Origin of the sequence: Anabaena sp. UHCC 0253 (assembly GCF_009712085.1) — a bacterium.
GTDB lineage: Bacteria > Cyanobacteriota > Cyanobacteriia > Cyanobacteriales > Nostocaceae > Dolichospermum.
Genome location: NZ_VILD01000001.1, coordinates 1 through 57,671, shown reverse-complemented (window position 1 = coordinate 57,671; position 57,671 = coordinate 1). Strand labels below are relative to the sequence as shown.

The 57,671-nt window shown below is 38.0% G+C and carries 53 protein-coding genes and 3 pseudogenes; 40 read left to right on the top strand and 16 right to left on the bottom strand.

Annotation, left to right across the window (positions count from 1 at the left end):
* The first annotated feature begins 53 nt into the window (after positions 1-53).
* The 13 genes and pseudogenes from FJR38_RS00285 (at position 54) to arsS (ending at position 14,152) form a co-directional block, all read left to right on the top strand.
* Positions 54-248, top strand: a complete 195-nt coding sequence (locus tag FJR38_RS00285; protein WP_168495914.1) for a hypothetical protein — start codon at positions 54-56, stop codon at positions 246-248.
* Between the two features lie 302 nt (positions 249-550).
* Positions 551-2,410, top strand: coding sequence for an NAD(P)H-quinone oxidoreductase subunit F (locus FJR38_RS00280; protein WP_168534793.1), 1,860 nt, complete (start codon positions 551-553; stop codon positions 2,408-2,410).
* Between the two features lie 76 nt (positions 2,411-2,486).
* Positions 2,487-3,182, top strand: a complete 696-nt coding sequence (locus FJR38_RS00275; RefSeq protein WP_168496042.1) for a carbonic anhydrase — start codon at positions 2,487-2,489, stop codon at positions 3,180-3,182.
* Positions 3,183-3,258: 76 nt separating this feature from the next.
* Entirely contained in the window at positions 3,259-4,761 is a 1,503-nt protein-coding gene (locus tag FJR38_RS00270; RefSeq protein ID WP_168534791.1) for an NADH-quinone oxidoreductase subunit M, read from the top strand.
* Between the two features lie 22 nt (positions 4,762-4,783).
* Entirely contained in the window at positions 4,784-6,106 is a 1,323-nt protein-coding gene (locus FJR38_RS00265; protein WP_168495908.1) for a CO2 hydration protein, read from the top strand.
* Between the two features lie 260 nt (positions 6,107-6,366).
* On the top strand, positions 6,367-7,314 hold the full coding sequence (locus FJR38_RS00260) for an NAD-dependent epimerase/dehydratase family protein (protein ID WP_168495906.1): 948 nt from the start codon (positions 6,367-6,369) through the stop codon (positions 7,312-7,314).
* 918 nt (positions 7,315-8,232) lie between these two features.
* Positions 8,233-8,538, top strand: a complete 306-nt coding sequence (locus tag FJR38_RS00255) for a helix-turn-helix transcriptional regulator (protein WP_168495904.1) — start codon at positions 8,233-8,235, stop codon at positions 8,536-8,538.
* Positions 8,539-8,559: 21 nt separating this feature from the next.
* Positions 8,560-9,411, top strand: a complete 852-nt coding sequence (locus FJR38_RS00250) for a phosphate ABC transporter substrate-binding protein (RefSeq protein ID WP_168495902.1) — start codon at positions 8,560-8,562, stop codon at positions 9,409-9,411.
* Positions 9,392-10,246: a phosphate ABC transporter permease subunit PstC gene (gene pstC, locus FJR38_RS00245; protein ID WP_254449287.1), complete on the top strand. Its 855-nt coding sequence runs from the start codon at positions 9,392-9,394 to the stop codon at positions 10,244-10,246. The genes FJR38_RS00250 and pstC overlap by 20 nt, the downstream gene beginning before the upstream one ends.
* On the top strand, positions 10,239-11,069 hold the full coding sequence (pstA, locus tag FJR38_RS00240) for a phosphate ABC transporter permease PstA (protein ID WP_168534787.1): 831 nt from the start codon (positions 10,239-10,241) through the stop codon (positions 11,067-11,069). Before pstC ends, pstA begins: the two co-directional genes overlap by 8 nt.
* Positions 11,066-11,872 carry a phosphate ABC transporter ATP-binding protein gene (locus FJR38_RS00235; RefSeq protein WP_254449286.1) on the top strand — a complete coding sequence of 269 codons (807 nt, stop codon included), beginning with the start codon at positions 11,066-11,068 and terminating at the stop codon, positions 11,870-11,872. The genes pstA and FJR38_RS00235 overlap by 4 nt, the downstream gene beginning before the upstream one ends.
* 99 nt (positions 11,873-11,971) lie before the next feature.
* Complete coding sequence (arsM, locus tag FJR38_RS00230; protein ID WP_168534783.1) at positions 11,972-12,940, top strand: arsenosugar biosynthesis arsenite methyltransferase ArsM; 969 nt, start codon at positions 11,972-11,974, stop codon at positions 12,938-12,940.
* A 197-nt stretch (positions 12,941-13,137) separates the two neighbouring features.
* A pseudogene (gene arsS, locus FJR38_RS00225) lies at positions 13,138-14,152 on the top strand (arsenosugar biosynthesis radical SAM (seleno)protein ArsS).
* A 65-nt stretch (positions 14,153-14,217) separates the two neighbouring features.
* On the opposite strand, the gene FJR38_RS00220 reads toward arsS, so the two are convergent.
* Together FJR38_RS00220 and FJR38_RS00215 are read right to left on the bottom strand one after the other, a co-directional pair.
* The gene (locus FJR38_RS00220) at positions 14,218-15,036 is read right to left on the bottom strand and encodes an anti-sigma factor (protein ID WP_168534781.1); all 819 of its coding nucleotides are present in this window, start codon (positions 15,034-15,036) and stop codon (positions 14,218-14,220) included.
* A complete protein-coding gene (locus FJR38_RS00215; RefSeq protein WP_168534779.1) occupies positions 15,029-15,634 on the bottom strand; it encodes a sigma-70 family RNA polymerase sigma factor in 606 nt (201 codons plus the stop codon). Before FJR38_RS00215 ends, FJR38_RS00220 begins: the two co-directional genes overlap by 8 nt.
* Positions 15,635-15,977: 343 nt before the next feature.
* On the opposite strand from FJR38_RS00215, the gene FJR38_RS00210 reads away from it, so the two are divergent.
* From FJR38_RS00210 to FJR38_RS00175, 8 genes and pseudogenes are all read left to right on the top strand, one after another.
* Positions 15,978-16,493, top strand: coding sequence for a thioredoxin family protein (locus FJR38_RS00210; RefSeq protein ID WP_168534777.1), 516 nt, complete (start codon positions 15,978-15,980; stop codon positions 16,491-16,493).
* Positions 16,494-16,521: 28 nt separating this feature from the next.
* Positions 16,522-17,034: a thioredoxin domain-containing protein gene (locus tag FJR38_RS00205; RefSeq protein WP_168534775.1), complete on the top strand. Its 513-nt coding sequence runs from the start codon at positions 16,522-16,524 to the stop codon at positions 17,032-17,034.
* A 134-nt stretch (positions 17,035-17,168) separates the two neighbouring features.
* Positions 17,169-18,020 (top strand): cytochrome c biogenesis CcdA family protein, encoded by an 852-nt coding sequence (locus FJR38_RS00200; protein WP_168534773.1) that lies wholly within the window; start codon positions 17,169-17,171, stop codon positions 18,018-18,020.
* Between the two features lie 283 nt (positions 18,021-18,303).
* Positions 18,304-19,020, top strand: coding sequence for a TVP38/TMEM64 family protein (locus FJR38_RS00195; RefSeq protein ID WP_168535560.1), 717 nt, complete (start codon positions 18,304-18,306; stop codon positions 19,018-19,020).
* The gene (locus tag FJR38_RS00190; protein WP_371418118.1) at positions 19,013-19,843 is read left to right on the top strand and encodes a TVP38/TMEM64 family protein; all 831 of its coding nucleotides are present in this window, start codon (positions 19,013-19,015) and stop codon (positions 19,841-19,843) included. Before FJR38_RS00195 ends, FJR38_RS00190 begins: the two co-directional genes overlap by 8 nt.
* A gap of 43 nt (positions 19,844-19,886) precedes the next feature.
* A complete protein-coding gene (locus FJR38_RS00185) occupies positions 19,887-20,423 on the top strand; it encodes a peroxiredoxin-like family protein (RefSeq protein WP_168534771.1) in 537 nt (178 codons plus the stop codon).
* A 160-nt stretch (positions 20,424-20,583) separates the two neighbouring features.
* Positions 20,584-22,130: pseudogene (locus FJR38_RS00180) on the top strand (mercuric reductase).
* Between the two features lie 249 nt (positions 22,131-22,379).
* Entirely contained in the window at positions 22,380-24,026 is a 1,647-nt protein-coding gene (locus FJR38_RS00175) for an ABC transporter ATP-binding protein (RefSeq protein WP_168534769.1), read from the top strand.
* 19 nt (positions 24,027-24,045) lie between these two features.
* On the opposite strand, the gene FJR38_RS00170 is transcribed toward FJR38_RS00175, so the two are convergent.
* The 3 genes and pseudogenes from FJR38_RS00170 to FJR38_RS00160 all read right to left on the bottom strand — a co-directional run bounded on the left by FJR38_RS00170 (position 24,046) and on the right by FJR38_RS00160 (position 27,337).
* Positions 24,046-25,278, bottom strand: coding sequence for a murein transglycosylase A (locus tag FJR38_RS00170; protein WP_168534767.1), 1,233 nt, complete (start codon positions 25,276-25,278; stop codon positions 24,046-24,048).
* Positions 25,271-25,420: pseudogene (locus FJR38_RS00165) on the bottom strand (proton extrusion protein PcxA); the annotation flags it as partial. The pseudogene FJR38_RS00165 and the gene FJR38_RS00170, both read right to left, overlap by 8 nt.
* A gap of 24 nt (positions 25,421-25,444) precedes the next feature.
* Positions 25,445-27,337, bottom strand: coding sequence for a GTPase family protein (locus tag FJR38_RS00160; protein WP_168534765.1), 1,893 nt, complete (start codon positions 27,335-27,337; stop codon positions 25,445-25,447).
* Positions 27,338-27,699: 362 nt separating this feature from the next.
* Between FJR38_RS00160 and FJR38_RS00155 the strand changes: the two genes are divergently transcribed.
* On the top strand, positions 27,700-29,019 hold the full coding sequence (locus tag FJR38_RS00155; protein WP_168495870.1) for an ATP/GTP-binding protein: 1,320 nt from the start codon (positions 27,700-27,702) through the stop codon (positions 29,017-29,019).
* Entirely contained in the window at positions 29,004-29,630 is a 627-nt protein-coding gene (locus tag FJR38_RS00150) for an RloB family protein (RefSeq protein WP_168495868.1), read from the top strand. The genes FJR38_RS00155 and FJR38_RS00150 overlap by 16 nt, the downstream gene beginning before the upstream one ends.
* Positions 29,631-29,737: 107 nt before the next feature.
* Here FJR38_RS00150 and FJR38_RS00145 read toward each other — a convergent pair whose 3' ends face one another.
* Positions 29,738-30,403 (bottom strand): LuxR C-terminal-related transcriptional regulator, encoded by a 666-nt coding sequence (locus tag FJR38_RS00145; RefSeq protein ID WP_168495866.1) that lies wholly within the window; start codon positions 30,401-30,403, stop codon positions 29,738-29,740.
* A 103-nt stretch (positions 30,404-30,506) separates the two neighbouring features.
* Here FJR38_RS00145 and FJR38_RS00140 point away from each other — a divergent pair, with 103 nt between their 5' ends.
* Positions 30,507-31,151 (top strand): DUF3386 domain-containing protein, encoded by a 645-nt coding sequence (locus tag FJR38_RS00140; RefSeq protein WP_168534763.1) that lies wholly within the window; start codon positions 30,507-30,509, stop codon positions 31,149-31,151.
* A gap of 192 nt (positions 31,152-31,343) precedes the next feature.
* On the opposite strand, the gene FJR38_RS00135 is transcribed toward FJR38_RS00140, so the two are convergent.
* Positions 31,344-32,657, bottom strand: coding sequence for a proton extrusion protein PcxA (locus tag FJR38_RS00135; RefSeq protein WP_168534761.1), 1,314 nt, complete (start codon positions 32,655-32,657; stop codon positions 31,344-31,346).
* A gap of 58 nt (positions 32,658-32,715) precedes the next feature.
* Between FJR38_RS00135 and FJR38_RS00130 the strand changes: the two genes are divergently transcribed.
* The 5 genes from FJR38_RS00130 to FJR38_RS00105 all read left to right on the top strand — a co-directional run bounded on the left by FJR38_RS00130 (position 32,716) and on the right by FJR38_RS00105 (position 37,115).
* Complete coding sequence (locus FJR38_RS00130; protein ID WP_168534759.1) at positions 32,716-34,884, top strand: recombinase family protein; 2,169 nt, start codon at positions 32,716-32,718, stop codon at positions 34,882-34,884.
* 398 nt (positions 34,885-35,282) lie between these two features.
* Entirely contained in the window at positions 35,283-35,534 is a 252-nt protein-coding gene (locus tag FJR38_RS00120) for a type II toxin-antitoxin system HicA family toxin (RefSeq protein ID WP_168534757.1), read from the top strand.
* A gap of 39 nt (positions 35,535-35,573) precedes the next feature.
* Positions 35,574-35,819 (top strand): type II toxin-antitoxin system HicB family antitoxin, encoded by a 246-nt coding sequence (locus FJR38_RS00115; RefSeq protein ID WP_168534755.1) that lies wholly within the window; start codon positions 35,574-35,576, stop codon positions 35,817-35,819.
* A complete protein-coding gene (locus tag FJR38_RS00110) occupies positions 35,816-36,028 on the top strand; it encodes a type II toxin-antitoxin system HicA family toxin (RefSeq protein WP_168534753.1) in 213 nt (70 codons plus the stop codon). The genes FJR38_RS00115 and FJR38_RS00110 overlap by 4 nt, the downstream gene beginning before the upstream one ends.
* A 67-nt stretch (positions 36,029-36,095) precedes the next feature.
* Positions 36,096-37,115: a hypothetical protein gene (locus tag FJR38_RS00105; protein ID WP_168534751.1), complete on the top strand. Its 1,020-nt coding sequence runs from the start codon at positions 36,096-36,098 to the stop codon at positions 37,113-37,115.
* A gap of 60 nt (positions 37,116-37,175) precedes the next feature.
* Here FJR38_RS00105 and FJR38_RS00100 read toward each other — a convergent pair whose 3' ends face one another.
* On the bottom strand, positions 37,176-37,316 hold the full coding sequence (locus FJR38_RS00100) for a hypothetical protein (protein WP_168534749.1): 141 nt from the start codon (positions 37,314-37,316) through the stop codon (positions 37,176-37,178).
* A 167-nt stretch (positions 37,317-37,483) separates the two neighbouring features.
* Entirely contained in the window at positions 37,484-38,176 is a 693-nt protein-coding gene (locus tag FJR38_RS00095) for a response regulator transcription factor (RefSeq protein WP_168534747.1), read from the bottom strand.
* A 345-nt stretch (positions 38,177-38,521) separates the two neighbouring features.
* Here FJR38_RS00095 and FJR38_RS00090 point away from each other — a divergent pair, with 345 nt between their 5' ends.
* From FJR38_RS00090 to FJR38_RS00070, 5 genes are all read left to right on the top strand, one after another.
* Entirely contained in the window at positions 38,522-39,040 is a 519-nt protein-coding gene (locus FJR38_RS00090; RefSeq protein ID WP_168534745.1) for a phycocyanin subunit beta, read from the top strand.
* A gap of 57 nt (positions 39,041-39,097) precedes the next feature.
* Positions 39,098-39,586 (top strand): phycocyanin subunit alpha, encoded by a 489-nt coding sequence (locus tag FJR38_RS00085; RefSeq protein ID WP_168534743.1) that lies wholly within the window; start codon positions 39,098-39,100, stop codon positions 39,584-39,586.
* Positions 39,587-39,665: 79 nt separating this feature from the next.
* Entirely contained in the window at positions 39,666-40,499 is an 834-nt protein-coding gene (locus tag FJR38_RS00080) for a phycobilisome linker polypeptide (protein ID WP_168534741.1), read from the top strand.
* A 204-nt stretch (positions 40,500-40,703) separates the two neighbouring features.
* Positions 40,704-41,489 carry a HEAT repeat domain-containing protein gene (locus tag FJR38_RS00075; RefSeq protein WP_168534739.1) on the top strand — a complete coding sequence of 262 codons (786 nt, stop codon included), beginning with the start codon at positions 40,704-40,706 and terminating at the stop codon, positions 41,487-41,489.
* A gap of 72 nt (positions 41,490-41,561) precedes the next feature.
* Positions 41,562-42,017: a HEAT repeat domain-containing protein gene (locus FJR38_RS00070; protein WP_168534737.1), complete on the top strand. Its 456-nt coding sequence runs from the start codon at positions 41,562-41,564 to the stop codon at positions 42,015-42,017.
* A gap of 1 nt (position 42,018) precedes the next feature.
* Here FJR38_RS00070 and FJR38_RS00065 read toward each other — a convergent pair whose 3' ends face one another.
* Both FJR38_RS00065 and FJR38_RS00060 read right to left on the bottom strand, forming a co-directional pair.
* Positions 42,019-42,264, bottom strand: coding sequence for a DUF4926 domain-containing protein (locus FJR38_RS00065; protein ID WP_168534735.1), 246 nt, complete (start codon positions 42,262-42,264; stop codon positions 42,019-42,021).
* Positions 42,265-42,285: 21 nt separating this feature from the next.
* Entirely contained in the window at positions 42,286-42,618 is a 333-nt protein-coding gene (locus FJR38_RS00060; protein ID WP_168534733.1) for a DUF6883 domain-containing protein, read from the bottom strand.
* 538 nt (positions 42,619-43,156) lie between these two features.
* On the opposite strand from FJR38_RS00060, the gene FJR38_RS00055 reads away from it, so the two are divergent.
* The 4 genes from FJR38_RS00055 to FJR38_RS00040 all read left to right on the top strand — a co-directional run bounded on the left by FJR38_RS00055 (position 43,157) and on the right by FJR38_RS00040 (position 51,398).
* Positions 43,157-45,385, top strand: coding sequence for a PAS domain S-box protein (locus tag FJR38_RS00055; RefSeq protein ID WP_168534731.1), 2,229 nt, complete (start codon positions 43,157-43,159; stop codon positions 45,383-45,385).
* A gap of 368 nt (positions 45,386-45,753) precedes the next feature.
* Complete coding sequence (locus tag FJR38_RS00050; RefSeq protein ID WP_168534729.1) at positions 45,754-46,803, top strand: agmatinase family protein; 1,050 nt, start codon at positions 45,754-45,756, stop codon at positions 46,801-46,803.
* Positions 46,804-47,783: 980 nt separating this feature from the next.
* Entirely contained in the window at positions 47,784-50,141 is a 2,358-nt protein-coding gene (locus FJR38_RS00045; protein ID WP_168534727.1) for a hypothetical protein, read from the top strand.
* A 135-nt stretch (positions 50,142-50,276) separates the two neighbouring features.
* Positions 50,277-51,398 (top strand): Gfo/Idh/MocA family protein, encoded by a 1,122-nt coding sequence (locus FJR38_RS00040; RefSeq protein WP_168498779.1) that lies wholly within the window; start codon positions 50,277-50,279, stop codon positions 51,396-51,398.
* A gap of 213 nt (positions 51,399-51,611) precedes the next feature.
* Here the strand turns inward: FJR38_RS00040 and FJR38_RS00035 are convergent, their stop codons facing one another.
* Positions 51,612-52,154 (bottom strand): hypothetical protein, encoded by a 543-nt coding sequence (locus FJR38_RS00035; RefSeq protein WP_168498781.1) that lies wholly within the window; start codon positions 52,152-52,154, stop codon positions 51,612-51,614.
* Positions 52,141-53,256, bottom strand: a complete 1,116-nt coding sequence (locus FJR38_RS00030; protein ID WP_168534725.1) for an AAA family ATPase — start codon at positions 53,254-53,256, stop codon at positions 52,141-52,143. The genes FJR38_RS00035 and FJR38_RS00030 overlap by 14 nt, the downstream gene beginning before the upstream one ends.
* 259 nt (positions 53,257-53,515) lie before the next feature.
* Between FJR38_RS00030 and FJR38_RS00025 the strand changes: the two genes are divergently transcribed.
* Positions 53,516-54,043: a single-stranded DNA-binding protein gene (locus FJR38_RS00025; RefSeq protein ID WP_168498785.1), complete on the top strand. Its 528-nt coding sequence runs from the start codon at positions 53,516-53,518 to the stop codon at positions 54,041-54,043.
* Positions 54,044-54,092: 49 nt separating this feature from the next.
* Here FJR38_RS00025 and FJR38_RS00020 read toward each other — a convergent pair whose 3' ends face one another.
* Both FJR38_RS00020 and FJR38_RS00015 read right to left on the bottom strand, forming a co-directional pair.
* Complete coding sequence (locus tag FJR38_RS00020) at positions 54,093-54,971, bottom strand: NAD(P)-dependent oxidoreductase (RefSeq protein ID WP_168498787.1); 879 nt, start codon at positions 54,969-54,971, stop codon at positions 54,093-54,095.
* 336 nt (positions 54,972-55,307) lie between these two features.
* Positions 55,308-56,525, bottom strand: coding sequence for a class I SAM-dependent methyltransferase (locus FJR38_RS00015; RefSeq protein ID WP_168534723.1), 1,218 nt, complete (start codon positions 56,523-56,525; stop codon positions 55,308-55,310).
* Between the two features lie 164 nt (positions 56,526-56,689).
* On the opposite strand from FJR38_RS00015, the gene FJR38_RS00010 reads away from it, so the two are divergent.
* A complete protein-coding gene (locus tag FJR38_RS00010; RefSeq protein WP_168498791.1) occupies positions 56,690-57,124 on the top strand; it encodes a GxxExxY protein in 435 nt (144 codons plus the stop codon).
* Between the two features lie 147 nt (positions 57,125-57,271).
* On the opposite strand, the gene FJR38_RS00005 is transcribed toward FJR38_RS00010, so the two are convergent.
* On the bottom strand, positions 57,272-57,671 hold a 400-nt coding region (locus tag FJR38_RS00005), incomplete at its 5' end, for a CBS domain-containing protein (RefSeq protein ID WP_168534721.1).

Here is a 57,671-nt window from a genome sequence, read left to right as displayed (position 1 = left end):
ATGGCAATGTGGATATAGAAAGGTAACAATAACTTAATTTGCAGGAAACACTCATGAACCGTTCTCAAATAGTTGCAATTATTACAGGTGCAATTTCTATACTTTTAGCGATCGCCTACCTCATTGTTGTCCAAATCCTCGATTATCGGGATATGAAACCAGCACCCATTAGCCAAATCAATATACCAGTAATCATTGCAGAAAGTAATTTTCCTAATTTGCAGCTTGACATAATCCCTAAAGTGTGAATAAGACGGGGTGGAAAATGCCGCCCCTTCCGACTACATATACTATTCAAAAATAAATCCATAGATTGATACTTATAGTTACTATTTGATATTTCAATTCCTGGAAAGATAAGAATTATTTAGCGGAAGCATCGCAGATTTGTCTAATTAAATAATTTCTTTTTGACCCAGATAACGGTAAGCTAAATCTAACAATATTAAGCAAAAATAAATTTTCTGATCTATCATCACTAGGTGGATGGGGATCAACGCTAATTAATGTATTTTCTTTAAGTTTGGCTGTAAACTATAGAGGTAATTGAATGGCTCAGTATTTTCTAGACACTGTTTGGCTGATTCCTATTTATGCTTTAATTGGTGGGCTTTTAGCCATACCTTGGTCGCCGGGCATTATTCGGAAAACAGGTCCTAGACCAGCGGGATATGTCAATGTGGTCATGACCTTTTTATCATTTTCTCATGCTGTCCTGGCTTTCCCAGCGACTTGGAATTATCCACCCCAAGAAGTATTTATTCGTTGGTTATCTACAGCAGGTCTAGACCTGACCATTAATTTAGAGATTTCTGCCGTCAGTGTTGGGGCGTTAATTGTTATTACCGGCTTGAATTTCCTGGCGCAGATATTTGCTATTGGTTACATGGAAATGGATTGGGGGTGGGGACGTTTCTTTTCCTTATTAGGATTATTTGAAGCTGGTCTTTGTGCCTTAGCCTTGTGTAACGATTTATTCTTCAGTTATGTAATTCTGGAAATCCTCACCTTGGGAACTTACTTATTAGTAGGTTTGTGGTTTAGTCAGCCCTTAGTAGTAACTGGGGCGCGAGATGCTTTTTTAACCAAACGGGTAGGAGACTTGTTTTTATTAATGGGTGTCTTGGGACTTTGGACACTTTCAGGAACTTGGAATTATGCAGAGTTAGCGGAATGGGCGGCTACGGCGAATGTTGACCCCACAATTATTACCTTAGTATGTTTGGGATTAATTGCCGGACCAATGGGTAAATGCGCCCAGTTTCCCTTGCATTTGTGGTTAGATGAAGCCATGGAGGGACCCGTTCCTAGTACAATTTTGCGGAGTTCGGTGGTAGTTGCTAGTGGTGCTTATGTACTAATTAAATTGCAACCTGTGTTTAGTTTATCCCCCGTAGCATCTTCTACAATAGTTGCTATTGGTGCAGTCACAGCCATTGGTGCTTCATTAATTGCGATCGCTCAAATTGACATTAAACGCTGTTTATCCTACTCTGTTAGTGCTTACATGGGATTGGTATTTATTGCCGTAGGCACACAGCAAGACGAAGCCGCACTATTATTAGTCCTCACCCATGCCCTCGCCTCTGCATTGTTAGTCATGAGTACCGGCGGAATTGTTTGGAACAGTATCACCCAAGATATTACCCAACTTGGTGGATTATGGTCACGTCGTCCCATATCCGGTTTAGCATTTATTGTCGGTACATTGGGTTTAATTGGTTTTCCCCCTTTAGGTAGTTTTTGGGCGTTGTTTAAATTAGCTGATGGTTTATGGACAACACAACCAATTTTAGTAGGAATAGTTATTGTTGTAAATGCCTTAACTGCATTCAGTTTAACAAGAGAATTTGGTTTAATCTTTGGAGGTAAACCCAAACAAATGAGTGAACGTTGTCCTGAAGCCTTATGGTTAATGGTTTTACCAATGATGATTTTATCTGGCTTTGTTTTACATCTACCTTTAGTATTGCAAAGTTTATCATTACTTCCCGATTGGGCAACATTAAATAAAGATGTCGCACTACTATTAATTTGGTCAAGTATCTTTGGTTGTAGTCTTAGCAGCGTCATCTATTTAGGCAACATTCCTAAACCAATTCGTTTACCTTGGCAAGGTTTACAAGATTTACTTGCTTACGATTTTTATACACCTAAACTTTACAAAATTACCATCATTTTCGGTGTTGCCCAACTTTCCAAATTTGCCGATATGTTGGATAGATTTGTAGTTGATGGTATCGTCAACTTTGTAGGTTTATTTTCTCTATTAGGTGGGGAAGGATTGAAATATAGTAACAATGGACAAACTCAATTTTATGCCTTGACAGTTCTCTTAGGAGTCGGATTTTTAGGTGCTTGTGTAACATGGCCTTTTTGGGGAATTCAACTCATAGATTTAATTTTTTAAATATCTATGATTTAGATTACCAATGATAATTTAAAATAATAATTGTCATCCAAATCATCGGAAGGATAATCCATTGATTAACAAACAACTTTCTCGCCGCAATTTACTACAAATAGGTACAGGCATAATTAGTGCCGGAGTCGCCGTTGCAGTTTCTTCCCATCTAATTACACCTGAACCAGCCGTAGCCCAAAATAACATTTCTGCGGATGAAGCCTTACAATTATTAATGGATGGTAATGATAGATTTGCGAACAGAAAACGTCGCTATGGAAATCAAGGTTCTACACGCTTACGAGAAGTTGCCAAAGGACAAAAACCCTTTGCTTCTATTCTTGGTTGTGCAGATTCCAGAGTCCCAGCAGAAATAGTTTTTGATCAAGGTTTAGGAGATTTATTTGTCTGTCGTGTTGCTGGTAATATTGCCACACCAGAAGAAATTGGTAGCCTAGAATTTGGCAGCTTAGTATTAGGTGCGAAAGTGATTATGGTATTAGGCCATGAAAGATGTGGTGCTGTAGATGCCACAATCAAAGGCGCACAAGTACCAGGACAAATTGGTAGTTTACTAGAGGCAATTAAGCCTGGTGTAGAAAAATCTCAAGGGCAACCTGGAGATAGATTAGAAAACGCCTGTAAAGCCAACATTTTAGTACAAATTGATAATTTAAAAGCATCACCAGTGCTATTGGAATTAATCAAATTGAACAAACTTCAAATAGTTGGTGGTTATTACGACTTAGATACGGGCAAAGTCAGTTTAGTTAGCTAATTCATTTAAATCAATTGGTAATTGCTATTATTACCAATTGTCAATTATCAATTTTCAATTGTCAATTAAAAAAAATATGTTGAGTGTTTTAATTTGGCTACCAATTATAGCCGCTATAATCATCGGCTTTTATCCAGCAAAATATATTCCTGCGAGTCGGATTCGATTAGCATCTTTAACCGTTACAGGTTTAGTTTTGCTATGGAATATTTTCATCTTGTTGAAATTTGATCTCAGCACTCCTGGAATGCAATTTCAAGAATATATCCCTTGGAATGAAACACTAGGTTTGAATTATCAATTAGGAGTTGACGGGCTATCAATATTAATGTTGGTATTAAATAGCTTATTAACTTGGATAGCTATTTATAGCAGCAGTAAAGATACAGAACGTTCCCGTTTATTCTATTCCCTGATTTTGTTTGTCAGTGGTGGCGTTGCCGGTGCATTTTTATCAGAAAATTTACTCCTGTTTTTCCTGTTTTATGAATTAGAATTAATCCCCTTTTATCTACTAATTTCCATTTGGGGAGGAGAAAAACGAGCCTATGCGGGGATGAAATTCCTGATTTATACAGCCATTTCTGGGGCTTTAATTTTAGCCACATTTTTAGGAATGGTGTGGTTAACAGGTTCTCGTAGTTTTGCTTTTGATGCTGTGGCGACACAAAACATTTCAGCGGGAATGCAGTTAGTATTACTAATCGGAATAGTCTTAGGTTTTGGCATCAAAATTCCGTTAATTCCCTTCCATACTTGGCTACCTGATGCTTATGTTGAAGCTTCCGCACCTATCGCGATTTTGTTAGGGGGAATATTAGCAAAACTGGGAACTTATGGATTATTGCGATTTGGTTTAGGAATGTTTCCCCAAACTTGGCAGATTATCGCCCCAACTTTAGCAATTTGGGGGGCAATTAGCGCGATTTATGGGGCAATAGTAGCGATCGCTCAAAAAGACATCAAACGCATGGTAGCATATAGTTCTATCGGACACATGGGCTATATTTTACTAGCAGCCGCAGCCGCCACACCGTTAGCATTAGTTGGTGCAGTTGCCCAAATGTTTAGTCATGGAATTATCCTGGCTATTCTCTTCCATTTAGTCGGAATTATTGAAATCAAAGTTGGCACAAGAGAATTAGACAAACTTAATGGTTTAATGAGTCCAATTCGCGGTTTACCTTTAATTAGTGCCTTACTGGTTTTAAGTGGCATGGCTAGTGCTGGTATTCCCGGTTTAACAGGTTTCATTGCCGAATTTATTTCCTTTCAAGGCAGTTTTTCAACATTCCCAATTCCCACACTTTTATGTGTAGTTGCATCTGGTTTAACCGCAGTTTATTTTGTAATTCTTCTCAATCGTACCTGCTTTGGTAAACTACAAAATAACTTAGCCTATTATCCTCAAGTATCCTGGGCGGAAAAAGTACCCGCACTAATTTTAGCATCTCTAATTATCTTTCTGGGAGTACAACCAGTTTGGTTAGTGCGTTGGAGTGAAACCACAACTACAGCAATGGTAGCCGCAATTCCCCCTATTGAAAAAACCGTAATTGCGGAAATTGCGTTGAAGTAATTTTAAAAAGGAAATAATCAAAATGGTACAAACTCCAGAAAAACCAACTACCAAAATCCCACCTTCAAGACACGAATTTGCAGAAATTATTCATCGTTTAGAAGCTGGCGGTTCAATGTTGCCAGATACACCCGAAAACCTCATGCAAATTATCGGTATTTATAAAGCTTATGCTGTACCGATGGATTTCTATTGGCGAGACTTACTTTACATTGCGGAAAGAGTATTTTTAGATCCTTTACCAGCTTTTAAATATTTCTTACCTCAAGAATATTTAGACTTACATAATCATTATGCAGGTGATGATGCTGATTTAAGAATTTGGCGGGGTGAAGCTACTGCACATCCTGAACTTCTGGCATTTATGGAAAAAGGTGAAACCAGCAAAATGCCAAAAATTTTCCATCATTTATTCCATGACAGAATCAACATGGAATTTGCCGAAGCTTGTATGCGGGCTATGTTTTGGCATCGCCAAATGTATACACCTGTTAACCAATTTGATGCTTACTTAGATTCAGAAGAATATAAAGCTAATGCTGATAAAGCCATTAAAGCTTATTTTCGGAAAAATCCCTTAATGTTAGGACTTTATAAACTGTTTCCAGATATGTTCTTGGAACAGTGCCGGATGATGTCTTATTATTCTAACTTAGGACTTTTCTGGGAAGTCATGGCACCAGTATTTTTTGAAATGTCCGATATTTATGATGAAGGTGGTTTCAAAGGTGTACCTGATGCTATGAATTTTCTCATAAATGGCATATTTGCGATCGCCGGTCGTCCTATTTATCATCATGTTTATATTGATGGTGAATGTTATGAAATCATTCCCAAATCAAAAGGTTTTACTTGGCTATATGAAGCCGCATTACCCTATGTCGAAGCTGTTTTTTATCGCACAGCCCCATTTAGAGGTACAAAGTCTTATAATGCCCAAGCAGGACAAGTTCCGGAAGATCAAAAAGACTTCCATTATGGGATTCTTTATGCTGATGTATTTCCTGTTGGTACATCTGGTATTCCTCCCACGTTATTAATGCAAGATATGTTGCATTTTCTGCCTCAATATCTAGTTGATTATTATCAACAATATTGTCGTGGTGAAGAAGATATTCTCATTCAATTGGGGGTTACTTTTCAACGTTCTATGTATAATGTGACATCTGCGGTAATTCAAGCTTTGAGAACTGCCCTTTTATATCCTTTAGATGATGAAAATCCCCAGCATTTACAGGCAAATAGAGAATTCTTTGAAATGCAGTTAGATCGCTTTACTCGCACTGATTATAATATGCGTGATGCAGCGAGATTACGAGATATTCAACGACAGGATTATAGATAGAATTTGTTGAAGACATAGAAATAGATACCCGACTTATTGAATAAATCGGGTATTGTGCGTATTACAATAGTATGTATGGGAAAATATATAGCAATTCCCATTCAAGTGAGATACAACAAGAAAGAATTAACCGCAGATGGAAGAGGATAAACGCAGATGAACGCAGATAAATTTGTACCTCGTTAGACTAAGAAATGCTATATAAATAGTTAGGATTAATTTGTTAAAGAAAATTACACCCCAATTACAAAATCGGAAACATGAATAAAATTATTGTGACTGGAGTTGCTGGCTTTATTGGTTCTCACCTAGCTGAGACATTATTAAAACAGGGAAATGAAGTCATTGGCATTGATGAATTTAATGATTATTATGATCCACTGTTAAAGCGGAAAAATATTGCTAATTTTCAAGATTCACCTAATTTTACTTTAGTGGCAGGGGATATTCAATTTTTAGATTGGCAAAAACTGCTGCTGGATGTAGAATGTATTTATCATCAAGCGGCACAAGCGGGAGTCAGAGCAAGTTGGGGTAAGGGTTTTCGGGCTTATACAGAACGGAATATTAACGCTACACAAGTTTTATTAGAAGCTGCTAAGGATGCTCAAAACTTGAAAAGGTTAGTTTTTGCATCTACATCTAGTATTTATGGTGATGCCGAAACTTTACCGACTAACGAAGAAATTAAACCTTTGCCCGTGTCACCTTATGGTATTACTAAATTAGCGGCTGAACGCTTGGGAATGTTATATCATAAAAACTTTGGTGTGCCGTTTGTGGCTTTAAGATATTTTACAGTTTATGGACCCAGACAACGCCCAGATATGGCATTTCATAAGTTTTTTAAAGCAGTGTTAGCAGATGAGGCAATTCCTGTTTATGGTGATGGACAACAAACCAGGGATTTTACTTTTGTCAGTGATGCGATCGCTGCTAACTTAGCTGCTGCTATTGTACCAGAAGCTGTAGGCGAAATTTTTAACATTGGCGGTGGTAGCAGGGTAGTATTAGCGGAAGTCTTAGATACAATGGCGGAAATAGTCGGTAAACCCATCAAACGCAACCATATTGAAAAAGCCATGGGAGATGCCCGTCACACCGCTGCTGACGTATCCAAAGCCCGGAAAATACTTGGTTATCAACCCCAAGTATCTTTGCGAGATGGCTTAACCCAGGAATGGGAATGGGTGAAGACTTTGTATTAACCCAAATTGCTAGTCATCTAGTTAAGGCTGGTAATTGGTAATTGGTGATTGGTGATTGGTAATTGGTAATAAAATCTTAGTCCTAATCCTGTTCATCCTTAAATCCTGTAAATTATCTCGACTCCGCGGTAGTTGAGCGGAGTCGAAACTCGATAACCACCTAATTCTGACAATTAGCAACTTACGTTATTAACTAAACCCTTGTAGAGATGTTAAATTTGGCGTTGCTGATAGCCTGCGTGGCGATAGCCATATTATGGTGTGAAATTGAAAAATCAATGATTTCAAACTCTTACTTTCTGTGACTGGAGCGCCTCTGCGTGAAACAAAATCATAAGCTTTTTTGAGTATGTCCGTGACCGGATTTCTCAACTTGGGAATATTCCCTCTTTGGCAACTATTATTCGTGAACAATCTGCTCTCAATCACTTGTTACTTTACTCTTACTACGACTGAGCGTATTTGTTGTCATGCTGATGTGGACTTTAGATAAATTTGTAAAGCCTGATCATGCAGCAGCAATCTTTAAGAATTTTTATTTAATTGGTAGACTAAGCAATATCCCAATTTACATCATTGGAACAATTCAGCTTGTAATAATTTTGGGATTTGTCGCAGGTTTCCAAAAGCGGTGGACTTACTTATTGGTGCTATTTTTCCATTCTGTTTCCACCTTCTCATCCTTTCGGAAATATTTTGATCCCTTCGAGAATCTGCTATTTTTCGCTGCCTGGCCTATGTTAGCTGCTTGCTTTACCCTGTACTATCTCAAAGATTTAGATACCCTCTACACTATTGATAAGTAGTATTTTTTGCTGGCTTTACATCCATTTTGGTTTCAGCTTCGTATCACCATTTATGATAGGCTTGAAAAAAAATTCATATCAATAGCTATTCAGATCATATTCATGATGAACGATGAACTCAAAAACCATATCGTCTCCAGATTTTTGCGCCAGTCAACTCAAAGTTTTAGCAGATACAACTCGTCTATCTGTTCTGAAAATTCTCATGGAAGGTCCTAAACACGTTGGAGAAATGAATGCTGTCTTGAAGCTAGAGCAGAGTTTGTTATCCCACCATTTAAAAATCTTGCGGGAAGCAGGTTTTGTAGAAGCGATACGAGATGGTAAGTCCGTACTTTACCATTTTGTACCGACGATTCGACAAGTCAACACTGGTAAAGCAATTGATTTAGGCTGTTGTCTCCTCTCCTTTGAGTAAAAATTTAGACGCAATTTTTCGATGAAACAACTCAAAAATCTAACATTTACTGTTGGGTTGACAATTTGCTTAGGACTACAATCTTGTACGCAACCTTCAAAAATAACCGATCAAGCAACCGATAAATTACAAGGAAAGTTAGTTTTAACAGGCTCTAGTACAGTTGCACCATTAGCAGCAGAAATGGGTAAGCTATTTGAATCTCAACATCCTGATGTGCGAGTGGATGTGCAAACAGGAGGTTCATCTCGCGGTATTGCCGATGCACGTACAGGTGTTGCTAATATTGGGATGGTGTCTCGTAGCCTCAAAGAGGAAGAAAGAGATTTACAAGCTTTTGAGATCGCCCGTGACGGAATTGGCATAATTTTACATAAGGAAAATCCAGTCAAATCCCTGTCAAATCAACAAGTTATTGATATTTACACGGGTAAAATTAACAACTGGCAACAGATTACCGGCAAAAATGCACCGATTACCGTTGTCAATAAAGCTGAGGGACGTTCCACCCTAGAACTGTTTCTGAACTACTTCCAACTCAAGAATAGCGATATCAAAGCATCAGTTGTGATTGGAGACAATCAGCAAGGTATTAAGACAGTAGCAGGTAATCCTCAGTCCATTGGTTACGTATCAATTGGTACGGCTGAATTTAGTATCAATAATGGCGTTCCGATTAAATTATTGCCCTTGAATGGAGTCACAGCTACCACAGAGAATATCCAGAATGGGACGTTTCCCCTTTCCCGTCCTCTAAATTTGGTGACTAAAACCCAGCCCCAAGGCTTAGATCAAGCATTTATCGAGTTTGCACAATCGCCACAAGTCCATGACATTGTTAAAAAACAGGATTTTGTCCCCATCTCAAAGTGATATTGTTTTCCTGTGGATATTACGGTTATTTGCTCTAATTACAGGTATTATTGTTGTCCTAATTACCGGATTTTTATTACTGGAAGCATTGCCGATCCTGCGACATTTAGGATGGTGGCGTTTTGTTAGCGATCGCTCTTGGCATCCAATTCAAGGATTCTATAATTTGCTGCCAATGCTGTGGGGAAGTCTTTTGGTAACAATCGGGGCAGTAATTTTCGCTGCACCTTTAGGCATTAGTTCGGCAATATTTTGTCAGTATTATGCGCCTCCTTTGGTTGGGGGATTATATCGGCAATTAATTAATTTACTGGCAGGAATTCCTTCTGTAGTTTACGGTTTCTGGGGTTTAGTTGTCCTCGTGCCACTGATTGGCAAACTGCAATCACCAGGAACTAGCCTGTTAGCAGGAATCGCTATTTTGACATTAATGATTCTGCCCACAATCGCACTCACAGCAGCCGCCAGTTTTGCCCAAGTCCCCCAGGAATATCTACAGGGTGCAGCCGCCTTGGGAATTTCTCAATGGGCAACAATTAGAAGCGTGGTTTTACCTGCGGCTAAATCTGGTTTATTTACTGGTTTGATTTTGGGAACAGGAAGGGCTATTGGGGAAACAATGGCAGTTTTGATGGTTTGCGGCAATGTCGTACAGACTCCCAAAAGCTTATTTGATCCTGTTCGTACCCTCACCGCTAATATCGCTTTAGAAATGGCTTATGCCACAGGTAATCACCGTTCAGCATTGTTTGTGAGTGGCTTATTGCTGATGGTGGCGATCGCCTCTTTAGTCGCCGTTTCCGAGGGGATAAGCAGGAGAAACATCTATGGTTAAAAAATTACCTTCCCTTATCTTTTGGGCGATCGCTCTCTTTGTCACCGCCATTTTCTGCTGGATTTTAGGCGATATTATCTGGCATGGTGTCGGACAACTTAACTGGGAATTTCTGACAACTGCACCGCGAAATGCTGGACGTGAGGGGGGAATTGCCCCAATTCTTATTTCTACTTGTTTGATATTGGGGGTTTGTATGGCGGTTTCTCTTCCCCTCGGCATTGGTACTGCAGTACTGTTGACTGAATTTACCACAACAGAAAGTATATTTAGTCTTTTAATCCGCCGTAGTTTGGATGTATTGGCAGGAGTCCCATCTATTGTGTTTGGCTTATTTGGTAACGCCTTTTTCTCGATTAAGTTGGGATTAGGCTTTTCGATTTTGTCTGGGGGGTTGACCTTGGCTTGTATGGTGTTACCGATATTGATTCGTTCCGCAGAAGAGGGATTTCGGGCTGTGCCGGTGGAATATCGGTTAGGGGCGGCCGCCTTGGGATTATCACGCACCACCACATTATGGAAACTGCTATTACCAGCAGCGACACCGGGGTTAATTGTGGGTTTGGTATTGGGAATTGGCAGAGCGATCGCTGAGACAGCAGCACTAATTTTTACCAGTGGTTATGTAGATCGAATGCCAGAGTCATTACTAGATTCTGGGCGATCGCTATCGGTTCATATTTTCGATTTATCCATGAATGTGGCCGGGGGAGATGCTAACGCCTACGCATCTGCTTTGGTACTGTTGATTTTATTGTTGCTGGTGAATGGTATAGCAACATGGATAGCCCAATTTTTGTTAGCAGGGAGAATTACATCTTGATCAATAAATCTCAACTTAGACAAAATTCTCACTTATCTCTGCCTTCAATGCACATTCAGGAACTTAGTTTATATTACGATAAAAAAGCTGCTTTTACAGATATTACTATGCCAATTACAGCAGGTAAAATTACCGCATTGGTGGGACCTTCTGGCTGTGGCAAAAGTAGTTTTTTGAGTTGTCTGAATCGCTTAACTGATTTGATACCTCACACCAAAATTACGGGTAGTATTCGCTTAGATGATTCAGAAATACTCAATAACGATGTAGATGTAATTACCCTCCGTCGGCGTGTGGGGACAATCTTCCAAAAGCCTAATCCTTTCCCCTTCTCCATTTGGAAGAATTTGGCATTTCCCCTACAAGAACACGGCATCAAAAACCGCGCAAAACTCGATTGGCTGATTGAAACCACACTGCAAGATGTCGGACTGTGGAACGAAGTTAAAGATAGACTGAATACTCCTGCCTTATCTTTATCTGGCGGACAAAAGCAGCGATTATGTATTGCCCGTGCTTTGGTTTTGCAACCAGAAGTTTTATTATTTGATGAACCCTGTAGCGCCCTTGATCCGATTTCTAGTGGAGTCGTTGAGGATTTAATTGCCAGTCTGCGGGGACGTTACACAGTGGTAATTGTCACCCACAACCTTGCTCAAGCTAGACGCATTGGCGATTACGCTGCCCTATTTTGGGTACAAGCAGAAGTGGGAAGATTAATTGAATATGGAACAGTCGAGCAAATTTTTACCGCCCCGCAGTACACTTTAACAGCTGCATATCTGAATGGTATTCGTGGGTAGTCTTCACATCCATTTTGGCTTCAGCTTCGTCTTAGTATATGAAGCCCTTTAAAATTACCAAACAGCACACTTTTCCTGTCATATCACCAGAAAATTCTCATGACCTATCTTGAAACAACCGCTAACTTTTATAGTGAAGTCGCCGAAACACCACAAATTGGATTATGTTGTGTCCAAAGCAGTCCTCTACAGCTACCTGGACTAAAAATTCCCATCCAGATGCAGGAAATGAATTATGGTTGCGGTACAACTGTTCATTCCACAGAACTAGCTAACGACCCAACTGTACTGTATGTAGGTGTTGGTGGTGGCTTGGAAGCACTGCAATTTGCTTACTTTTCTCGCCGTCCAGGGTCAGTGATTGCAATTGAGCCTGTAGCAGCTATGCGGTTAGCAGCAATTCGTAATTTAGAACTTGCTGCTCAAGAAAATCCTTGGTTTGAGCCGAATTTTGTGGAAATTCGAGAAGGAGATGCTTTTGCTTTACCTGTTCCTGATGCTTCTGTAGATGTAGTAGCGCAAAATTGTCTATTTAATATTTTTAAACCAGCAGATTTACACTTAGCTTTAAAAGAAGCTTTTCGGGTTTTAAAGCCCAATGGCCGCTTACTGATGAGTGATCCTATTGCTACTCGTCCCATTCCTGAACATCTGCAAAATGATGAACGAATGCGGGCTATGTGCCTATCGGGAGCAATGACTTATGAGCAGTATATCGAACATCTTGTTAATGCTGGCTTTGGTCAGGTAGAAATTCGGGCGCGTCGTCCTTACCGTATCCTCAATCGTCAAAATTATGGTTTAGAATCACATTTACTATTAGAAAGTCTGGATTCTGTAGCTTTTAATGTGCCAATTCCTGAAGATGGTGCTTGCATTTTTACAGGTAAAACAGCTATTTACACTGGAGTAGAACCCTTTTTTGATGACAAAGCTGGACACATTCTCCAAGAAGGAATCCCTGCGGCTGTATGTGATAAAACTGCGGCAAAATTAGCTGCATTACACACAGAAGAAATACTGATTACAGATTCAACTTGGCATTACAATGGTGGCGGCTGTTGTTAGTTATTCTTCTTTAATTAACCCAAGTTGCTAGTCATCTAGTTAAGGCTGGTAATGGGTAATTGGTAATGGGTAATTGGTGATAAAATCTCAGTCTTAATCCTGTTAATCCTTAAATCCTGTAAATCATGATTCTGACAATTTCCCTAACTAGCAACTTACGTAATTAGTTTTTTTTTAGCTTAGAATTAAGATTAAAAATGGTTCAGCAAAAAGTAATTCCTTTATCTTTAGATTCAGTCATCACACCTTTTAGAAAAAAGCTGAATTTACCTTTAACAAAAAAGCAAATTACTGTTTTACAAATCAATTTAGGAAAACGTTGTAATTTGGCTTGTAGTCATTGTCATGTGGAAGCTAGTCCCAAACGCACTGAAGAACTTTCTCCAGAAGTTTGTCAGCAATTAATTACATTAATTGAGAAATTTCCCCAAATTAAATTTGTAGACTTGACAGGTGGCGCTCCGGAAATGCTCTATGGTTTTAAACCAATTGTAGAGTCCGCACGAGCTAATGACAAACAGGTAATTGTGCGCTCTAATTTGACTATTTATTTTGAATCAGGGTTTAGTGATATTCCTGATTATTGCGCTCAAAATCAAGTCAGAATTGTGGCTTCTTTACCTTGCTATCTCTCTGACAATGTTGATAAAATGCGGGGGAAATGGTGTGTATGATGCCTCAATTCGCGCTCTGCAATGGCTGAATCGTCTTGGTTATGGTCAAGACCCCAATTTAATCCTTGACTTAGTTTATAATCCTCAACTTCCGGCTACAGCCAACTTTTCTCTCACTCCTAATCAAGCTAGTCTGGAACAAGATTATAAGGTGTTCTTACAAGAACATTTTGGGATTTGTTTTAACAACTTATTTGCAATTACAAATCTGCCAATTGGACGAACTAAGTTATATTTAGAACGCAAAGAACTACACAGACCTTATCTCCAATTTCTGGAATCTAATTTTAACTCTACTACTGTTGAGCATTTAATGTGTAGAGATGAACTCTCTATTGACTATCTGGGTAATGTCTATGATTGTGATTTTAATCAGATGGAAAATCTACCATCAAAAACTCATGATGGTGAAATGCTAACTGTTAATAAGTTATTGACTGCTGGGACATTAGATTTAATCGAAAATATCAGAACTGCAAATTACTGTTACGGTTGTACTGCTGGTTCTGGTTCTAGTTGTGGTGGTACTTTAATTTGATCTAAACCCAAAATTTATCAGCATTTGTTGGGTTGCGCTGTTGTTTAACCCAACAGTATTGGATGTCAAATTTGTGAACTTTTCATGATGACAGTTCCGGTGGGACGAGAGACATTTGGATCTTTTTCTAAAGTGACAATTATCCCAGAAAATTCTGGGTGAGAAAATTCTTTGTACATTTGATTTGTAAATGGTAACTCATAGGCAGCATTTCCCCAAAGATATGGCTTGACTTCACCACAGGGTAACTTCTCACTAGCAACAACTGTCCATAATAAGTAGACATAACCAGGAGGTGGAGCGGGAAGATTTTGAAAAAGCATTACCGCTTTTTGTTGTTCAGAATTGATAACTATACTCCCTGAAGCCACCTCTGTGGAGTTGACTCCTTTTAAAGTAAACATTCGCGTTTCATTATTTTGGAGCATGGATTTCACTACTTGAGCTTGAGCGAAATCCTGGACTAAACGCTGGTTTTCTGCTGTGATTATACCCAGATTTTGTCGTAACCGATAGTTATCAACTCCTAGAACTACTGCACATAGTACAGCAATGCTACCAAAAATTCTTCTCCATGGAAGTGGTTTTTGTGTTGGCGTTGACTTGTTAATTTCCTGAACTTTAATCTCTTGTACAGTAGCTTGATGAGCAGAGTTTTGAGCTTGTTCTAGAATTTTGGGTAGTAAATGGGCTGGTGCTTCTACTTGAGTAAAGCCATCTAATACTTGTCGTAGAACTTCCTGCAAATCATCAACTTCAGTAATCAGTTCTGGATGTTCATCAATTAATAGTCGAAACTCTTCAGCTTCTTCAGGGGTGAGATCATCAACGACAAACCCCGCAGCTAGGTTATTTATATATTCGGAATCAAAAGATTTATTCATATATTGATAAATCAGAATCTAGTAAAATGCGCTTGAGTTTTAGTAATCCTTGACGAGTGCAGGTTTTAACTGTACCCAGAGGAATATCAATTTGTTTAGCAATTTCTGACTGACTTAATCCTTGGTTATAAGCGAGTTCGATGACTTGACGTTGTTTTTCGGGTAGTTGTGCTAAAGCATTGTAAATTCGCTCTGCTCGCTCTGCAAAACTCGCTTGTTCAACGGGTGTAGACTCTGGTGTTGCTTCATTTGTCATTGTTTGTCCCCAGCGTTCCACAAGTTTGAGTTGTCTAGTTCGAGCGCGTAACTTATCTATTGCCCGCGATCGCGTGACCGTTACCAAATAGCGCACAAAAAAGCGACAATCTGGATTACTAGATGCTTTTCGCCACAGTGTGAGAAAAATTTCTTGTGTCAAGTCTTCAGCTTCTTGGGAATCAGCCAAAATTTTCAGAGCTAATCCATAAACTAAGCGACCATGACGATTGAACAAAACGCTTAATGCCGAAGAGTCGCCATTTTTGAGCGCCATAAACAAAGCTTCATCTGTAGAAGATGAAAAATCTTGAGAATTGGACTGGGGAAGGTTAGACTCCATGCTGTTGCAAAAACAGAATTAAATATATACCAGAGCAAGTTAGGAATAAGCTTTGTGCCATCACCTCTCTCCAAAATTAGAACAGCTAAACTCTTTCCTCTAGAAAATACCATCTATTCTGATGACGACTGATATCAGGCGATCGGATTCGATACTCTCAAAAAATAATTTATCAATAAATGGGATTTAATTAAATCCAGTTTTGATAATCACTCGTCTTATAGATAGATGCCCCACAATTCACCATTGCAATTGCGATTTTGAGGAGAAAAAGCACAAAATGTACTCCCCGGCGCATTGTGGTAGCGTCTTGCAATTCAATATTGAGAACAGGAAAAATTTAATGTCTAAATATATAGATTCCTTGCTGAAAATTTCTTTGAGCAGCCTAGTTTTTACTGCATCAATGTTAGCTACAACCTCAACTACTATTTCTGCAACTGAAACTCAATCATCAATTACGAAAATTGCTCAAGTAAATCCATCTACTGCTACCACCAATTCTGTAGGCGGACCTCTAGCTAAAGAACTTCAGGGGAAACCAGTCATAGTAGATGTGTTTGCTACTTGGTGTAGTGGCTGCAAAAATATTGCCCCCACTCTGTCACAATTAAAACAAAAATATTCCGGCAAAGTTAACTTTGTGGTTTTGGATGTAACTGATAAAGCTAAACTAAAACAGACGGAAGCAATGGCACAAAAATTAGGTTTGGGTAAATTCCTAAAAGCTAATAAGAGTAAAACCAGCACTGTAGCTATTATTGATCCATCCACTGGCAATATTTTAGCAATTTACCAAAACAATGCGAATAAAGCAGACTACACCAAAATACTCGAAACAGCTTTAGCCAAAAAGTAATTGAAATTAAACTTGAAGAGAAAAACTAATGTACAAACATACCAAATTTTTACTAAGTCTACTGTGTTTAAGCGGATTGATTTTGACAGTATCATGCAGCCCAAAAACATCAGATAGTATTTCTCAAAATCAAGCTCCATCAACTACAGATGTTGCTCAAAAAGATCCCAATGTAGGTAAAGCCAAATCTCTAGGAACTCCTTTAGCTAAACAACTCCAAGATAAACCAGTATTAGTAGATGTATTTGCTAGTTGGTGTTCTGCCTGTAAAAATATTGCTCCAACATTATCACAATTAGAAAAAGACTATAACGGAAAAGTTCATTTCGTAGTTCTGGATGTTAGCGATAAATCCTCCACAGCCCAAGCAGAAGCTAAAGCAAAAGAACTAGGACTTAGTGAATTTTTAGCTGCAAACAAATCTCAAACAGGAATGCTCACAATCATTGATCCTGTCACAGGAAAAGTATTAGCACAACACCGCAATAATCCTAACTTAGAAGATTACAAAACAGTTCTTGATGTCGCTTTAGCTAAATAAACTCATGAAATTAGAAAATTCCCAATTTCAAACTTTGCGTCTTTGCGCGAAATATAATTAATCCCACCATTGTGCAACCCCAAAAATAAATTGCATCTTGCTTTGCTTAGATGAATTGACTTCAGAAGAAATCCATGAAACAAATACCTCAATCGTCAACAGAACAAACCTCTTTCCAGCGTTCTAAAATCTCAAAAAAATGGCTAATTTACGCTGGATTAGGATTATTTACCCTAGTTCTGGTGATCACCCTTGGATCAGTGATTAGTCACCCGATTGAACGAGTCATTTCCATTGTCGAAAACCGTTATCAGCAGTGGTTTGATCAACAGGACACAGGAAATCCTTTGGTGTTGATACCTTTGGCGTTTATTGGTGGGTTACTTGCTAGTGTTTCCCCCTGTATCTTGGCACTTTTGCCGGTCAACCTCAGCTACATCGGCACATTAAATATTAAATCTCGTGGGGATGCTTTTATTAAAGCTGGCTTGTTTGTCCTGGGAGCAGTGACAATTTTAAGTCTGTTTGGCTTGGTTTCATCTTTTGCCGGGACTGTAATGGTGGAGTACCGAGGCTATATCAATATAATAGTGGGATTGATTATGGCTGTAATGGGTTTGTGGTTGATGGGAGTGGTAAATATCCCCCTACCACAGATGAATGTGAATTTACCCCAAGCTGGTCCTTATGGAGTGGGTTTGACCTTTGCTTTGGTGAGTTCCCCCTGTGCTAGTCCGGTGTTGTTTGCGGTACTGGCAGCAGCAGCGGCAACAGGTTCGCAGATATTGGGGACGCTGACGATGGTAAGTTACGCTTTGGGCTACACTCTGTTGATTTTCCTAGCTAGTTTATTTACAGGACTGGCTAAACAAAGTAAGCAGTTGTTACAACATTCTGAGGGAATTATCCGCTTTGGTAGTATGGCGCTGATCCTGACTGGGGCATATTACCTATTTACGGGGACTCAATGGTTTGTCGGCAGTTAGGATAATACAGCATGAGTCAGGAATCGTAGGCGCGTATTCATGACGGGACTGGAAGCATCAAAATTCGGTGTAAGAGCGAAGCATTCGGTGTAAGGGCGAAGCATTCGGAAAATAAACTTGGGAAAAACCGATAAATTATCGTCCGAATGCTTCGCCCCTACATGGGAAAAAACCGATAAATTATCGTCCGAATGCTTCGCCCCTACATGGAAAAAATCGAGAATTTATCGCCCGAATGCTTCGCCCCTACATGGGAAAAAATGACCAAGAAAAAACCAATGAAATGAACCAACCGAGAAAACGCCGATTCAGTTCCCAAATCAAACTATTGCTGATTAGTAGTTTAGTTGCTATGGCGATCGCTACTATTCAAAAATTTAATATTCAAGAACTGTTACGGACTTCATTAATCTGGGTGGAAAGTCTCGGTTCTTGGGGAGTAGCTGCATTTATCGTCATTTACAACATAGCAACGATACTATTTATTCCCGGTGCTTTATTGACCATGAGTGGAGGTGTACTATTCGGATTAGTTTGGGGATCAATCTATGTTGTAATTGCTGCAACTTTGGGCGCAACCGGGGCTTTTTTCATTGGCCGTTGTTTGTGTCGAAAAGCAATTTGCAGAATGATTGAGACTCATCCTCAGTTCCAAGCAATTGACAAAGCAGTAGCTAAAGAAGGCTTCAAAATTGTCCTCCTGACTCGCCTTTCCCCCATCTTACCCTTCAACCTGTTAAATTACGCCTTTGGTGTGACTCAGGTTTCTGTGAGAGACTATATCTTGGGTTCTTTTGGTATCATTCCCGGCACTGTAATGTATGTTTATCTTGGTTCTCTGGTTAGCGATTTGGCTATGCTAGGAAAACCGAATCAGTTCAACAGTCCAGAAACCCAAATTATGCAATGGTTAATTCGGGGGGTGGGATTGATAGCTACAGTTGCACTGACTATTTATTTAGCACGCCTAGCCAAAAAAGCTTTAAACACAAATGTTTAATCAGGAGAAATCACCCATGTTACAACCAGGATTGATTAATTTGATAGTTCCTCAAGATCAAAATAGAACTATCGCAGATATCTCAACTAAAAACTGGCAAAAGCTGATTAAATTTGCTGTCCTCATCCTGTTAGCATTTAGCGTTACCTTAGTATTTGCCACAGAACCAGCTTTCGGACAAGAATCGGCTCAAAACACTCCAGGATTTAATCCCCAAGTATGGTTAAAAAATGCTTTGCAATGGATTGATGGTCTTGGTGCTGTAGGAGCATTGGCATTTATCTTACTTTATATCATTGCCACCGTCGCCTTTTTACCAGGGTCAATCCTCACTCTTGGTGCAGGGGTTGTCTTTGGTGTGGTTATGGGTTCACTTTATGTCTTCATTGGTGCAACTATAGGAGCAGCAGCAGCTTTCTTAGTCGGACGTTATTTGGCTAGGGGTTGGGTGGCTAAGAAAATCGCAGGTAATAATAAATTTCGGGCGATTGATGAAGCTGTGGGTAGAGAAGGACTGAAAATTGTCCTGTTAACCCGACTTTCTCCTATCTTCCCTTTTAACCTGTTGAACTATGCCTATGGTGTAACCGGAGTTTCCCTCAAAGACTACGTTCTGGGTTCAATTGGCATGATTCCCGGCACAATTATGTATGTTTATATCGGTTCTTTAGCGGGGAGTATTGCCACCATTGGGACTGAATCTCAACCCGGAAATCCCGGTGTCCAGTGGGCAATTCGGATTATCGGCTTTATTGCTACGGTTGCTGTGACAATTTATGTCACTAAAGTTGCTCGTAAGGCGTTAGAAGATGAAGTTTTATAGTAATTCCTATCCAGATTTACTACTTTTTAGATGAGAGGAAAATATGACTACGACTGAAACAAAGACAATCAAATTACTCACTGGTACTCAAGTTCCTGAATTGGTAGTAAAAACTCTCGATGATAAAGTTTGGAAACTCTCTGAGCAGAAACCCCAAAATTTCACATTAATTATTTTTTATCGTGGTTGGTTTTGCCCAATTTGTCAAAATTATTTAGCGGAACTGGAAAGACTTTCAGAAGATTTTACTAAACTTGGGGTGCAAGCGATCGCTATTAGTGGCGATAGTCAAGCAGATGCTCAAAAATCAATCTCTGAATGGGGAATCAAAAATCTCACAATTGGCTATGAAGCCAGCATAGATTTATTTCGCAGTTGGGGACTTTATATTTCCCAAGGTGCTTTTGAGAAAGAACCTCTTTTATTTTGTGAACCTGGTTTTTTCTTAGTTAAGCCAGACGGTACACTTTTCTATGCTGCTGTCAATAGCTCACCTTTTGGTCGTCCACCTATATCAGATATGCTCTCTGCTATTGACTTTATTTTACAAAAGAATTATCCTGTGCGGGGAACAGATTAATAATAATTCAAAATCCAAAATATACAACAACAGCATAAAAAAAATATTGTTGTTAAGCCATATTTTTTATTTGGTTATGAGGACTAAAGTCCTCACTACAAACTTTTTTTATTTATGTTTGGTGACTGATTAGTTATTTAAAGATTAAAGGAGTTAATTTATGTCAAATTCTGAATTTTCCAAAGTGACGATGCCACCAATGGATGAGTATAATCAAAAACTGATTTCTCATGTTCATCCATCTGATTGGGTTAATCCTCAACCTGTTGATTGTTATGATTTAGTTGTGATTGGTGCTGGTACAGCAGGTTTAGTTGTGGCCGCAGGTGCAGCAGGTTTAGATGTGGGATTAAAGGTGGCTTTGATTGAAAAACATTTGATGGGTGGTGATTGTTTAAATGTCGGTTGTGTGCCTTCCAAATGTATGATTCGTTCTTCTCGTGTTGTCGGCGAAATCTTGGCAGCTAAGGCTTTAGGAATTAATCCTCCAGAAAAAATAGATGTTGATTTTCCGGCAGTAATGGCAAGAATGCGCCGTTTAAGAGCGGGTATTAGCCATCATGATTCTGCCCATCGTTTTCAAAAGTTAGGAGTTGATGTTTTTTGGGTAGCGGTCGGTTTGCGAGTGATCATATTATTGAAGTTGGTAATCAAAAACTTCGCTTTAAAAAAGCTGTGATTGCTACAGGTGCTAGAGCCGTCAGACCATCAATTCAGGGAATTGAAGAAGCTGGATTTTTGACTAATGAAACTGTATTTTCACTTACTGAACTTCCCCAACGTTTAGCTGTAATTGGTGGTGGACCAATTGGTTGTGAATTAGCTCAGGCTTTTCAACGTTTGGGTTCTCAAGTTGTTTTGTTTCATAAAAGTTCCCACATTTTAAATAAAGAAGATAGAGAAGCGGCAGAAATTGTTCAGAATGTTTTCATCCACGAAGGTATTCAGTTAGTTTTAAATAGTCAAATACAAAGTGTGAAAAAAACTCCTGAAGGGAAGTTGATTCACTTTCTTAGCAATGGTTCTAAAATGTCAATTGTTGTTGATGATATTTTAGTTGGTGCTGGACGCGCACCAAATGTGGAAGGTTTAAATTTAGCAGGAGTTGGGGTAGAGTATGACCAAAGAAAGGGAGTAAAAGTTAATGATTACCTCCAGACAACGAACCCCAAAATTTATGCAGCGGGTGATATTTGTATGGATTGGAAATTTACTCATGCGGCTGATGCAGCAGCGCGAATTGTGATTAAGAATACTCTGTTTTCTCCCTTTGGCTTCGGAAAATCTCAACTTAGTAGCGTGGTAATGCCTTGGGTAACATTTACAGACCCAGAAATTGCCCATGTGGGAATGTATGAACAGGAAGCTCAAGACAAGGGTATTGATATTAATACGATTAAGATTCCTTTTAGTAGTGTAGATCGAGCGATCGCTGATGGTGAAGAAGATGGGTTTGTGAAAATCATCCACAAAAAAGGCTCAGATCAAATTTTAGGTGCAACTATTGTCTCCCATCATGCTGGGGAAACAATTAGTGAAGTAACTACAGCAATTGTTAATAAGGTTGGTTTAAATGGGTTATCTGGTGTAATTCATCCTTACCCAACTCAAGCAGAAGCTATTAAAAAAGCAGCAGATGCTTATCGTCGTACTCTATTAACACCAACATCTAAACGTTTCTTAGAATTACTAACCAAGTTATCCTAAACTGGCATTAAAAATAGCCTATTTGGATCTTAAATGAAGATAAATGTAGTTTAGGAAAATATTGATGATTATGCCTTATCCAGTAATTAAAAATAAATAACAAGTGAGCGATTTATATTCCCATTACGTACTCAACTAAACTGCAATCAGCATACTTATCGCCATGTAACACCGTTTTTTGTTAACCTGATAGACTATTCTAGATTGACGATTTTATAAAAACTGATCGCACTAGGCTGATAATTAACTATGAATGAAGCCTTATTTACTGTTGAAAACCTCCGTGTATCTTATCCCCAAAGAAGTGGGGAAGGTGCAATCTGGGCTGTTGATGATGTATCTTTTACTCTCCAAGTCGGTGAAAGAATGGGTTTAGTGGGAGAGTCTGGTTGTGGTAAATCTACCATTGGTAGGGCAATCATGCGGTTACTGCCACCTACTAGCCGTGTTGATGGTAAAGTAATTTTTCGAGGAGATTCTGTATTAGATTTAACTGCGATGCAGATGCAGAAATTTCGAGGAGAAGCGATTGCTTTGATTTTTCAAGATCCGATGACGCGACTTGATCCATTAATGACTATTGGTAATCATTGCCTGGAAACTTTACAAGCTCATGCACCGGAACTATCCAAACAGCAAGCGAAGAAAAAGGCTTTAGCGACTTTAGAAAAGGTGAAAATTCCTGCTAGTCGTTGGAATCAGTATCCCCATGAGTTTAGCGGGGGAATGCGTCAACGGGTAGCGATCGCTCTGGCTTTACTTCTCAATCCTCAGTTAATTGTCGCTGATGAACCCACAACTAGTCTAGATGTCACAGTTTCGGCTCAAATTCTGCAAGAGTTAACGCGATTGTGTGCGGAAGAGAACATGGGATTGTTGCTAATTTCCCATGACTTAGCAATGGTAGCGGAATATTGCGATCGCATTGGTGTCATGTATCAGGGAAAAATGGTAGAAATGGGGCAAACAGAAACTGTATTTGCTAATCCCCAACATGAATATACTCAATCATTATTAAAAGCAGCTTTACACATTCAAAAAGAAAATGATGATCAATTGGTAACTAATCACAATCAAAGTCATCAATCACCAATTTTAAAAGTTACCGAACTTCAGCAACATTATACCATCGAACCAAATTTTCTTGAACGGTTATTTAAAAGTGCAGTTCAAACAATTAAAGCTGTAGATGGAATTAATTTAGAATTGTATCCTGGGGAAATTTTAGGATTAGTTGGAGAATCTGGTTGTGGTAAAAGTACACTTTCAAGAACCATCTTACAATTAATTCCGCCGACATCGGGACAAGTTGAATTTTTAGGACAAGAATTAACTACTTTGTCGCGGCAAGAAATCCGTTCTTCTCGTAGACAAATGCAAATGATGTTTCAAGATCCCCATGCTTGTTTAAATCCAGCTATGACAGTGGGACAAAGTATTGCTGATCCTTTATTAATTCACAATTTAGCTAATTCTACAAAAGCCAAAGAACAAGTTTTATGGATGTTGGAAAAAGTGGGATTAACACCAGCAGAAATATATTATCAGCGGTATCCTAGCGATTTATCAGGGGGACAACAACAACGGGTAGCGATCGCTCGCGCTTTAATTACTCGTCCTAAATTGGTAATTTGTGATGAACCAGTGAGTATGTTAGATGCTAGTGTGCAGACACAAGTATTAGATTTGATGTTGCAATTAAAAGCTGAATTTGATCTCACTTACTTATTCATTACTCATGATTTATGGTTAGCAAGATTTTTGTGCGATCGCATTGCAGTTATGCACGGTGGTAAAATAGTCGAATTAGGACAAACAAAACAGATTTTTGCCCATCCCCAACATCCCTATACCCAAACCCTCCTAGCGGCTGCACCTTTATTAGCAAGAGTTTAGTTAGGATAATAGCCAAATTCTACGGTTTGAGTAACAGATAAAATAATTGTCCATTGCTGACTGTTACCCCAGCCCTTTCTCCTGCGGCTTCACCTGTTCCTAAAAAGTAATCTACCCTCCCTGCGCCTTTAATTGCTCCCCCTGTATCTTGATCTAAAACATAACGACTGACAAGCCGATGTTCGATTTTATTACTCTTATTTATATAGGGAAAAGGAGCGCGAATTAAAGCTAAAGCTCCTGGAGGCATCAGAGATTTATCTGTAGCAATAGAACGCTCTGGAGTTAGTGGTACACTAATAGAACCTTGGGCTGGTTTTCCGTAGGTTTCCTCAAAAAATACAAAACTGCGATCGCGTGGAATATAAATATCTAAATCCTGGGGATATTTTTGGAAATAATCAATAATAATGGGCATAGTTAACCCTTCTAAAGGCAATTTACCATCATCTACTAAAGACCTTCCTAAACTTCTATAATTATAGGCTGTATTGCCTGCATAACCTATAGTTGTTTGAGTTCCATCTGTTAAATTGAGTCGTCCTGAACCTTGAATTTGAATCATATAAGGTTCGAGTCTGTCTCGAAACCAAAATAACTCCAATCCCTTTAATTTTCCTTTTCCACCTTGTAAACCATCTGCACCTTCTAATTCTAATCTGTTAGGGTGAGGTTTAGCCCAAGATTTTAAATTAGGAGGATAGCGATAAGCTGGATAACGAAACTCTTTTGTAGGTTGACGACTGGCTAAATATAAAGGTTCATAATAAGCAGTAAATAGAACTGTTCCTTGATTATCTCTACCCACAGATTGATAAAAAACAAACTCTTTTTCTATAGCTGCTTGTAGTGCTTGAGCAGATTTTGTGGAAATCAACAATTGACGAAACCTTTGCAAACTTTTATAAACTCTTTCTCTGGTAATTTCTGATTTTTGATAAGCAGCGATCGCCCTTGGAGTTTGCAAATATTTAAGACTGTAATCTATTGATTGTAATAGAGCTTTTTTATCTTCATAAATCCCCTGATCTAGACAAGAAACATCTTCTTGACAACAAGTAACTGGAACTCTTGAAATCAGTACAGGTAACTTCTTTTTGGTTGGATTAGCTAATGTTGGTAAATTCCATTTTGTTAACCGACATTCTGGAGAACTGAGTTCTTGATTGTGCAGTGGCTGTATCCCGGCGATGAAAACAGCAATTAATACAGGTAAGCTAATAGTAATCCTAGTAAATATTTGACTATTCATTCATGTTATGGTAAGTAGCAACGGCAGAAGGAGAAATCCGATTCAAATAACGGAAAATCCAGTATTTAAATATCGTATCTAAAATTATGGGAAACGTGGCAATAAACAAGAAAATAAAATCACGATTGGCTGGTAATCCCCAATCACAGAAAAAAGCTCTAATTTTTCACGGCTGAAGATAATAATTAAATCTGGTTCGCAGTTGTTCAATAGTTAAATCTTGCGTCCAATATTCTATTAAAGCATGACCGAATGCCCAAGCGTTACGATCTGGTGTAGATGGGTTTTCTAACAACAATGGCCATAGGGATAGTAAATCAAAATTACGAGTTTTAGAATTGTCTGTATTTAACAGCGGAAAAAGTTCATAAGCCATTTGTAATTTCCCAATCACTATCGGTAATTGTTCAATGGGAATTTGTTCTGCTAGTAAATAAGCAAGAGTAGGAGAACCTGTTGATAAAGTGGAAATAAATTGCAAAACAGGACTTTTTAGTAATGCAGCTATTCCTTGGGTCGTTGTCATTTGAAATGTGTAATGATCAATAATTTTAGCTGCTGCACTAGTGCGGGTTTCTAAATTACGTAAAAAGCGCGTTAAACGTAATTGTTTTGCCGGATCTATTGCTGATAACAATCCTAAAGATAAAGCCTCCATATTCCAAGCACTGCGATTATTTTTCGGATCACTTGTGACAATAGGTAAAACTAAATTAGCAAAATTTCCTAATAGTTGTTGACGGTATTTTGTCGCTTCTCGAATAGAAATCTCTTTGGGTTTTTCTCCTTTTTCCCAATCATAAGGAGGTTGCCATTCGCGGATAGGACGCAAACGATCTACTTGAGTGACAATGGTAATAATCGGTAAATCTGCAACTTCCGATTTTACATCTTGAATAAAATCTACATCCATTTGTAGCGCCGGATCAAGGGCAGGAGTAACTAATAAGAGTAAATCAGCATTACTAGCATAATCAATCACTAAATCTCGTAAATCTTCCCGTTTTACCTGTTCATAACCGGGAGTATCCCACAGGTTGAGAATTTCTCCATTTTCCGTTTCCCAATGGTAATTTTTAATTTCATCTGTACTGGGTAAAACATCAACCTCAGCCAATTCATCTTGAAAAAGAGTATTAATTAAACTACTTTTTCCTGCACCTGTGCGCCCGATAATGAGGATATTTACGGGTTTTTGGGCAACGATTTCTGGGGGTTCAGCTTGGGTGAGAATGTCCCGCAAGGTTTGGGTTTTGGTCTGGGGTAGGGTGGGAATAGGTAATTCAATTTTAGTGCCTGCATAGAGAGCGATCGCTTGTTTACATAAATTCCGCAAAGCCGCTTCTCGTAATAGTTGACTCAAATTAATTAGTAATTCTTGAGAAGCCCGATTTCCCACACCTTCACTCGCTTTTTTAGCCACCGCAGCCACAGGATTTAATACCCATTGCGCCCAATTCCAAACTTTCCATAATTTCCGAGCCGATGGTTCTAATTTCCGATAAACTTCATAAGTTTGATAAGCTTGTCCAACTGTAACTTGATTGAGAACAGGAGATAATTTTTGCATCCATTGATCCATATCATCTACTGTTCCCCGAATTAAACCGTAAACTTGAGGAATGTAAATATTCAACAGCGGATATTTAATTTCAGGATTATAGATATGAGAAATTGCTACTACTAAATCTTGACATCTTTTCCAAAAAGTTTGCCAATCTTCCCAAATAGGTAAATCATTAGCGGCTGCGGTGAGAATATTTTGTAATGCTGTTTCTACTTCTTTAGTCGTATCTGTTCCGCTTACTAAATTATTTTCCGTAGCAGTTTCTAACTCTTCTCGTACTTCTGCAAATACAGCTTCAATTTGATTTACAGCCGGTTTAGTCCAGCGTACCAGCAACCACCGCCAACCGACAAATACAAATGTAAATAAAGCCCAAATCCAACTTAATCCCCAAGCGTGAATTTGCATTCCTGCGGAAACAAGAAGGAAAGAGACAATTACCGCAATTGGTGAAACTAGAATAATCCATTGCCAGATTTTTAACCGTATCATTGTTTTATACCTATTTCTGTTGTCAGTAAGTAGACGAGAATAAATCAAAGTAGATTAAGTAATGTAAAAATCTTGAGATAATTTGGTAGTAAGGGCTTCAGCCCTTAAATTAGGACTAAAGTCCTGACTACAAACTTTGAATTATTCAGTCTGTTTTACTGAGTTGTGTATATTTATATTCTTAATCTAATACTAATATGATGGGTTGTGGTGTGTAACAGAATGTAATCATCTTTTGGTTATAGTCCGCAGTAGTTGTAAGTTAATATAACGAGTTGTGGTTAAAGTAGCGATTTTATTGGCTTTTACGATAAGATTTATGTGAAGAAATCACAAAAAACTGCTTTGAGTACCTTGAAATTATGCTTGTAGACTTCACTGTTGAAAACTACCGTTCCATTAAAGAACCTGTAACTCTCAGTGCTGTTGCTCAAAAACAAAGCACTCGCAAGACAAGCGCAACCAGCAAACGCAAAGGGATAAAATCAGATCATGAAATTGCACCTGGGTATCATGTTGAAGGTTGGGATATGGAGATTTTACCTGTTTTAGCAATTTTTGGAGCTAATGCGTCAGGTAAAAGCAATGTTCTTCAAGCTTTGGATTATTTATTGTTGATAATGGTTTATGGTATACAAGAAGATGCAAATCTCCAGAGAACTTTTAAATATGCCAAACTAGATCCTTTTAAATTAGATAGTATCTATGCTAAACAACCTACAAAATTTGAATTAAGAACTATATTTGATAATAATATTTATACCTATTCATTAGAAATTAATCAACGTCGTGTCATTTCAGAGAATTTGAATTATTCCTTAAATACAACCAAGCGAACTCGTCGTTTATTTAATCGTAAATGGGATGAAGTTAGCAACCAATTTATCTGGAAAACTGGTGATGATTTTGCTGGTTCTCATAATCAACTACAGCAGAGTATTAGAGAAAATGAGTTATTTATTAATATATTATTTAAACTAGAGGTGAATATAGTTAAATCTCTAATTAGTTCGCTTGAAGATCGCTGGCCAGGAATTCATTTAGGTAGTGAGGAATTTGAAGTTACCTCAATAAAAGCAATGCAATATGTTGATGCTTCTAAATTTCAGAAAAAAATAGCACCACAAGCATTAAAAATTGTACAAGAATTTGATACTGGGCTATCTAGAATTGAGATCAAAAAAAAATCAGATGATCTGCTTGACTACAATATATATGCTATACATAATACTTTGGAAGGTAATGAAATTTCTTGGACTTTAGATGAAGAATCTTTGGGAACGCAACGTCTATTTAGCTTGGCGTTTCGGATAGTAATAACTTTAGGAGCAGGAAGCTTGACAATTGTGGATGAATTAGGCGCAAATATTCATCCAAACATTGTAAAAAGCATTATTAGAATGTTCCAAAATCCCAAAACCAACCCAAAAAATGCTCAACTTATTTTCACAAGCCATGATAATACATTGCAAAGAAATAACTTACTACGACGTGATCAAATATGGTTTACACAAAAACGCCCTGACCATAGTACAGAATTATATCCTTTAACAGATTTCCATGTCCGCAATGATTTAGCGATTGATAAAGCTTATTTAGATGGACGCTTTGGTGCAGTTCCATTCTTACCATCTGATGAAGAAACGATATTACAGGGTGATGAGGAATGTCAAGAAAGTTAGAACGTAATCAACCTAGCAGGAAAATTACTCAAAAAATATTAATTGCTTGTGAAGGAAGTAAAACAGAACCAATTTATTTCAATAGTATTCGCAATGAATTACGTTCACCAACTTTAGAAATTATCGTATTGCGTAATAAAGGGAAAACAGATCCAGGTAACATTATTGAAATACTCATCGAAAAACGACAGCAAATAAAATATGAAAAAGGATGGACTAAAAATGATGCTGCTTGGGCTGTTTTTGATGGAGATGAACATATTAATAAAAGTCTTACGAGTTGGCAAAATGCGATTAATAGAGCTAACAGTCAAAAGATTAATCTAGCAATTACAAATCCCTGTTTTGAACTTTGGTATTTAATTCATTTTCAAGAGCATTTAGCAGAAATTAACTGTGATAAACTAGTTAAATTATTGAATAAGCATATACCTGACTATGATAAATCAATGTGTCTGTATCCCAAACCATTAAAATTAATAACTGAAATAGCTATTCAATCTGCTGAGAAAATTGCAAAACAGATAGAACGTGACGAATTATATGAATATTCTAATCCTTGTTGTAGTGATTTACCGAAACTAATTAGTAGTTTATTAGATTTAAAATAAATTTAGCTAAATCATTTTATAATATTTTTTTCACAAGCACTCGGAAATAATATTTGTGAAATCAAATTGATTGAAATTCACAAATAAAATAGGAGTGCTACAGCTATTTATGAAACTAACCTATCTTGTAATTTTGCCACCATTTCTGCACGAGCAGAAACGCCCAATTTACGAAACATTCTTTTCAAAGCTTGCTTCACAGAATTTTGAGTAATCCATAATTTAACCGCAATTTCCCCATTAGTGAAACCTTGGGCTACCAATTCCGCAATTTCTAATTCCCGCGCTGTCAGGGGACAATTACCAACAGATGAAAAGGTTTTTGGTTTGGCTCGGAGTGTGGCTATTTTCGCCGATAAATGCAGACAAACTGCACTTAAATCAGCTAAATCATTACTATCAAAAGGCTGACTTCCAGGGTCACGCGCAAAGTTTAAAGTCCCCACTAATTGACCATCACAAACTATGGGGCCAGTCATCACGTGTTCGTGACGGGTGCAATAGTTTTTCCAGTCTTCTGGGGAGAAAATTAACTGTTCATGGGTGGGGGCGTGACGTTCCACAACATAGCGCCCGACGGGATTAGCTTCTAAGCAGACAGCAGGAATTTCGGGAATTTCAATTTTAGTATTTAACTGGTCATCTAGGAGATCAATACCCCAATGTTGCACTGCAAAATGGTCGCCAATGGTATCCATGAGAGCTAGTTTTAATTCTTGCTCATTTTGGACATTAGCGATCGCTTGAAAAATGGCGTGGAGAGTTTTAGCCATAAGTGTACCCATTTGGGGTCTATGCGAACCTCGATAATTACCTCTATGCTAATACCAGCAACGATAAAAAGCTATTTTTACTTGTAACCAGAGGACAAGCATTATGACAGTTACTCAAATTTCCGCCCAAGAACTTTTCCAAGCAGCTTATGAAAACCGTTATACATGGGATAGTAATTTCCCTGGTTATACCGCAGATATTACTTATAAGTATGATGACCAAGTGATCACAGGTCAAGTGCGGATTGATGCCAATTTGAAAGCAGAAGTTTTGAACGTAGAAGACGAAGCCGCTAAAAAAGCAATTCACGGACAAGCGTGGGAAACCTCCATTCACCGTGTCCGTCGGTCTTTTACACAAACTCACGGCGCAAATACCTTTACATCTGGTAACACTGACGCAACCGGCGCGGTAGAAATTTTGGTTGGTGGTAAAGCGGAAGGAGATAAATACAAAGTGCGTAACAATGAAGTTTGCCACGTTCACCGTTTAATTCACGGTACTTTCGTGACTATTGACACCTTTAGCAGTCATAATACAGAGGAAGGATATCTTTCTCATACTTATGATTCTGTATATCATGACCCCGAAACCGGCGCACAAAAGGGCGGTAAAAGCGATTTTACTGATGAGTATGAAAAAGTAGGAAATTATTACATTCTCAACCGTCGAGAAATTCGCACAGAAACAGATGGAAATATTTCCATTCAAGATTTTATCTTTTCTAACATTGAGTTGTTAGGTTAGATTTTTAAGAAATCCATAAAACCCATATTCATCAGATCCCTGACTTCTTGAATAAGTCGGGGATCTTGTTATTTATTATTGCTATAGCGATTTACATCTAAGTGAGGTACACGGAAGAAAGAATTAACCGCAGATAAATTTGTATTTTAGTAGATTAGGAAACGCTATATAATATTTTTATTGTTACCAAGACTATTCATTCATGTTATGGTATGTAGCAACCGCAGAAGGAGAAATTCGATTCAAATAACGGAAAATCCAGTATTTAAATATCGTATCTAAAATTACGGGAAATGTGGCAATAAACAAGAAAATAAAATCCCGGTTAGCTGGTAATCCCCAATGACGTGAGACACCTTCCAAGAGAACTTCCCAGCCGTGAGGAGAGTGAAAACCGACAAAAACATCAGTAAACAAAATAATAATAAATGCTTTGGCGCTATCACTTAAACCATAAATTATATGATCAAAGAAATCTTTTAGCACCGCAATAGAAGGTTTACTAATTAATAACAACAAAATGAAAGTAATTACCGAAAAAATATCCGCAAATACATTTTTAATTGCATTCGCACTTTCACCACGAAATTCCTGAGCTAATTCCTCAGCTTTTTCTTTGACTTTAGTTTCTATTTCTACATCTTCCAGAGGAGGAGCATTACTAATTAATGCTTCAAATTTAATTTTTTCTTCAAACCTTTGTAATTCTAATAATGCTTCTTCTTCCATTTCTTTATTTAAGAAAACTTCCCCTGTTTCCTCATGTCGAAAACGTTCAACTAAAGGACCAACAACTAAAGCCTTTGTGACTTGATGGGTGAGGAGAGGAACAATAATTAGTAGAAGTATAAACCGAATTGATATAATAGTTCTTTGTTGTGTTTGCCGAAAAGTTTTAACTACATCTTGTTCAGAAGCTGGATCTAACTCTACTTGTAAGCGAGTGATAGTGCTTAAAATTGAGCGTGGTAAAAGACTTGTAGAATTAGCTTTTCCTTTACGGATATTGGGGTTAGCTTGATCTGGTGTTTTGGGGATAAATGATTGAGAATTAACTAAATTTGGGGGAACTTTAACGGCTGGAGAAGGGGGATTATTATAAGTTGTATCTATATCATTATTAATGTATTTAGAGGTAACTTGATCAATGAATTCTAGTTTCTCTAAAATTGATGCTGGGCTAGAATAGGTAATACCCGCTTTTATGGCAGCTTTTTGTTTAGATTCATTAGAAAACCAGCGACTAGCTTTAAATTCGGTAAGCCGCATTTGTACAGTTTTTAATAATTTTTGCAAATCTGCTTGAAAATAATCCATGACACTGGTGCTGTACATGGTAAATTCGGAGTCTATTTTGTTACCATTGAAGTGTTTATCTTCAATTTCCTTAATTTTGATAGCTGCTTGATAAGCTGTATCTAAAGAACGCTCTGGTGTCAGTAGATACCATTTGTAAGCAGCCAACAAAAAAGGGTATATTTTTTGGCTAAACACGGTGTTTTTCATCCTTGACGATTATCTGGCATGATCCACTAATTCTTAAACTTAGGTTAACGCAAGAGGTATGGTTTCTGATTCTCTCTGGATTTTTGGTACTAGCCGCAGTGGTAAAACTACTCGCTTGGTAAACCAGTTTAATGATTGGTTAAAAATTGGTAATCAAGTATTTGCTTCATTTTATACTAAAAATATTAATAATCAAAAAAATCAACCTATAGTTAAAACCTCAAATTTACGCCAAAGAGAAGCAGGTATTTTACTATTGGCCGCTAATGATGATAAACGCAGAGAATTAGCTGATCTGATTGCTAGTTTAACATTAGGAAAATATCCGATTCGCGTCAAAACAGCTTTGGGTTTTTTCCAAGATGAGGTAACTTTATTTTGGCCATTATTAATTGATTCGTTGTCACTCAAAGCACAGTTTCCCGTCAGATTACGTCCAGAAATGGAACAAGAATTGGCGACAAAACTCTGGAGTTCTCACTTAGATGTAGAAATTTTGCGGCGTGTGGGAATCAATGAGTCTCGTTTGGTAAGGCGGATTTTGGATTTATGGCAATTAGCCGCTTATAGTGGTGTGCGGTGTGAAGAAATTCCCCAAATTTTGCAAAGTGGGTTAGAAAATGATTCTATCAATTTAGAACCGGAGTTTTTAGGTTTTTTGTTGCTAAATTGGCGGAATTGGTGTTTAGAAAGAGGGTTATTAACTTATGGGTTAATTACCGAACTTTATCACCAACAATTATTAACTCATGATAGCTATCAGCAGCATTTGAAGCAACGCTATCAAGGCATAATAGCAGACGATGTGGATGATTATCCGGCGATCGCTGCTAACTTATTTGAGTTTTTGTTAGATTCTGGCGCTGTAGGGGCATTTAGCTATAATCCTCAAGGGGCAATTCGCTGGGGTTTAGGTGCAGATCCTCAGTATTTATCCAGATTAGCTGGGCGTTGTCAAGTAGAAAATTTAACTGATCCACCGCTAGATAGTTTGGCTTCTTCCCTAACTAATCAAATGGTAGAATTGGTAACACAGCCAATGATCATGTTGCGTTTACCTACTTCTGTCCAAGCCATCCAAACAACCTCCCGCGCCCAGCTATTACGCCAAACAGCCGAGACAATTATTGAGGGGATCAAATCCGGGAAGGTAGCAGCAGAAGAAGTAGCGATTATTGCACCAGGTTTAGATGCGATCGCTCGTTATACCCTAGTAGAAATACTAACTAAACAAAATATCGAAGTTACATCTCTCAACGAACAACGCCCTTTAATCAGTTCATCGGTAGTCAGAGCATTACTCACCTTAATGGCTCTAGTTTATCCTGGATTGGGACGCTTAGTAGATAGGGATGCAGTGGCGGAAATGTTGGTTGTTTTGAGTCAACAGAGAACGCAAGATGGGGAGGAAAAAGAATTCCATCATTCTCGAATAGATCCAGTCCGGGCTGGGTTAATAGCCGATTATTGCTTTGTTCCCCACCCCGACACACCCGATTTATTACCAGTGAAAACCTTTGAACGCTGGGATAGAATTGGCTATCTTGCGACTCAAGCTTATGAAGAAATATTACACTGGCTGGAAGAACAGCGATCGCAATATCAACAACGTCTTCTCCTCACGCCCATTTTTCTCCTCTACAAAGCCATTCAAGACTTTGTGTCTAACGATAAAAACCCTTCATATCAAGAATTAGCAGCATTAAGAGAATTATTAGAAACCGCCCAACATTATTGGGAAATAGACACTCGCTTAAAACAAACTGATCCTCTATTACTTTCACTACATACACCTGAAACTCTCAATATCACTATTGCTGAGTTTATTCAACTGCTGCGACGGGGGACAATTACCGCTAACCCCTATCCAGTGCGTCCCATTGGTAATAGTAGAAAAGCTGTAACTTTAGCAACTATCTTCCAGTACCGTGCGAGTCGTAAAAATCACCGTTGGCATTTTTGGTTAGATATTGGTTCACCACTATGGGCAAAAGGTGGTGCAGCTACTTTATTTGGTGCAACTTTATTTTTACGAGATAGATTAGGACAACCTTGGACAGCAGAAGATGAACAATTAGCCGAAGAACAAAGACTAGAAAAAATTGTCGCCGATTTACTAGCGCGTGTGTCTGATAAATTGTATTTGTGTCATAGTGATTTAGCTGTAAATGGACAGGAACAAATAGGACCTTTGTTACCTTTAGTTCATTCTTGTGAAGTGGTATAAATACTTGAAGAAGTATATGATTTTTACTAGATTTATTTTTAATTAAACTTTTGGGTATTGAATGTTATATTTAAATAAATGTAACTTATTTTTCCTATCAAAATATGGAAACAATTGCAATTCAAGTTGATGCGGAAGTTGCCAAAGCTTATCAAGAAGCAGAACCAAAAAACAGCAAAGAATTCAGACTATTGTTAACGATTTGCTCAAATCAATTATTCAAGATAAATCCCTAGATGACATTATTCAAGAAATGCAAGAACAAGCAAAAGATCAGGGATTGACTCAAGAAATTTTAGATGAGATTCTTCAGAATGGATAAAATGCGGTTTGTTATTGATACAAACATTTTAGTTAGTGCCATCTTGATTAAGTCATCAAGGGAGTGATTCGTCATCATGGTTAGAGATATTCAGTTTACTGACCTAGAACAATTGCTTTTCAAGATAGGTTTCACGAAAGTACCAACAACAGGCTCTCAACAAGTCTATCAATACCCATCGTCAGGAACTTTGGTGATTTTACCAGCTTACGAACAACAGGCTTATGTTCAGCCTGTGCATTTGGTAGCTGTACGTCGAATATTGGTAGAAAATGGTTTAATCAACACCAATAATTTTGACAGTTTTATGAGAAAAATTGCCAGCTAACGTATCAAAATATAATAAACTACACAATACCATCACAATATGTTCTACAAAATCCCACTATTGCTCACACCTCAACCAGATGGAGGATTCACTGTAACTTCTCCACTCTTACCAGAATTGATCACTGAAGGGGATTCTATAGATGAAGTTTTAGCTAATGTTCAAGATGCTTTGGAAGCTGTTATAGAAATGTATGAAGATTTAGGTAAACAACTTCCTTATAACCTACAATCTGTAGACCAAAATTCACCAGCTTTGATAGAAACAATTATATCCGTCAGATGAACTATAGAGAAGTCGCTAAGAAATTATCTAGGCTGGGATGTGAAGAAATTCCCAGACGTGGTGGAGGTTCACACAGGAAGTGGTTTAATCCAATTACTCAGCAAGCAACTGTAATTCCTGACTGGAGTGGCCGCGATCTAAAAATAGGTACATTACGATCAGCTATAAAACAATTAGGAATTGAATGGTCTGATTTTGAAGACGCATAGAAATTTTGACTGAACATGACTATTAAAGTATGATTGTTTCAATAGTTAATAAGACACTCGAATATTTATGAGTTCACCAATTCAAGACTTACAGCAAGAAGCTTATAATCCTTCTGTATCTGTTCTCGATTTACTTCGCAAAGCCTTAATTGTTGCGACAAAATTGAATATTACAGAGTTGCAGGAATGGATTGAATTGGAACTTAAAGGCTATCAAGATCAGCCAATACCTGATTACCGAAAAGTTGCAGGAACAATAAGGGGGTGGAATCAATATCATGGATGGCAGCCAATAGTAGGACATGACGAATACACTCTCGCACTTTATACAACAGCTTGCAGTCCTTCAATTCGTCAATCTATTAGTGAGTTAGTTGCTTTAATTGATAGTGGGGAAAATGGGCTGCACTTACAACTGTCACCTGAATTAGAGTCAGTATTAATTGCTACTGTGGATGCACCAATTAAAATTAGCATAAGTAGTGCAAGTATAAAAAGAATTGTAGAATCTGTAAGAGATGTAATCCTTCGCTGGTCAGTGAAACTAGAAAAAGATGGTATTATTGGTGAAGGTATAAATTTTACACAGCAAGAAAAGCAAATTGCTGGTAAACATGATTATAGTAGTTTTATTCAAATTAACGTAGGTCAGTCACAGATGCAAAATTCATCATCAGAAAGTCAATCAAACTCTGACACCTTTAATAATGATCTGCGTGGATCAAACATAGGAAACTTTGCTAATCAAGTGAAAGATAATGCACGTCAAGTATCTTCTGACTTTTCACAAAATATTGGTCAAAACAGTGATGAAATTATTAAGATAATTACTTCTCTGCGCGAAATGGCTCAAGAATTTCCAGAAGAGAAGCGTGAAGAGATTATGGTACATTTAGAAGACTTAGAGGAAGATATTACAAAACCCGAGAAGCTAAAACCCCAAAGAATCAAAGCCAGAATAATGAGTTTATTAACCATAAGTGGTATGCTTTTTAATGTTGTTGCTGGAGCGGCTGACTTTAGCAATAATGTATTAGATTTATCTGAAAAATTAGGAGTTCCAATTGAAAGAACTTTGTTTAATTAATAGATAGACATTTGTTGAATTAAACTAATTATTTTTTATAGCAAGCAGTGACCAGACACCTTATTTTCCATATCCTTGTTCTAAACCTGCATCTTCCATCATTGCTGTAATTTTGTCGGCAATTTGTGGAACTTGCGGTTGTTTGGGAGTAAGTAAAACAACTTCACCAATTTGTAATAAATTTTCTGATATATAAGTCATATTTAGTCGTTTGTATGGATTTTTGTAGAGACATTTTCACCAAACATCTCTAAATTTATTGTAAATGTTGCTGTACTGGAGCGATCGCATTAGTAGCCATTATCCCACTTCTAACCACAGCAAAAAACCAAATCCCCGGAAATTGCCTTTTGAGGACAGGTTTGAAATCAACAACTTTGCAAAAGGTCTGGTGATTTGAGACGATATCCTAGACCGTGCATGGTTTCAATAAAATCTTCAGGTGCGCCAACTGCTTTGAGTTTTTGGCGGACACTTCTCAGATGAACTTTAATAGTATGTTCGTCGGGAGATGTTTCGCTTGTCCACAGATTTTCGATAATCATGCTGCGACTGAGAACTCGCCGACCATTTCGCAATAGTAATTCTAAAAGACTGTATTCTTTAGGTGTTAAATGGAGGAAATTATTTCTATAACTGACTTCGTAGGTGCTAGGGTTAAGTTTTAAATCTCCCCATTGTAATATAGGTGTGGAGTTTGTATTACCTCGACGTAATAAAGCCCGAATCCGCGCAAATAATTCACCTAAGTCAACAGGTTTAATGATGTAGTCATCTGCTCCAGCATCTAATCCATTAATCTTGTTGCTGATTGTATCACAGGCTGTTATCATCAAAATCGGCATTTGATAACCGTGCGATCGCCACCGATGACATAAAGTAATACCATCAATTTCTGGTAGCATCACATCTAACAGCAGTAAATCATAGTTTAGGGCTTTAGTACAATCCCAAGCAACTTCTCCGTCGGCAGCAATATCAACAATATAGAGTTGGTCGCTTAGTGCTTCTGCTAAAGTTTCTGCTAAACGAATATCGTCTTCAACTAAAAGAATCCTCATTAGATGTAGATGAATAGAAATTAAAACTTAGTAATTACTTTACAGGAAAATAGCTATATCTATTCGCGGATAAATTAGGATATTTCCGCCATAAAATCTGCAAAAATTAGACCTTTTCCCCACTGTGAACACAAAATACTTCTTTTAAATTTGCAATACTTCTTTACAAACTTGATTGCGAATTGTTACAATTTTTGCTTTTATCCTAATCTTTCCGATTTATTTACTATTTCCTTACCTATTTATTTACACCTGACCCCTTAATCTCCTTAACAAAGGCAGGTGAAAGAAACGCCACCGCCGCTACAACCCAGGCAAAACCTGACAGTTTAGGAGAAATTGAAGATGCTTGATGCTTTTTCTAGAGTAGTTGAACAAAGCGATCGCCAAGGCGCATATTTGACTGATGATCAAATTAATGCTCTCTCTGCTATGGTTGCAGACAGCAACAAACGGTTAGATGTAGTAAACCGTTTAACCAGCAACGCTTCCGCAATTACAGCCAATGCTTATCGGGCATTAGTAGCTGAACAACCCAACGTATTTGGTCCTGGCGGCGCTTGTTTCCACCACCGCAACCAAGCAGCTTGTATTCGTGACTTAGGCTTCATTTTACGTTATGTTACCTATTCCGTAGCTACTGGAGATGCCAGCACTATGGATGATCGTTGTTTGAACGGTTTGCGCGAAACCTATCAAGCATTAGGAACACCAGGTAACACCGTCGCTTCCGGCATTGGTAAAATGAAAGATGCCGCGATCGCTATTGCTAATGATAGCAAAGGTATTACCCGTGGTGATTGCAGCAGTTTAATGTCTGAAGTAGCTAGTTACTTTGATCGTGCAGCAGCAGCAGTTGCTTAATTTTAAATTGAATTTTGACTTGATCATCCATAAAACATTTTCAGGAGAACTTTAACTATGAAGACCCCTCTAACCGAGGCTATTGCTGCTGCTGATTCTCGTGGCGCATACTTAGGCAACACAGAAGTACAATCTCTTTTCGGTCGTTTCAACCGCGCTCAAGCTGGATTGAATGCTGCTAAAGCCTTTAACCAAAACGGTCAAGCATGGGCAGAAGCTGCTGCTAACCACGTTTACAAAAAATTCCCCTACACCACCCAAATGCAGGGTTCTCAGTACGCTTCCACCCCCGAAGGCAAATCCAAGTGCGTTCGTGACATCAGCCATTACCTCCGCACCATCAGCTATTGCTGCGTGGTTGGTGGCACAGGACCCCTAGACGAATATGTAGTTGCAGGCGTAAAAGAATTTAATGCTGCTTTGGGTTTATCTCCCAGTTGGTATGTAGCCGCATTAGAATTTGTCCGCGACAACAATGGCTTATCAGGTGATGTTGCTGGAGAAGCGAATATTTACCTCAACTATGCTATCAACGCATTGAGCTAAAAATTTACAAGTTAAACAAATAAGGGGAAAGGGAAAAATACTTTCTTTTCCCCTTATTTGATCATAAGGAGTTTAAACCATGACCCTTTCAATGGAACAGAGATTAGGCATCAGTGCGGTTTTAGACATAAAAGCTGAACTGCGTCCTAATTACAGCGAAGACGAATTACAGCAGGTATTCAAATCTGCTTACGAACACATATTTGGACGTGAAAGAGTTTATATTGGCGGAACTTTTGCTAGTGCAGAATCAATGCTTCGCAATGGTAAAATCAGCGTGCGCCAATTTGTGCAAACATTAGCAAAATCCGAATTTTACAAAGAGCGATTTTTTTATAGCAACTCCCAAATTCGTTTCATTGAACTGAATTATAAGCACTTACTGGGACGCGCTCCCTATGATCAGTCAGAAATTGCTCATCATGTAGATATCTATGCGGCTCAAGGTTATGATGCAGAAATAGACTCTTACATTGATAGCATAGAATATACCAATGCCTTTGGTGATTCCACAGTTCCCTACTTCCGAGGGTTCAAGTCAATTCCTGGCATGAAACAAGTAGGATTCAACCGCTTATTTACACTGTATCGGGGTAATGGAAACAGCGATAATGCTGGCTCAAAAAGCCCCCGGTTACGACAACAACTGGCAATGAATCTGCCTAATGTTATCATTCCTCCCATCACATCTATTAGATTTGCATCTGCACTTGGTGTGGGACAGTTAAATAGTTCTGCTGCTCGTGGAGACCAGCGACTGTACGTAATAGAAGTAGTGGCTGGTGGTGTTGGTACTCAGGTAGCAGTACGTCGTAGCCGACAGGTGTACACTGTACCGTTTGATCAACTATCCCAACGGTATCAGCAAATTCACAAACAAGGCGGCAAAATTATCAGCATAAATCCTGTTTAAAAGTGATTGGTGATCGGTAAAATTACCAATTATAAATCTGGTGAAAAAGAATGTAGAGACGTTCCATGGAACGTCTCTACAAGGATTCTGAATAACGCATATTAAAATTCGATCCATGTGTCTATTAGATCAACAGGATAAATTAATTACCTTTACTTCAAGTGATCCTGTTCATCCTTTAATCCTGTAAATCCTCATTCTGACATGGTTGTTACTACTTCTTCTCCTGAACCCATTCTCTCTGCTGAAAGTGCCATTTCTGCCCTAGATGCAGAAGATAATCAAATTCGTTATTACGCTGCTTGGTGGTTGGGAAAACATCAAATTCAGTCAGCTTGTGCAGCACTTTGTCAGCAACTCCAAGATGTCCGTTATCGCACAGTTCAAGGTGGCTATCCCTTACGTCGTCAAGCTGCTCGCGCTTTAGGACAACTCAAAAATATTCAAGCAGTACCCGCCTTACTAGATGCCCTAAACTGTGATGAAGATGAGCAATTTCGGGAAGTTGTCATTGAGGCTTTAGGGAAAATTGGAGATTCCACTGCTGCTTTTCCCCTATTAACACTTTTACAATCTGGTAAATCCCAACCCTACGAAGCTTTAATTGAAGCCTTGGGAGAATTACGGGTAATAGAAGCACGTCCTTTAGTTGAGCCATTTTTACAGCATTCCTCAGAACGAGTTCAATGTGCTGCGGCGCGTTATCTTTATCTCATCACCCAAAAACCGGAATATCTAGAACGCATCATTGAAAATCTTAACCATGAAAATCCCTATTTACGCTGGGCTGCGGCCTTTGATTTAGGGGCAATTGGTCACATACAAGCGGCTGAAGCAATTGTGCAAGCAAAAGTTGGTAATAGTCTTAAACTGTTAAACCTAAAACGGATTTTAGAGACAGTATTAGAAAGCGATATCTCAGAGTTAGAAAAACAACAAGCAACTCAAACCCTATTTCAAATAATTGATCAACTTTTAATACAACTTTAAATAAATCAAACACTCTTGTTCCTCTGCGTCTCTGCGTGAGAAAAAAATTAGTTAAAAATGTAACTACCAATTATGATAAATGTACCAACAGACATAACATTAGACCAACTTGCATTCCTCAGTGTGGAATCGTTGATAGAGGCTTATCACATTTGCCCAGATCAAAATATACAGGCACGGATTATCCGCATTCTCGCTGATCTTGGTGATGATCTGGCTTTAGATTTGCTAGTAGATGTGGTAGGTGTAGAAGTTGCTAATCACTGTCAAGGAAATGTGCGTCGAGTGGCAGCTAGGGGCTTAGAACAGATGGTGATTTCCACTACCGACCCAGAAAAGAAGCAAAAGGCAATTGATAAGCTTTCTTGGGCTTTATTAAACGCTGAAGATTGGGCGTTGCGTTATGCGGCTGCGGTTTCTCTGGGAGGAATTGCTACAAAGGAAATTAATACTATTCTTTACCAAGCTATGAGGCAAGAATCAGATCGGGTAGTTAAAGAAAGGATTAGGATGATATTGAATGTGTAAATTACGCCATATTAGCCATTAACCTGACTGCGGGTCTATCGGCACGAGTTGGTAAGCGAAAACAACTCATTGGTAATGTGACAATTGCCACAGTATTGCCAAGCATATCGAAAAACTCAACGCTGTAGCCTGTTTCTAGTCCGGGAACATCATGTTGTTCAACTACTGTGCCAATGTCTCCAGCATATACATTATCTTCGGGAAGATCACGCAATAAGATTACATCTGAGTAAAGAGTGAAATTCATTGCAGCCTCCAATATTGCTTGCTAATCAGGAAATAAAGTGATCAATCGCGGAAAATCTGTACCTGTATCTATTTGCCAGACTGTCTTAACAAGCAGTAGCCTGTTGATAGGGGTAAGCAGATTTGCGCTCACTTCATATCTTGTACCATAAGCAGTTTCTTTAATCAGATTAACATCTACAGTTAGATGAAACTTACGGATATCTGATTCTAGCTGCTGCCAGTTATTAGGACAATAACCAAATTGGAGTAGTAATTTCGCTTTTGTCCCACCACGTTTATGTTCAGTATTCAGCAAATACTCAGTCAGCTTGGATGGTTCAATTACTGCGCGATCGCTATTTGGGATTTTCATCGTTAAAATTAAGTATGAATATTTTTTTGAAACCGGACTGAATGTCACCAGGCTTTTCCCTACAACAGGGAAATATGGCGTTGCTAAATTGAAAGTTGGACTATGTTGCACTCTCTAGTTGCAGCAAGGAATTCAAGACTTCTGGTAATCCAGATATCGTTTTTAATCACAAATAATCCTCGATATATATGTTCGCTAAATAATATCAGATGTGGATTTTTTCTTTCAGGGGGGATAATTTACGATTTGCAGAGACTTGGAAAATATTTATCTAAATTGTATTTTTACCGTAGGCAGATAATAGCGATCACACACGACTTACGCAAAAACTCTCTGAAACTATCTTTTCTTCGTGTCCTTCGTGTCTTCGTGGTTCATTTTTTCTCACTTATGCGTAAGTCCTATCACATTTGAAGTGCAGTGTTAAAACAAATTGCTAAATGCGCTCATAAACGATTTTTGAGGGTGTATCCGTATACTTTAAAACAGCCTCTAACAATTCTCCAGCCGAGTTATCATCATCCTAAACCCCTTCCTTATGCTCAATCCATTAGGTGTTGCAATTGGATTATTTATCATCACCCTGTTCACAACTTACTACCTCCTGCAAAGACAAATAACTCAACGACAACAAGCAGAAAATATCCTCCGACAGCAAACAGAAAGAGAACGTTTAGTTAGTCAAATAGCTCACCAAATTCGCAAATCTCTGAACTTAGATAAAGTGCTAGTCACCACAGTTGCAGAAGTAAAACAGTTTCTCCAAGCTGACAGAGTGCTGATTTATCGGCTTTGGGAAGATGGCACAGGTAGCGCGATTACCGAAACTGTATCACCTGATTATCCTTGTATTTTGGGAGAAACATTTCCGGCAGAAGTCTTTCCTAGAGAATATCATCAAGCCTACACTCAAGGAAAAACTCGCGCTATTACCGATATTAATCACGGTGATATTGAGCCATGTTTAGCAGAATTTGTGAAACAGTTTGGTGTCAAAGCTAAATTAGTAGTCCCAATATTGCAAGAAGTTCGGGAAGTTGTCCCCCATTCTCAACCTTATCTTTGGGGTTTGTTGATTGCTCACCAATGTGAAAAAACCCGTGAATGGCAACCTTGGGAAGTTGAATTAATGGTACAATTAGCGAATCAAGTAGCGATCGCAATTCAACAGTCAGAACTCTACGAACAACTACAAGAACTGAATATAGAACTAGAAAACCGAGTCCAACAACGCACAGAAGAATTAGCTAAAACCAATAATTCTTTACGAGCAGAAATTGTTGAACGTAAACGTACCGAAGTTGCTTTAAATCACACCAATCAAACTCTCCAATCTCTCATTGCAGCATCACCTCGTGCTATTTTTACCCTAGATTTAAATAACAATGTCAAAATCTGGAATCCAGCAGCAGAAAGGATGTTTGGTTGGACAGAAATAGAAGTATTAGATCAGCCTAACCCGGTCATTTCTGAAGATTTGGAAGAATATAAAAAGATTAAACAAAATGTGATTGAAGGTATCACACCTCCGAGCTTGGAAGTAAGCCGATATAAAAAAGATGGTTCATTAATTGATATTGTTTTCTCCGCTGCTCCTCTCCGCAATACTATGGGAATAATTAGCGGTATAGTAGCAGTTGTCGCAGATATTACTGAAAGGAAAAGAATTGGCAAGGCTTTGCGACGGAGTGAAGAAAGATTTCGTTCACTCATCGAAAATGCTCTTGATGTTATTACTATTCTCGATACAGATGGCACTATTCAATATATTAGTCCATCGGTAGAAAAAGTTTTAGGTTATCAATCTGCTAATTTGATTGATCAAAATTTCTTTGCGGCGATTCATCCTGATGATTTTGTGACAACTTGCTATCACATTACCAATGCAATTAAAAATCCAGATGTTCCCCTACCTGTAGAATTTCGCTATTGTCATGAAGATGGTTCTTGGCGGACTTTAGAAGCTATTAGTCAGAAATTTGTTGATGATTCAGAACTAACAAGAATTGTTGTCAATTCTCGTGATATCACCGAACGCAAAAGATTAGAAGAAGTGCGATTAGCATTGGAAAAAGAAAAAGAATTAAGTGCCATGAAAATTCGCTTTTTCTCAATGGCATCCCATGAATTTCGCACCCCACTAAGTACAGCTTTAGCTGCTGCTCAATTGCTAGAAAATTCTCCCCATGCTTGGCAAGATGACCAAAAAAGAACTCGCAATTTACGCCGCATTCAAGATTCTATTAAAAATATGGTTCAACTACTAGATGATATTTTAACTATTAATCGTGCAGAAACAGGTAATTTAGAATTTAATCCCACACAGTTAGATTTAGAAAAGTTTTGTCGTCAATTTGTTGAAGAAATTAGACTTAGTGATGGTTCTGAACATATAATTAATTTTGTTTGGGAAGGAAATAGGGAACAAGCATATTTAGATGAAAAGTTATTACGTTCTATTTTAGGAAATTTGTTATCAAATGCTATTAAATATTCACCGGAAAATACTCAAGTTGATTTTTATCTTATTTTTCAAGAAAAAGAAGTAATAATTAAAATTTGTGATCAAGGAATTGGTATTTCTATAAATGATCAAAATCAATTATTTGAACCATTTCATCGTGGTAAAAATGTCCGCAATATTCCCGGTACAGGTTTAGGTTTGATGGTTGTAAAAAAATGTGTAGATTTACATGGAGGCAGTTTAAATATTATGAGTGAATCTGATCATGGTACAACCGTCACCGTTACATTGCCTATCATCTAAATGAGGGTCTAGTCTAATTTATTACAGCCTTTACATACTCTAATTTTTCACGGCTGAAGATAATAATTAAATCTGGTTCGCAATTGTTCAATCGTTAGATATTGCGTCCAATACTCTATTAAAGCATAACCAAATGCCCAAGCGTTACAATTTGGTGTAGATAGCAGGGCTATTTCATTCTCAAAGAGAGAATAAAATAACATAACATAACCTAACACTTAGATCGAATTTCTATGCAATTATCGCTCTGCTTACAAAAAGTTTAATCCACTGCATCACTCTCATCAGCATTTTTTTAAATTTTTTGGTATTAAAAAAAAATGCTGATAAAATTAAGTATTAAACCCTAATCATCACTAATTTTCAATATGAACAACTCCTTTGAAAACTATAATCCCAACAGCGTAGCCGAAATAAATGGTAATTTCCTGGGATTACCTGATAACTACGATTCTGCTAATTTAATCATCTTTCCTATACCTTGGGAAGTTACTGTTTCCTATGGTGCAGGAACAGCTAACGGACCACAGCAAATTTTAAATGCTTCACGGCAAATAGATTTATTTGATTTTGATCATCCTGATGGTTGGAAACAGGGAATTTTTATGGTAGAAATTCCCCAAGATATGATCGAAAAAAATAACTATTATCGTCAACAAGCAGCTAAAATTATTGAACGTCAAGCCCAAGGTCAACCTCTCACAGATTCCCCTGATTTAACCCCCATACTGGCTGCAATTAACCAAGCGGGAGAACAGGTAAATCAATGGTTATTTACCCAGTCGCAAGCAGCAATGAATCATGGGAAACGAGTTGCTGTTATTGGTGGTGATCACAGTTCACCATTAGGTTATTTCCAAGCTTTAGCTACTCAATATGATAACTGGGGAATTTTACATATTGATGCCCATGCTGATTTACGAAATGCCTATGAGGAATTTGAATTTTCCCATGCTTCTATTATGTTTAATGCCATGAAAATTCCCCAAATTTCTAAGTTGGTACAGGTAGGTGTGCGGGATATTTGTCATGATGAAGTACAAATAATTAATCAATCTGATGAGCGGATTATTGGTTATTATGATGCAGCTATTAAACAACAGCTATATGCTGGGAAAACTTGGATTGATTTATGTCGAGAAATTATCAATCATTTACCAGAACAGGTTTATATTAGCTTCGATATTGATGGTTTAGATCCTAAACTTTGCCCCAGTACAGGTACTCCTGTTCCCGGTGGACTGGAATTAGAACAAGTTTATTGTCTATTCCGAGAATTGGTAAATAGTGGTAAGAAAATTATTGGTTTTGATGTCTGCGAAGTTGGTAATGGTGAATGGGATGGTAATGTGGGTGCGCGAATAGTTTACAAGTTAGCAAATTTTCTGGATTTATCCCATCAAGGAGATGATAGGTAAATTTGGCGTTGCTGATTAAGGGTATGAATTTTAGTCTCACGCAAAGGCGCAAAGACGCAAAGGTAAGAGTTTTAAAGGTTCAATTTAGGAATTTCATACCTCAATATGGCTATCGCCACGCAGGCTATCAGCAACGCCATTTTAATAATTACTATTCGGCATTTTGGCATTACAAATCAAAATATCTATGATAGATTTAAAAGATTGCATGGATGAATAATAGTAGCCACAAAAGGCAAGAACTAAGTCAAAGTTCTTGTTGTTGACTGCATTTGTTCTCCTGACAACCTATTCAATCTTATTCATGATATTTTTTGAGATTTAAAGGTGTATTACCACTTTCAAGCTATGATTGCGGACGGGATAAAACCCGTCCTTTATTTTTGGCTATGGACAAGATTTCTTATCAGGTTTGAGGATATTTGCATACATACTAAAGGAAGATGCTAAAAATATATCATCCAGGTTAAATTAATTCGGGATGTTGTTATGCACTGGATTTAAGTCAAGGTTTGGTTGTTAGCCAAACCTTTTTTATTGCTTATTTAAGGCTTGCTAAAATTTTTCTAAACTTGCTACAGCTTAAGTAGTAGCTTCAGGTGTTTTGATGCGATCGCTTGACAGACCACTAGGAGTAGAATTACATCTAGTACACAACGGCGATATTTTTAGGAGACTTCCAAGAAATAAATTATCCAGATTAACGTTAGCGTAGCGTGCGTCCGCAGAGGCTCAGAGGAATAAGGGTTTGAGTGTTTTTTTATTTGGAAGTCCCTAGTACAAACAAAAATCTCTGTATTCCTTATCTATTCCCTGTTCCCTTGCCCAAATATACAATTTATTTGGCACGACTACTTACGTATTTTGAGGAAGGTTTAAGTTTTACCCGATTACACTGGCAAAATTGTCCTAAGTTTGTCAAAATTTAAACTTGACAACTTTAGACAAGTTCTAAAATTTCCAGTGCTAGTTATAGTCAGATGACCAATAAACCGCGTAAACTCAAGACAAAAGCCACGAGAATTAATCAGCCTCCCCAAGGTATGAAGGAAAAGAGTGGTAAAAAAACGCCAAGACATTCTCAATGGCGAAGTTGGTTATTATCTAGTTTGGCGCTAAGTCTTTTGTTAAGTAGTAGCGGTATAATTATCGGCTTTGGCTGGATTAGTATTCTGTTTATTTTCAATCCGGCTCAAGTTAACTGGCTGAATAAATATTTACCAAAATGGGCAGAAATATCAGCGGGTAAGCAAGAATTACCAGAAACACTCCCAGTGATTCAACTCAGCTTGAGTCAAGAAAAACGCATATCTGGGGAAATCCTCCCCTTAGATGAGAAATCAGAAGATACTTTTTTAATGCCAATTTTTCAAGAACGCACTAATTGTCAATCTCATTGTCGGGAATTGGTAGAACTAAGGATTTATAAACGTTCTCAGGATTTAGAATATAAATTTCAGTTGGAAAAATACTACTATTTAATTAGCCAATTACCTGTGATTGGTCTATCTAAATCTTTCGTAGAATCCCCTAAAGTTGAATTTATTTCAGCTTCAGAAAATCAGGAAGCAAAGGTGCATTTACCTTTAACTGAAGTGAAAGCTATTACAGATACTAACCTTTCAGCGGGGTTTTGGTTTTATTTACAAGGTGAATCCAAAAATAACAATGAGGCGATCGCCTATGGTCAAATTGTCCACTATAATCCTACATTAAAGACCTTACAGCAGATGTTACTTTGGAAAACCCGTAACGGGCAATTACCCAAATGGCAACAGATAACAGGTAATGAGACAAAAGAGTTAGTTATTGATCAAACTGTGGGCTTAGAACCAAATTTGCAAGTTTATCAAGTCCAACCTGGTCAGTTAGTTACTAATTCTATTTATCTGGAAGCAATTAGTTTCCGAAAACCCGCAGTTGCAGAATTTGGTTTTCAACAGTCTGTATTATTAGCCAGAAATGGATTATGGACTCCTGCTTTTGCCTGGTTACAATCTTTAGAAAAACAGCGGAAACAGCCTTTCCCCTGGGCAGCACAGGCGCAAATAGATGTGATCCGGTTACATTCCGAATTAACGAAAATTCAAGCAGACAAAAATTGGGCTAGTCCCAGTCAAAAAATAATTGCAGATATTATTGATGGTCGTTGGGAAAAAGCTTTACAGGTATTGGAAAAATCGCCTTATGCTCATGAAGAAATTTCTAATTTACTGCAAACAGATAAAGGAAGAATTTGGAATCGTGTTTCTGTAGCTTTGCGACTAAATCCTAATCGGAGAGCGGTTTTAGCTTGGGTAGCACTCATCTTCAAAGTGCAACGAGGGGAAGAAAGAACTAATACTTGGTTAAAAGCCCAACCAAATATTAACTCGGAAACTTTGAACTATATTCAAGGTTTATTAACTCAACTGGATGATGATACTACTAATTCTCATGCAAGTCAGATTGTGGGAACTGTACAACAAATTAATCAGATTAATCAACGGGATTGGTTGCCCATATCTCTGCAAACTGATTTGAATATAGCTAATAATCAAGCTTGGTATCAGGTAGAAGTTAGTGCATTTCAGAATGGTACAAATTGGTTATATTATCCGTTTACTAATTTTGACAAACTGAAAAATCAACCTCGACAATTTTGGAGAAAAGTTTTAGGTATTAGTTCTGATCCAAATATGCAAATTATTGTCTGGAATGCTGAAGGAAAACAGGAAGCAACGACTGCAATTATTCAAGCTGTGCAAGTTCAGGATCAAGGTTTGCGGCTGTTAATGTCCGGTGATGCTGTTTTGGAAAGTAAAGTTAAATCTTTCCAACCTCAACCTTTAGCTCTAAGTGCGGCTGCATTGCAATGGGTAGAACCATCGCCGGTATCAGTGAATAATTTATATCAACAAAAACAGCAATTGGTCGAGTTAATATTACCAATTATATGGCGGACTTTACAAGAGTCAGGAGAGATTATTGGGGATGCTGTTCCTAATTTACAGGAGATGCAGAAAAAAATGGGTGATTGGCCAGTTCAGTTAGTTGATTTAACTAATAATAATCAGCCAGAGATAGTATTGACTATTTCTGGTATGGCGATCGCATCATTAAATCAGAATCAATTAGAGGATGATAACTCAGAGCAATTACAAGATCAAGTACGTCCCCGGACTCTGATTTTGTCGGCGGATGGTAAAGTAATTTACAGTGATTTCACTCGTCAAAACCAGAAAAATCTGATAGCGATCGCTCAACTTACTAATGAACAATCTCTAGCATTATTGGTAGAAAAAAAACAGGGCTATAGTCTAGAAATTTGGTCAAAATCTCATCAACGATTTAAATAATTACTCCTTTTGGTTAAGAGTCTCTACTCCTAAATAGCATATAAATTCTCTCATCAGTATGATGGAATACTGGAAAAACTTCATCACCGTAAAAGAATGATTTTTTAAACAAGTTTTTCATCAAGAGGTCAAAAAATGAGAGCTACAAACGGAAAGCAGAAAATTCGTTATGCTGTTGTTGGTTTGGGTTGGTTTGCACAAGAGGCTGCTTTACCTGCATTTGCTCATGCTGAAAACTCGGAATTAGTGGCTTTGGTTTCCGATGATCCTCTAAAACGTGAAGAACTCAGTCAACAATATGGCATTGAGCATACTTATTCTTATGAGGAATATGAGGATTGTCTAATAAGCGGCTTAGTAGATGCTGTTTATATTGCATTACCTAATCACTTACATTGTGAATATACCGTGCGGGCGGCTAATCAGGCCATTCATGTACTTTGTGAAAAGCCAATGGCCATGACCGAAAAAGAGTGCGATATCATGAATAAAGCCGCCAATGACAATGCTATAAAATTGATGATTGCTTATAGATTACATCTAGAACCAGGAAATTTGCGGGCTGTCGAAATTGTGCGATCGCGTCAAATAGGTGAACCACGGCTTTTCAACTCTGTTTTCTCCCAACAAGTAGAAGAGGGAAATATTCGTTTACAAGAACATACTGGTGGAGGGACTCTCTACGATATTGGTATTTACTGCATTAATGCCGCCCGTTATCTGTTTCAAGATGAACCAACTGAAGTGTTTGCTGTAGCTGCGTCTAAAGGAGAAGAACGGTTCAACGAAGTAGAAGAAATGACTAGTGTCATCCTCCGCTTTCCCCATGAGCGACTAGCAACGTTTACCTGTAGCTTTGGAGGGGCAAAAGTTTCCAATTACCAAGTTGTCGGTACTAAAGGCGATATTCGTCTAGAATCTGCTTATGCTTGGCAGGGAGAAATTAAGAATTACCTGACTATTAATGGTGAAACTCAAGAAAGCACCTTTGGTCCGCATGATCAATTAGCCGCAGAATTTACATATTTTTCCGATTGCATTCTCCAAAATCGAGATCCAGAACCATCGGGAATAGAAGGATTGAACGATGTTCACATTATTGAGTCACTGTACCAATCAATAGAGACAGGTCAGCCTGTACAAGTAAACAATTATGATCGTGATCAACGTCCGACATCGGATCAAACTATTAAGCGTCCTGCGGTTGAAGAGAAACCAGAACTGATTCATGCTGCTCCACCTGCCGGTAAGTCTTAGAAACATCTCTAATTTGGGGTTGCAGCAAAAAAGCCTTCCCAGTCTTTGACTGGGAACTCTTCACACATTTTGCTTATAGCAATTCCCATTTCAGTGAGGTACAAGAAGTGAAGAATTAACCGCAGATGGAAGAGGATAAACGCAGATAAACGCAGATGAATTTGTACCTCGTTAGATTGTTATGAAGTGGGTTGGAAATTTTGCAGCACAAACTTATCCATGTAATGGTAATATTCTTTGTAATTCTCCACAAGCAGCTTTTAAAGAAGCTGGTGCATTATCATCTAAATTACCTTGATAACACTGGTTTACTAATTGCTCAACATAGGGTTTACAATCAGATTGCTTTTTCAATTTTGTATATTCTTTTTCTTCATCAATATTTTCACCCTGTAGATAATGTATCCAAGTTTCAATATTTCTTTTGGGTACAAAAACTGCGATCGCTTCACTCGGTTGACGAAGTTGTTGTGAATTTTCTATAAGTGCATCATCTAATTGCTGTAGTCTTTCTTCTACTGTTTTTTTATCTGCATCAATTAAAACAATAAGCATTCCTGAACGATAATTTTTGCTACGATATGCTTTGACTTCTTTAGGATAATTATCTCTAACGAACTGCTCACCTGCTCCTTCTAGACAGATTTTAGGTTTAATATTTCCGGTAAATCCTCTTGTTTTTAGGAAATGACGAGCAAAAATTTCTTGTTGTTTATCCTCACACAATATAGTAATCTGTAATCTACGCTGGGTCATATAGCCATCCCCTTTCAATCAATTCTGAAATGGCTAGTCCAGAGTTGTCAGCCTCTTTATTACTAATTTTTTTGACTCTTACAGGTGTATTACTTTGGCGCTCAAACCAATATCCTATAGGTGAAGCTAGTAAATAATTAATTAATACAGGATGATGTGAAATTAATAAAGTTTGTAGTTTTCCTTCATCACAAAAATCATACAGTTGAAGTAGCCAAGGTTGAATTTCTGGAAGTGCTAAAAAGTTTTCTGGTTCATCAATACATAATGTATAATCTTCTGATTTCATGCCGTAAATTAGTGTATATAATATTATTAGTGCTTTTTGTCCATCTGATAATGCACCAAAATGATAATCAATAGTATTTTTATCTTCTGAATTTGATGTGAATTTTAATTTCAAACCAACATATTTTTCTCCTATTTGCTCAAACTTAAAACTAATAAAACCATCTAAAACTTCTTTTAAAACATTTATTAATTCAGCAACTTTCCCTTGATCTTGTGAAATGTATTTATACCAAGAAACAAAATTTTCAGCTTTAGAACCTAGATATTTTGTGTCTGCACCACCACTCTTTATTAAAATAGGAACAATTTGTACAATAATTATTTTCTCTATCCGTTTTGTAAACCAGAGTAGTTTTTTGTTGTCATTTTTTGGTAATAAAGAGGATAATATAGATTGAGATGAAAGAAATGAATATTTTGATGCTTCTGAATAATCATCTCGAAAAAGTTGTACATCGCCATTTTCATATTTTAGTAAAGGATGTCCATTGAACCATAATCTTTCATATGAAACAGAGACTTGATCTCGATTAGCTTCAACTACAAGTTCATATTTATATTTACCATCATTACCATCTATTTCTAACTCGAAACGTTGAATTGGTAAAGTTTGCCAGCAAGTAAAATCAAAATAATCAAAAATACACTCTAATTTTGATTCACCTAATATAAAACTTTGAATTTTCCGCAAGGCTTCAAAAACAGTTGATTTACCTGCTCCGTTACCACCAAGAAACAGGTTAATTGAGTCAACATTAAGCTCAAAATTTACCAAGCATCGAAAATTATCAATATAAATACGCTTTAACATAAACCTTTTCCTCCTAACCAAATACTATAATATAATGCCCATTACGATAATCACATAAATCTAATTAATCATATAAATCACAGTTCAGACCGTGATATAGTACAATTGTTCTATACAGACAAAACATAATGCTCGTTCTGTCAAGTGTAATATAGAAAGACGATGATAAGTATAATCATTGTTTTAACTAATTATGCTTGACTTTTCTTGTGCAGTTAAATTTACTGCGAGAAAAAGTATTGAAAATGAGGAGAAATTGATGAACAGTTGTATTTTGATGGCGGAAATTTACGATAATCCCCAACTAAGGCATACACCAGATGGGTTAGAAGTTACAGAAATGATAGTTCATGTAGCGGGAGCAAAGCCAGATGATCCTTCCCATCCATTGAAAGTGGTAAGTTGGGGAAATTTGGCCAAAGAGATTCACCAAAGTTATCATCAGGGCGATCGCGTCATTATTGAAGGGCGCTTAGGAATGAATACGATTGATCGCCCTGAAGGTTTTAAGGAAAAACGCGCAGAATTAACAGTACAAAAGATTCACGCGATCGGACAAGGTGCTTATACCAGTTCACCACCAGCAGCTACTCGAACTATACCAGTGAATGAAACTCCTGTAGCGCCACCAACCTACAGCCCGACTAATTATGAATCAAACTATCCTACATCAGCCCCAGTGCCACAGGTAACACCACCGCAACCCACATATCAACCTGCACCTGTTCAGCCTCCATCCCCTGTAGGAGTTACGCAAGAACCCGATCCAGATGACATTCCATTTTAGCTAATTGACAATTGATAATTGTTCATTGTCAATTGTCAATTGTCCATTGTTAACCTCCACTGACTTCACCCCATTCCCGAATTGCTGGAAATACGGATGAATAATCATCTTCTGGATAAGACATTTTCATGGTTGCGTGTAAGATTTGCCTTACACCCTCAATACTGCTGAGATTCAAACCCAAGGATTTAGCTTCAGAGATAAATAAATCTATTTCTTTGATCAATTGCTTTGTGGGTAAGTTGGCATTGGTATAATTACCATCTAACATCCGCCGCAAATTTTGATCAAAGGTGGGAGCATAAAGTTTACTTTCGCGCAGAATTTGCATAAACAAATCAACATCAATACCTTGCAACTGGATAAACGCTAGACTAAGAGCAAAGCTAGTTGTGAGCGAAGCAATCAGTTGATTGAGTGCAAGGGTGAGAGTTGAAGCAGAACCCACCGCACCTATATGTACAGGATTTTCTCCAAAGTGTTGCAATAATTTGAAGTGACGTTGATACTGTTCCTCTTCTCCACCGACCATAACAATTAATTTGCCGGTTTGAGCTTCGGGAATGCTGCCCAGAACAGGTGCTTCTATATATTCACCACCAGCCGCAACTACTGTATCTCTGATTTCTTGGCTTTCTAGAGGGGTAATTGTCCCCATTTGGATGATGCTGCGTCCTGATAAAGTATGCCAAGAAGTATCTGTAAGTAAGACATGATAAATAGCTGCGGCGTTAGAAAGCATTAGCACTATACAGTCAGCAGAGCGAATTGCTTCGCGCGGTTTTGTGACAATTTGCGCTCCGGCTGCTCGTAGCGGTTCTAATTTTTCTGGGGTGCGATTATAGGCAATTAGCTCTATATCGGCTGCTAATAACCTTTGAGCCATCGGTAGTCCCATCAATCCAGTTCCCAGAAATGCCACCTTCATGTTTCACGTTCCTTTGTCAGTGGTCAGTTGTTAGTTGTTAGTTGTCAGTTGTCAGTTGTTAGTGGTAATGGGTAATTGGAAAAAATTTATTACCCAGTCCCCAATCCCTAATCCCTAATCCCCATTTCCCTAACTAGCCTCCTGCGGCAAAAGTCACCATAATGATTACGGAAAGTAAGATGCCGGGGGATAGTAGAGTTACTAGCACGAACAGATCATGAGCAGTCATAATTATTCCTCTTTGCAGATTTTTGACTTTAATCATCTCTGTCATGCTAGTGCAATCAAGACTGATACAGGATTGTTAAAGAGATTTTTAACTTTTCTCCCTGCTCTCTACTCTGGTATGACTAATCCCTGGAGTGGTTGTGATGCTTCTGTTTCACTTAGTCCCTGGCTTTGGACTAAAACGCCAAAGTTACCTAATCCCCCTGGGTTAATGAGTTGGTGTAATCCTTCCCGGCGCTGTAGCAACTGCGATATTGGTTGCTGTTGAGAAGAGAGTGCAGCTAACCTTTCACCTATTCCCAATGCCATCAAAAATAAACCTTGCTGCGTCCAACCAACATTTTTGAGTCCGCACCGTTCACCCCAAGATGATAAGGCTGTAAAATCAATATGAGCGGTGATATCTTGTTGCCCAATATTGATATAAGGGTTATCATGATGACGATGCTGGTAGTAGCACTGGAGAGTTCCCTGCGATCGCCTGGGATGATAATAACGGTGAGCAGGGTAGCCATAATCAATTGTTAACACATACCCACGTTCCAAGCAGTCTGCCACTATACTCAACCAGTTCAAAGCTGCTAAATTAATTTCACTGCGATAGCCATTTTCATAAGTATTTTGGCTTAAATCAATTCCCACCAAATTAAAATATGCTGCTAATTGCGGTGTTGATGGTTCTCCTATTACTTCAATAAATATAGGATCACGGATGATCTGGATTTCACGGTTTAATTCTGGACTATTGCCTATTATCTCCTGTATATTCCCAATGGTGACGTAAATTTCCCGCAATTCCCCTGCCTCTAAAGTAAATTGATGGACTGGAAAAGCATCCACTAATTCATTAGAAAAGCAGCAGCCAGTGAGAGAATTCGGGGCTATTTCTGTCAAGTTACACCAATCTACAGAAAAATCTTGTAACCGTTGTTGTTGTTCTTGTTTTAAACTTTGTGATTTTTCAACAATAATATATTTGATAGCGACAAAAAAATCTGGGTATTGTTGCTTTGCATAGTTGAGAATATGGGATGCTAAGATACCTTGTCCTGCTCCCATTTCTACTAAGGAAAAAGGTACAGGTTTATCTAAAATTTCCCACATTTGGTAAAACTGCTTTGTGAGTAATTCCCCAAAGTCAGACCCTAAACTGGCAGATGTGAAAAAATCACTCCCCCGAAAGCCAATTTTTACATCACTTGAATAATAGCCATATTCTGGGTGATATAGCACCATATCCATGTATTCGGCAAAGGTAATTCTTTTTTGGGGACTGGTGATAATACGTTGGGCTATGGCTTGACATAGTGCGGTTTGGGAATCCATAAATTTTGCAATTAATGATTAACTCCCTCAAATATTAGTTTTAAACAAACTCTGACTGGGTTAAGCGATCGCTCTAGTCAAGCAATATTTACAATTTCTTAATGATGTGGTGTTTAAACAAGGATATTTGGGTATGATCTTTGCATTAGTTAGGAGAAGAGGGAATGAACCACGAAGACACGAAGGAAGCGAAGGAAGATGAAAGAAGGATGAGGAGGTTTAGTGATGATGTGGAGAAGTTGGCTTATGGTGTGATTGGAGCGGCTATTGAGGTACATCGGGTATTGGGGGCAGGTTTTTTGGAGAGGGTATATCATGAGGCGTTAGCTATGGAGTTTCGTTTGCGTGGTATCCCTTATAAATCTAAATATTTGGTGGCTGTAAAGTACAAGGGTTTTCCAATAGGGGAGGGTGAGTTAGATTTTTTGGTTGGTGATTCGTTAATTGTTGAATTGAAGGCTGTAGAAAAATTATCTCCTATTCATGAAGCGCAAGTTATTTCTTATTTAAAAATGACTAATTGCCCTCTTGGTCTTCTGATTAACTTTAACGTCCCTATTCTTAAAGAAGGCATTAAGAGAATCATTCTTTCCTCTTAATTCTTCTTCTTCTTCTTCTTTCTCTTCCTTCGCTTCCTTCGTGCCTTCGTGGTTCATAATCAAGATTTGTATTTATACAAAATTAAAACTCAAAACTGCTTTCTTTCCATGGCAGTTTTGAGTTTGTATTTGGATATTGGAAAAGCGTTATGCAAATTTTGCTTGTACTTTGTTCTGAAGTAAGTTGATAATTGCAGCTTTTTCTAAAATTCCGACTAACAACCCATTATCACGAATTACAGTCAGTGCTGATAATTTTTGTGTTTCCAGTAACTGTACTACTTCTAGCAACGGTTGATCCGATTGTACAGTGCTAGACTGCTCGATTGGTTTCATGACTTTGAGGACTTGAGTTTCTGCCCACAATGTATTCGGGATAGTTCGCAAGTCATCAACTGATATTGCTCCTAACAATTGTCCTTGCTCATCTGTCACCAAGTAACGACGGTATTCTTGAGCATTTAAGAGCCGTTGATCTGCAAACTCTCTTAAACTCAAATTCGCTTTGACAATCGGGCTATCGTTGTTTACAGCATCCGCTGCTGTT

Excerpts from the sequence above, each read along its gene's own strand:
- FJR38_RS00285 (WP_168495914.1), top strand. The coding sequence starts at position 54 with ATGAACCGTTCTCAAATAGTTGCAATTATTACAGGTGCAATTTCTATA.
- FJR38_RS00280 (WP_168534793.1), top strand. The coding sequence starts at position 551 with ATGGCTCAGTATTTTCTAGACACTGTTTGGCTGATTCCTATTTATGCT.
- FJR38_RS00270 (WP_168534791.1), top strand. The coding sequence starts at position 3,259 with ATGTTGAGTGTTTTAATTTGGCTACCAATTATAGCCGCTATAATCATC.
- FJR38_RS00265 (WP_168495908.1), top strand. The coding sequence starts at position 4,784 with ATGGTACAAACTCCAGAAAAACCAACTACCAAAATCCCACCTTCAAGA.
- FJR38_RS00260 (WP_168495906.1), top strand. The coding sequence starts at position 6,367 with ATGAATAAAATTATTGTGACTGGAGTTGCTGGCTTTATTGGTTCTCAC.
- FJR38_RS00255 (WP_168495904.1), top strand. The coding sequence starts at position 8,233 with ATGAACTCAAAAACCATATCGTCTCCAGATTTTTGCGCCAGTCAACTC.
- FJR38_RS00250 (WP_168495902.1), top strand. The coding sequence starts at position 8,560 with ATGAAACAACTCAAAAATCTAACATTTACTGTTGGGTTGACAATTTGC.
- pstA (WP_168534787.1), top strand. The coding sequence starts at position 10,239 with ATGGTTAAAAAATTACCTTCCCTTATCTTTTGGGCGATCGCTCTCTTT.
- arsM (WP_168534783.1), top strand. The coding sequence starts at position 11,972 with ATGACCTATCTTGAAACAACCGCTAACTTTTATAGTGAAGTCGCCGAA.
- FJR38_RS00220 (WP_168534781.1), bottom strand. The coding sequence starts at position 15,036 with ATGAATAAATCTTTTGATTCCGAATATATAAATAACCTAGCTGCGGGG.
- FJR38_RS00215 (WP_168534779.1), bottom strand. The coding sequence starts at position 15,634 with ATGGAGTCTAACCTTCCCCAGTCCAATTCTCAAGATTTTTCATCTTCT.
- FJR38_RS00210 (WP_168534777.1), top strand. The coding sequence starts at position 15,978 with ATGTCTAAATATATAGATTCCTTGCTGAAAATTTCTTTGAGCAGCCTA.
- FJR38_RS00205 (WP_168534775.1), top strand. The coding sequence starts at position 16,522 with ATGTACAAACATACCAAATTTTTACTAAGTCTACTGTGTTTAAGCGGA.
- FJR38_RS00200 (WP_168534773.1), top strand. The coding sequence starts at position 17,169 with ATGAAACAAATACCTCAATCGTCAACAGAACAAACCTCTTTCCAGCGT.
- FJR38_RS00195 (WP_168535560.1), top strand. The coding sequence starts at position 18,304 with ATGAACCAACCGAGAAAACGCCGATTCAGTTCCCAAATCAAACTATTG.
- FJR38_RS00190 (WP_371418118.1), top strand. The coding sequence starts at position 19,013 with ATGTTTAATCAGGAGAAATCACCCATGTTACAACCAGGATTGATTAAT.
- FJR38_RS00185 (WP_168534771.1), top strand. The coding sequence starts at position 19,887 with ATGACTACGACTGAAACAAAGACAATCAAATTACTCACTGGTACTCAA.
- FJR38_RS00175 (WP_168534769.1), top strand. The coding sequence starts at position 22,380 with ATGAATGAAGCCTTATTTACTGTTGAAAACCTCCGTGTATCTTATCCC.
- FJR38_RS00170 (WP_168534767.1), bottom strand. The coding sequence starts at position 25,278 with ATGAATAGTCAAATATTTACTAGGATTACTATTAGCTTACCTGTATTA.
- FJR38_RS00160 (WP_168534765.1), bottom strand. The coding sequence starts at position 27,337 with ATGATACGGTTAAAAATCTGGCAATGGATTATTCTAGTTTCACCAATT.
- FJR38_RS00155 (WP_168495870.1), top strand. The coding sequence starts at position 27,700 with ATGCTTGTAGACTTCACTGTTGAAAACTACCGTTCCATTAAAGAACCT.
- FJR38_RS00150 (WP_168495868.1), top strand. The coding sequence starts at position 29,004 with ATGTCAAGAAAGTTAGAACGTAATCAACCTAGCAGGAAAATTACTCAA.
- FJR38_RS00145 (WP_168495866.1), bottom strand. The coding sequence starts at position 30,403 with ATGGCTAAAACTCTCCACGCCATTTTTCAAGCGATCGCTAATGTCCAA.
- FJR38_RS00140 (WP_168534763.1), top strand. The coding sequence starts at position 30,507 with ATGACAGTTACTCAAATTTCCGCCCAAGAACTTTTCCAAGCAGCTTAT.
- FJR38_RS00135 (WP_168534761.1), bottom strand. The coding sequence starts at position 32,657 with ATGAAAAACACCGTGTTTAGCCAAAAAATATACCCTTTTTTGTTGGCT.
- FJR38_RS00130 (WP_168534759.1), top strand. The coding sequence starts at position 32,716 with ATGGTTTCTGATTCTCTCTGGATTTTTGGTACTAGCCGCAGTGGTAAA.
- FJR38_RS00120 (WP_168534757.1), top strand. The coding sequence starts at position 35,283 with ATGGTTAGAGATATTCAGTTTACTGACCTAGAACAATTGCTTTTCAAG.
- FJR38_RS00115 (WP_168534755.1), top strand. The coding sequence starts at position 35,574 with ATGTTCTACAAAATCCCACTATTGCTCACACCTCAACCAGATGGAGGA.
- FJR38_RS00110 (WP_168534753.1), top strand. The coding sequence starts at position 35,816 with ATGAACTATAGAGAAGTCGCTAAGAAATTATCTAGGCTGGGATGTGAA.
- FJR38_RS00105 (WP_168534751.1), top strand. The coding sequence starts at position 36,096 with ATGAGTTCACCAATTCAAGACTTACAGCAAGAAGCTTATAATCCTTCT.
- FJR38_RS00100 (WP_168534749.1), bottom strand. The coding sequence starts at position 37,316 with ATGACTTATATATCAGAAAATTTATTACAAATTGGTGAAGTTGTTTTA.
- FJR38_RS00095 (WP_168534747.1), bottom strand. The coding sequence starts at position 38,176 with ATGAGGATTCTTTTAGTTGAAGACGATATTCGTTTAGCAGAAACTTTA.
- FJR38_RS00090 (WP_168534745.1), top strand. The coding sequence starts at position 38,522 with ATGCTTGATGCTTTTTCTAGAGTAGTTGAACAAAGCGATCGCCAAGGC.
- FJR38_RS00085 (WP_168534743.1), top strand. The coding sequence starts at position 39,098 with ATGAAGACCCCTCTAACCGAGGCTATTGCTGCTGCTGATTCTCGTGGC.
- FJR38_RS00080 (WP_168534741.1), top strand. The coding sequence starts at position 39,666 with ATGACCCTTTCAATGGAACAGAGATTAGGCATCAGTGCGGTTTTAGAC.
- FJR38_RS00075 (WP_168534739.1), top strand. The coding sequence starts at position 40,704 with ATGGTTGTTACTACTTCTTCTCCTGAACCCATTCTCTCTGCTGAAAGT.
- FJR38_RS00070 (WP_168534737.1), top strand. The coding sequence starts at position 41,562 with ATGATAAATGTACCAACAGACATAACATTAGACCAACTTGCATTCCTC.
- FJR38_RS00065 (WP_168534735.1), bottom strand. The coding sequence starts at position 42,264 with ATGAATTTCACTCTTTACTCAGATGTAATCTTATTGCGTGATCTTCCC.
- FJR38_RS00060 (WP_168534733.1), bottom strand. The coding sequence starts at position 42,618 with ATGAAAATCCCAAATAGCGATCGCGCAGTAATTGAACCATCCAAGCTG.
- FJR38_RS00055 (WP_168534731.1), top strand. The coding sequence starts at position 43,157 with ATGCTCAATCCATTAGGTGTTGCAATTGGATTATTTATCATCACCCTG.
- FJR38_RS00050 (WP_168534729.1), top strand. The coding sequence starts at position 45,754 with ATGAACAACTCCTTTGAAAACTATAATCCCAACAGCGTAGCCGAAATA.
- FJR38_RS00045 (WP_168534727.1), top strand. The coding sequence starts at position 47,784 with ATGACCAATAAACCGCGTAAACTCAAGACAAAAGCCACGAGAATTAAT.
- FJR38_RS00040 (WP_168498779.1), top strand. The coding sequence starts at position 50,277 with ATGAGAGCTACAAACGGAAAGCAGAAAATTCGTTATGCTGTTGTTGGT.
- FJR38_RS00035 (WP_168498781.1), bottom strand. The coding sequence starts at position 52,154 with ATGACCCAGCGTAGATTACAGATTACTATATTGTGTGAGGATAAACAA.
- FJR38_RS00030 (WP_168534725.1), bottom strand. The coding sequence starts at position 53,256 with ATGTTAAAGCGTATTTATATTGATAATTTTCGATGCTTGGTAAATTTT.
- FJR38_RS00025 (WP_168498785.1), top strand. The coding sequence starts at position 53,516 with ATGAACAGTTGTATTTTGATGGCGGAAATTTACGATAATCCCCAACTA.
- FJR38_RS00020 (WP_168498787.1), bottom strand. The coding sequence starts at position 54,971 with ATGAAGGTGGCATTTCTGGGAACTGGATTGATGGGACTACCGATGGCT.
- FJR38_RS00015 (WP_168534723.1), bottom strand. The coding sequence starts at position 56,525 with ATGGATTCCCAAACCGCACTATGTCAAGCCATAGCCCAACGTATTATC.
- FJR38_RS00010 (WP_168498791.1), top strand. The coding sequence starts at position 56,690 with ATGAACCACGAAGACACGAAGGAAGCGAAGGAAGATGAAAGAAGGATG.